Origin of the sequence: Paenibacillus taiwanensis DSM 18679 (assembly GCF_000425125.1) — a bacterium.
Taxonomy (GTDB): domain Bacteria; phylum Bacillota; class Bacilli; order Paenibacillales; family Paenibacillaceae; genus Paenibacillus_B; species Paenibacillus_B taiwanensis.
On sequence record NZ_KE384309.1, the window covers coordinates 229655 to 287325 of the forward strand.

General features: G+C 47.0%; 51 protein-coding genes, 1 pseudogene and 2 riboswitches (1 of these 54 cut by a window edge). Of the genes and pseudogenes, 41 read left to right on the top strand and 11 right to left on the bottom strand.

The features are described 5' to 3' along the window. Positions 1-921: 921 nt before the first annotated feature. Positions 922-1171, bottom strand: a pseudogene (locus H509_RS28245) (hypothetical protein); the annotation flags it as partial. Positions 1172-1489: 318 nt separating this feature from the next. Here H509_RS28245 and H509_RS0121995 point away from each other — a divergent pair. Continuing rightward, a complete protein-coding gene (locus H509_RS0121995; RefSeq protein ID WP_028546969.1) occupies positions 1490-1987 on the top strand; it encodes an 8-oxo-dGTP diphosphatase in 498 nt (165 codons plus the stop codon). A gap of 42 nt (positions 1988-2029) precedes the next feature. On the opposite strand, the gene H509_RS0122000 is transcribed toward H509_RS0121995, so the two are convergent. The 4 genes from H509_RS0122000 to H509_RS0122015 form a co-directional block, all read right to left on the bottom strand. Beyond that, a complete protein-coding gene (locus tag H509_RS0122000; RefSeq protein ID WP_028546970.1) occupies positions 2030-2800 on the bottom strand; it encodes an HAD-IIB family hydrolase in 771 nt (256 codons plus the stop codon). A gap of 103 nt (positions 2801-2903) precedes the next feature. Continuing rightward, positions 2904-4301, bottom strand: a complete 1398-nt coding sequence (pdxR, locus tag H509_RS0122005; RefSeq protein WP_028546971.1) for a MocR-like pyridoxine biosynthesis transcription factor PdxR — start codon at positions 4299-4301, stop codon at positions 2904-2906. 100 nt (positions 4302-4401) lie between these two features. Beyond that, positions 4402-5697: an aminotransferase class I/II-fold pyridoxal phosphate-dependent enzyme gene (locus tag H509_RS0122010; RefSeq protein ID WP_028546972.1), complete on the bottom strand. Its 1296-nt coding sequence runs from the start codon at positions 5695-5697 to the stop codon at positions 4402-4404. Between the two features lie 139 nt (positions 5698-5836). After that, positions 5837-6466, bottom strand: coding sequence for a pyridoxamine 5'-phosphate oxidase family protein (locus H509_RS0122015; RefSeq protein WP_028546973.1), 630 nt, complete (start codon positions 6464-6466; stop codon positions 5837-5839). A gap of 144 nt (positions 6467-6610) precedes the next feature. Between H509_RS0122015 and pdxR (H509_RS26315) the strand changes: the two genes are divergently transcribed. The 3 genes from pdxR (H509_RS26315) to H509_RS0122030 all read left to right on the top strand — a co-directional run bounded on the left by pdxR (H509_RS26315) (position 6611) and on the right by H509_RS0122030 (position 9552). Then, positions 6611-8113, top strand: coding sequence for a MocR-like pyridoxine biosynthesis transcription factor PdxR (gene pdxR, locus H509_RS26315; protein WP_051287518.1), 1503 nt, complete (start codon positions 6611-6613; stop codon positions 8111-8113). Between the two features lie 13 nt (positions 8114-8126). Beyond that, on the top strand, positions 8127-8912 hold the full coding sequence (locus H509_RS0122025; protein ID WP_028546974.1) for a helix-turn-helix domain-containing protein: 786 nt from the start codon (positions 8127-8129) through the stop codon (positions 8910-8912). 169 nt (positions 8913-9081) lie between these two features. Next, a complete protein-coding gene (locus H509_RS0122030; RefSeq protein ID WP_051287519.1) occupies positions 9082-9552 on the top strand; it encodes a DinB family protein in 471 nt (156 codons plus the stop codon). A 220-nt stretch (positions 9553-9772) separates the two neighbouring features. Here H509_RS0122030 and H509_RS0122035 read toward each other — a convergent pair whose 3' ends face one another. Continuing rightward, on the bottom strand, positions 9773-10459 hold the full coding sequence (locus H509_RS0122035) for an MIP/aquaporin family protein (protein ID WP_028546976.1): 687 nt from the start codon (positions 10457-10459) through the stop codon (positions 9773-9775). A 241-nt stretch (positions 10460-10700) separates the two neighbouring features. Between H509_RS0122035 and H509_RS0122040 the strand changes: the two genes are divergently transcribed. Genes H509_RS0122040 through H509_RS0122050 form a run of 3 tightly spaced genes read left to right on the top strand, consistent with a single transcriptional unit; the run spans position 10701 to position 11999 of the window. After that, on the top strand, positions 10701-11156 hold the full coding sequence (locus tag H509_RS0122040; RefSeq protein ID WP_028546977.1) for a GNAT family N-acetyltransferase: 456 nt from the start codon (positions 10701-10703) through the stop codon (positions 11154-11156). A 23-nt stretch (positions 11157-11179) separates the two neighbouring features. Beyond that, complete coding sequence (locus H509_RS0122045; protein ID WP_028546978.1) at positions 11180-11509, top strand: hypothetical protein; 330 nt, start codon at positions 11180-11182, stop codon at positions 11507-11509. Between the two features lies 1 nt (position 11510). Then, on the top strand, positions 11511-11999 hold the full coding sequence (locus H509_RS0122050; RefSeq protein ID WP_028546979.1) for a DinB family protein: 489 nt from the start codon (positions 11511-11513) through the stop codon (positions 11997-11999). A gap of 556 nt (positions 12000-12555) precedes the next feature. On the opposite strand, the gene H509_RS0122060 is transcribed toward H509_RS0122050, so the two are convergent. The 3 genes from H509_RS0122060 to H509_RS0122070 form a co-directional block, all read right to left on the bottom strand. Next, positions 12556-13368, bottom strand: coding sequence for a hypothetical protein (locus H509_RS0122060; RefSeq protein WP_028546981.1), 813 nt, complete (start codon positions 13366-13368; stop codon positions 12556-12558). Positions 13369-13637: 269 nt separating this feature from the next. After that, positions 13638-14429 carry an archaetidylserine decarboxylase gene (gene asd / locus H509_RS0122065; protein ID WP_028546982.1) on the bottom strand — a complete coding sequence of 264 codons (792 nt, stop codon included), beginning with the start codon at positions 14427-14429 and terminating at the stop codon, positions 13638-13640. Positions 14430-14581: 152 nt separating this feature from the next. Next, the gene (locus tag H509_RS0122070; protein ID WP_028546983.1) at positions 14582-15700 is read right to left on the bottom strand and encodes a YheC/YheD family endospore coat-associated protein; all 1119 of its coding nucleotides are present in this window, start codon (positions 15698-15700) and stop codon (positions 14582-14584) included. A gap of 141 nt (positions 15701-15841) precedes the next feature. On the opposite strand from H509_RS0122070, the gene H509_RS26320 reads away from it, so the two are divergent. The 34 genes from H509_RS26320 (at position 15842) to H509_RS28260 (ending at position 55070) form a co-directional block, all read left to right on the top strand. Beyond that, complete coding sequence (locus tag H509_RS26320; protein WP_036698585.1) at positions 15842-17008, top strand: glycosyltransferase family 4 protein; 1167 nt, start codon at positions 15842-15844, stop codon at positions 17006-17008. Between the two features lie 124 nt (positions 17009-17132). Next, positions 17133-22304: a WIAG-tail domain gene (locus tag H509_RS0122080; protein ID WP_028546984.1), complete on the top strand. Its 5172-nt coding sequence runs from the start codon at positions 17133-17135 to the stop codon at positions 22302-22304. A gap of 144 nt (positions 22305-22448) precedes the next feature. Then, on the top strand, positions 22449-23474 hold the full coding sequence (locus H509_RS26325) for a glycosyltransferase family 2 protein (RefSeq protein ID WP_245596226.1): 1026 nt from the start codon (positions 22449-22451) through the stop codon (positions 23472-23474). Positions 23475-23479: 5 nt separating this feature from the next. Continuing rightward, on the top strand, positions 23480-24691 hold the full coding sequence (locus H509_RS26960; protein WP_245596227.1) for a glycosyltransferase family 2 protein: 1212 nt from the start codon (positions 23480-23482) through the stop codon (positions 24689-24691). After that, positions 24688-25446, top strand: a complete 759-nt coding sequence (locus H509_RS0122095) for a glycosyltransferase family 2 protein (protein ID WP_028546987.1) — start codon at positions 24688-24690, stop codon at positions 25444-25446. Before H509_RS26960 ends, H509_RS0122095 begins: the two co-directional genes overlap by 4 nt. Before the next feature lie 12 nt (positions 25447-25458). Then, on the top strand, positions 25459-26190 hold the full coding sequence (locus H509_RS0122100; protein ID WP_028546988.1) for a sugar phosphate nucleotidyltransferase: 732 nt from the start codon (positions 25459-25461) through the stop codon (positions 26188-26190). Continuing rightward, the gene (gene rfbB / locus H509_RS0122105) at positions 26187-27179 is read left to right on the top strand and encodes a dTDP-glucose 4,6-dehydratase (protein ID WP_028546989.1); all 993 of its coding nucleotides are present in this window, start codon (positions 26187-26189) and stop codon (positions 27177-27179) included. Before H509_RS0122100 ends, rfbB begins: the two co-directional genes overlap by 4 nt. Beyond that, a complete protein-coding gene (locus H509_RS26330; RefSeq protein ID WP_245596228.1) occupies positions 27097-28263 on the top strand; it encodes a GT-D fold domain-containing protein in 1167 nt (388 codons plus the stop codon). Before rfbB ends, H509_RS26330 begins: the two co-directional genes overlap by 83 nt. A 42-nt stretch (positions 28264-28305) precedes the next feature. Next, positions 28306-29700, top strand: a complete 1395-nt coding sequence (locus H509_RS0122115) for a glycosyltransferase family 2 protein (protein ID WP_028546990.1) — start codon at positions 28306-28308, stop codon at positions 29698-29700. Positions 29701-29925: 225 nt separating this feature from the next. Then, on the top strand, positions 29926-30246 hold the full coding sequence (locus tag H509_RS0122120; protein ID WP_245596229.1) for a nucleoside-diphosphate sugar epimerase: 321 nt from the start codon (positions 29926-29928) through the stop codon (positions 30244-30246). 67 nt (positions 30247-30313) lie between these two features. Continuing rightward, positions 30314-30658 (top strand): alpha-helical endospore appendage domain-containing protein, encoded by a 345-nt coding sequence (locus H509_RS0122125; RefSeq protein ID WP_028546992.1) that lies wholly within the window; start codon positions 30314-30316, stop codon positions 30656-30658. After that, the gene (locus H509_RS28250) at positions 30655-31032 is read left to right on the top strand and encodes a hypothetical protein (RefSeq protein WP_211234372.1); all 378 of its coding nucleotides are present in this window, start codon (positions 30655-30657) and stop codon (positions 31030-31032) included. Before H509_RS0122125 ends, H509_RS28250 begins: the two co-directional genes overlap by 4 nt. Further along, positions 31019-31309, top strand: coding sequence for a FliH/SctL family protein (locus tag H509_RS0122135; RefSeq protein ID WP_028546994.1), 291 nt, complete (start codon positions 31019-31021; stop codon positions 31307-31309). The genes H509_RS28250 and H509_RS0122135 overlap by 14 nt, the downstream gene beginning before the upstream one ends. 311 nt (positions 31310-31620) lie before the next feature. Then, complete coding sequence (locus H509_RS0122140) at positions 31621-32718, top strand: CgeB family protein (protein ID WP_245596230.1); 1098 nt, start codon at positions 31621-31623, stop codon at positions 32716-32718. 451 nt (positions 32719-33169) lie between these two features. Then, positions 33170-33400, top strand: a riboswitch (cyclic di-AMP (ydaO/yuaA leader). A 73-nt stretch (positions 33401-33473) separates the two neighbouring features. Next, entirely contained in the window at positions 33474-33917 is a 444-nt protein-coding gene (locus tag H509_RS0122145; protein WP_028546996.1) for a hypothetical protein, read from the top strand. Positions 33918-33983: 66 nt separating this feature from the next. Further along, positions 33984-34154, top strand: a riboswitch (cyclic di-AMP (ydaO/yuaA leader). A gap of 335 nt (positions 34155-34489) precedes the next feature. Beyond that, positions 34490-34570, top strand: coding sequence for a K(+)-transporting ATPase subunit F (kdpF, locus tag H509_RS27410; RefSeq protein WP_084159342.1), 81 nt, complete (start codon positions 34490-34492; stop codon positions 34568-34570). A gap of 43 nt (positions 34571-34613) precedes the next feature. After that, positions 34614-36290, top strand: a complete 1677-nt coding sequence (kdpA, locus tag H509_RS0122155; RefSeq protein ID WP_028546997.1) for a potassium-transporting ATPase subunit KdpA — start codon at positions 34614-34616, stop codon at positions 36288-36290. Positions 36291-36401: 111 nt separating this feature from the next. Continuing rightward, entirely contained in the window at positions 36402-38411 is a 2010-nt protein-coding gene (kdpB, locus tag H509_RS0122160) for a potassium-transporting ATPase subunit KdpB (RefSeq protein WP_245596233.1), read from the top strand. A 176-nt stretch (positions 38412-38587) separates the two neighbouring features. Further along, positions 38588-39232 (top strand): potassium-transporting ATPase subunit KdpC, encoded by a 645-nt coding sequence (kdpC, locus tag H509_RS0122165; RefSeq protein ID WP_028546999.1) that lies wholly within the window; start codon positions 38588-38590, stop codon positions 39230-39232. 128 nt (positions 39233-39360) lie between these two features. Next, positions 39361-41745, top strand: a complete 2385-nt coding sequence (locus H509_RS0122170; protein WP_342663673.1) for a histidine kinase — start codon at positions 39361-39363, stop codon at positions 41743-41745. Positions 41746-41886: 141 nt separating this feature from the next. Next, positions 41887-42999 (top strand): acyl-CoA dehydrogenase family protein, encoded by a 1113-nt coding sequence (locus H509_RS0122175; RefSeq protein WP_028547001.1) that lies wholly within the window; start codon positions 41887-41889, stop codon positions 42997-42999. Positions 43000-43325: 326 nt separating this feature from the next. Next, entirely contained in the window at positions 43326-44963 is a 1638-nt protein-coding gene (locus tag H509_RS26335) for a spore germination protein (RefSeq protein ID WP_051287520.1), read from the top strand. 21 nt (positions 44964-44984) lie between these two features. Beyond that, positions 44985-46217, top strand: coding sequence for a Ger(x)C family spore germination protein (locus H509_RS0122185; protein ID WP_051287521.1), 1233 nt, complete (start codon positions 44985-44987; stop codon positions 46215-46217). Next, positions 46214-46456, top strand: coding sequence for a hypothetical protein (locus H509_RS0122190; RefSeq protein WP_028547003.1), 243 nt, complete (start codon positions 46214-46216; stop codon positions 46454-46456). The genes H509_RS0122185 and H509_RS0122190 overlap by 4 nt, the downstream gene beginning before the upstream one ends. Beyond that, entirely contained in the window at positions 46453-47574 is a 1122-nt protein-coding gene (locus tag H509_RS0122195) for a GerAB/ArcD/ProY family transporter (RefSeq protein ID WP_028547004.1), read from the top strand. The genes H509_RS0122190 and H509_RS0122195 overlap by 4 nt, the downstream gene beginning before the upstream one ends. Positions 47575-47700: 126 nt before the next feature. After that, a complete protein-coding gene (locus H509_RS26340) occupies positions 47701-49257 on the top strand; it encodes a glycosyltransferase family 4 protein (RefSeq protein WP_051287522.1) in 1557 nt (518 codons plus the stop codon). 37 nt (positions 49258-49294) lie between these two features. Further along, positions 49295-50386: a non-hydrolyzing UDP-N-acetylglucosamine 2-epimerase gene (wecB, locus tag H509_RS0122205; RefSeq protein WP_028547005.1), complete on the top strand. Its 1092-nt coding sequence runs from the start codon at positions 49295-49297 to the stop codon at positions 50384-50386. Next, on the top strand, positions 50379-51362 hold the full coding sequence (locus tag H509_RS0122210) for a polysaccharide biosynthesis protein (RefSeq protein WP_028547006.1): 984 nt from the start codon (positions 50379-50381) through the stop codon (positions 51360-51362). The genes wecB and H509_RS0122210 overlap by 8 nt, the downstream gene beginning before the upstream one ends. Then, on the top strand, positions 51362-52192 hold the full coding sequence (locus H509_RS0122215) for an SDR family oxidoreductase (RefSeq protein ID WP_028547007.1): 831 nt from the start codon (positions 51362-51364) through the stop codon (positions 52190-52192). The genes H509_RS0122210 and H509_RS0122215 overlap by 1 nt, the downstream gene beginning before the upstream one ends. Then, positions 52174-53139 carry an NAD-dependent epimerase/dehydratase family protein gene (locus H509_RS0122220; protein ID WP_028547008.1) on the top strand — a complete coding sequence of 322 codons (966 nt, stop codon included), beginning with the start codon at positions 52174-52176 and terminating at the stop codon, positions 53137-53139. The genes H509_RS0122215 and H509_RS0122220 overlap by 19 nt, the downstream gene beginning before the upstream one ends. A 4-nt stretch (positions 53140-53143) precedes the next feature. Next, on the top strand, positions 53144-53863 hold the full coding sequence (locus H509_RS0122225) for a glycosyltransferase family 2 protein (RefSeq protein WP_028547009.1): 720 nt from the start codon (positions 53144-53146) through the stop codon (positions 53861-53863). 1 nt (position 53864) lies between these two features. Beyond that, positions 53865-54062 carry a hypothetical protein gene (locus tag H509_RS28255; RefSeq protein WP_157277889.1) on the top strand — a complete coding sequence of 66 codons (198 nt, stop codon included), beginning with the start codon at positions 53865-53867 and terminating at the stop codon, positions 54060-54062. A 219-nt stretch (positions 54063-54281) separates the two neighbouring features. After that, positions 54282-54587, top strand: coding sequence for a hypothetical protein (locus tag H509_RS27860; protein WP_157277891.1), 306 nt, complete (start codon positions 54282-54284; stop codon positions 54585-54587). A 219-nt stretch (positions 54588-54806) separates the two neighbouring features. Then, positions 54807-55070, top strand: a complete 264-nt coding sequence (locus H509_RS28260) for a hypothetical protein (RefSeq protein ID WP_211234373.1) — start codon at positions 54807-54809, stop codon at positions 55068-55070. A gap of 44 nt (positions 55071-55114) precedes the next feature. Here the strand turns inward: H509_RS28260 and H509_RS0122235 are convergent, their stop codons facing one another. Together H509_RS0122235 and H509_RS26345 are read right to left on the bottom strand one after the other, a co-directional pair. After that, a complete protein-coding gene (locus tag H509_RS0122235) occupies positions 55115-56800 on the bottom strand; it encodes a hypothetical protein (RefSeq protein WP_211234374.1) in 1686 nt (561 codons plus the stop codon). Positions 56801-56862: 62 nt separating this feature from the next. Continuing rightward, positions 56863-57671: the 3' portion of a hypothetical protein gene (locus tag H509_RS26345; protein ID WP_245596231.1), read on the bottom strand. The gene runs 103 nt beyond the window's last position; only the last 809 of its 912 coding nucleotides appear in the window; its start codon lies off the right edge, out of view; its stop codon occupies positions 56863-56865.

The following is a 57671-nucleotide window of genomic DNA, read 5'->3' on the forward strand; positions in this document are numbered from 1 at the left end:
CAGTAGCGCCAGTGGCTCCCGTGTCACCGGTAGCGCCGGTGGCGCCGGTGGCTCCAGTGTCGCCAGTAGCGCCGGTGTCGCCAGTAGCGCCAGTGTCGCCCGTGGCGCCAGTGGCGCCCGTGGCCCCGGTGCCGCCGGTAGCGCCCGTGGCCCCAGTGTCGCCCGTAGCGCCAGTGGCTCCGGTGCCGCCAGTAGCGCCAGTGGCTCCGGTGTCGCCAGTAGCACCCGTGGCTCCAGTGTCGCCCGTAGCGCCCGTAGCCCCGGTGTCGCCAGTAGCGCCAGTGGCTCCGGTGCCGCCCGTAGCGCCAGTGGCTCCGGTGCCGCCAGTAGCACCCGTGGCTCCAGTGTCGCCCGTAGCGCCGGTGTCCCCGGTGTCGCCCGTAGCGCCAGTGGCTCCGGTGCCGCCCGTAGCGCCAGTGGCTCCGGTGCCGCCCGTAGCCCCGGTAGCACCAGTGGCCCCAGTGCCGCCAGTAGCGCCCGTAGCCCCGGTGTCGCCCGTAGCACCCGTGGCTCCAGTGTCGCCCGTAGCACCCGTACCCCCGGTGTCGCCCGTAGCGCCAGTGGCCCCGGTGTCGCCAGTAGAGCCCGTGGCGCCGGTGTCACCAGTAGGGCCCGTGGCCCCGGTGTCGCCAGTAGCGCCCGTGGCGCCAGTGCCACCAGTAGCGCCAGTGGCTCCGGTGTCGCCGGTGCCGCCAGTAGCACCCGTGGCTCCAGTGTCGCCCGTAGCGCCCGTAGCCCCGGTGTCGCCAGTAGCGCCAGTGGCTCCGGTGCCGCCAGTAGCGCCCGTAGCCCCGGTGTCACCGGTAGGGCCTGTGGCTCCCGTAGCGCCCGTAGCCCCGGTGTCACCGGTAGGGCCTGTGGCTCCCGTGTCACCGGTAGCCCCGGTGTCGCCCGTAGCGCCGGTGGCTCCAGTAGCGCCAGTGGCCCCAGTGGCTCCGGTAGCACCCGTTGCTCCTGTACCGCCGGTAGCCCCAGTAGCTCCTCTTGGACCTGCGGGACCCACGGGTCCTGTAGCCCCAGTAGCCCCTGTAATCCCTGTAGCACCAGTAGGCCCAGTGGGGCCGGATGGCCCTATAATGGGAGGTGGATGAGGAGGTGGAGGAAATATCGAATTGCAGCTTTGAGGCGGAAATATGGAGTAACTTTGCGGCCTATTATGCTGCATAAGCATCCTTCCTTTATCATAGATAGTTAATTTGTTATTTATTTTTAAATAATAGGCATGGTAGCCTAGCAAATCGGCAATACCGATTACAGCAATATTCTATGTATGAATAGGTAGGGTCGTGCACAGCATGGACGGCTATCTTGGCCACGCTCCACTCGACCATAACAGTGGCTGCAAACGGGGAAAAGTAGTAATGCGAACAATTGCCAACGCTGCTTTTTAATTTTAAGATGATAGGGAATACAGAAATTATTTTGTACTCACAGCTGATATTTAAAGTAGACTACTTGATCCATAGCGAGTACGAGTTGAATATTGGAGATGAATGACATGTCAACAGATGTTACCTACCAACTTTACACGATGTGCATGATAGCAGAAGGAGACAACGTATTACTTTTGAACAGGCCGGATAAGCGAGGTTTTCCAGGTTACATTGCACCAGGCGGCAAGGTGGATTTCCCCGAAAGTATCGTAAATGGTGCGATTCGCGAAGTGTATGAAGAGACAGGACTTATCGTAAAGGAGATTCAATATAAAGGGTTAGTAGAATTTTGTGAATCGGATACAGGGCTGCGGTATATGGTTTTTAACTATTTATCGACTTCTCATGAGGGGGAACTGCTGAAGTATCCACCAGAGGGCGAATTAATATGGGTTCATCGTGAGCAGGCGCTGGAACTTCCTATGCAGGATTGGTTTCGAAGCAGATTCCCCTTGTTTTTTGAACCCGGGATATTTGAAATTAGTTCCGTTTGGAGCGAACAGAAGCAACTAACGTTGGATCGGACGACAAAGCAGTATACATCTATTTCATAAAATTGAAGCAGGGAACATAACTAAGAAAAGCAGCCTGCCCGCTCAGGGCGAAATGGCTGCTTGTGTGCTTAATTCCGACAACATGGTAACGATCTGGTTCTCGATGTTTGACCCTATATTAATTTGTGCCGATGCGAGCTTGTGAAGCTCAGGGTGATCACCGATCATGACGGAGTACGCGGCGTGGAGGAACATAGGGAGATCGTTCGTATCGTTACCAAAGCATATGAACTGACCTTCCTCTATACCAAATTGTCGTAATGCAGCCATCTTGTCTACACCCTCTGCGGTAATATCTACGATCTCCTCATCTGAATGGTGATGAATACTAATCGGCAACGCAGTAAGCGCTTGATGAAGCGCTGCTGGTTCCGTACAGCTTGTGACAAGGAATTTTGCTGCTTTAGTCTCTGGAGTTAAGTTCACACTAGCTGCACGGCCTTCTGGGTCTACTTTAGCTAAAAAGGGATGGTTTTGATCACCCGTATAATGATAATCCCACGCCAAATCAATCAAGTAAGAGGCTTTATACGCGCCACTTATGCTTATAAGCTCTTCTAAGATAGATGGTGGAATAGAATGAAGCTGTACGAGCTCATGTTTATAATAAGTCATAGCACCATTAGCGCCGATCATTAAGCAATCATGCAATTGCTTGTTTAATACAGGTAACATGTCTCGACATGGTCTAGCTGATGCAAAACCGACAACGTGGCCTTGTTCTCTCAGCTTGAACAGCGCATCTTGAATGGGCTGGCTGACAGGCTCACCCTTAAAGCAGATCGTACCGTCGATATCAAAAATGAAATTCATTTGCTCACCTCGTGTCTGATTGTACCTTTCAAGTGTAAAACTTTTGCCAACAGTCAGAAAGGTACAGATTCTCACTAGTGAAGTGGGACAAGACGGGATGCGCCTAAGATGAAGGAAACCAACTGGATGCGAGCAGCTTTACACCGGCAATCATCTCCGCTTCGTCTAAAGTACCAACACCAAGCAGCACCGCAGGCCAGCGCGTAGTTGCTTCTGTCCAGTATCTGGATGTACCATACACACGTACGCCTGCTGCATGTGCTTGTGCGAGCAATTCTTCTTCAGTACATTCGAGATGAACTTCCAAAAAAACGTGCATGCCCATATCTTTGCCTTGAATGGAAACCGAATCTCCCATATAGGTTAGAATGGCCTGCTGTAGCTGTTTCATCTTCTGCTCATAATATTTACGCATACGAGCTATATGTTTGTGCCAACATCCTTCTGCCAGAAAGGCTGCTAATGTGAGCTGATCCAGTCTTGATACGGGTTGATCGTATTCTGACAGTTTGTTATCCATAACCTCTATAAGTGAGTGTGGGAGAATCATATAGCTGACATGACATAACGGCAAAATAGATTTCGATAGAGAACCGATATAAATCTTATTGTGCAGACCCTCTATGCTGCAAATGGATGGAAGCGGCGTTTCCGCATACCGATATTCCCATTCGTAATCGTCCTCGATTAGCCAACGGTTTTTATGGGCGGATGCCCAAGCCGCTAATTGCATCCGCTTGTGGAGCGGCATTACCAGCTTGCTTGTAAACTGCTGCGATGAACTGACGTAAAGTGCATTAAATCCTGAACGTTCAGCAAAATCCAGATCAATTCCGTCCTCTAACAGCGGAATGCCTGTAACATCATATCCCATATTATGAAAAACGAGTCGTGCTCCATCGTAACCCGGGTTCTCGACACCTAGTCGAATGTGTTCCCTGTCGAGTAACTGCGCCAATACGGTCACTAGCTGTTGTGGAGTGGACCCGATAATTATCTGATCTTCACGGACATGAATACCTCTTGCACTATGTACTAATTTTGTAATTTCGCTGCGCAAAGCTGCTTCACCATAAGGATTGCCTACGGCCTCGTACTGTTCGGCAAATTGCTTGAAAAGGCGGCTTCGCAGACGATTCCAGACGGAGATCGGGAAGTGACGCAGCTCCACGTTACCATACTTAAAATCTATTATTTCAGGTGTGTTGACGGTCGAAGGAGCTGGTGGCTTGATACTGTTCGACAATACCGTATCAGCTAAGGGAGCGACTACGTATCCCTTTTTGGGAACACTATATATATAACCCTCTGACAATAAAAGCTGATAAGCAGCATCTACTGTATTTTTGTTTACATGTAATTCCAGTGCGCACTTCCGAATAGACGGCAAGGTACTGCCTGCTTTCCAATGTCCATTTCTTATTTCTGCCTTCAAATAATCAAAAATCCGCTTATACATCGGTAAATGAGCAGATTCCAACGGCAACGTGAGCGTTGTCATGACGTATCTCCAGACTGATATGTAGAATAAATTCAAGGGCCAGAGAAGCGGATCATCATCCGACAACTGTGGCCCTTTCAGCACGACTATATAAATAGAGTTAGGATTGCAAATCCAGTACACCTTGATAAATTTTGTCAAATAGCTCTTCTAGGTTCTCTTCTTCAATACAAGAGAATGCAACTCGCAAGTCGGTATCCCCAAGTGCGATCGTACCAATACCGTAATGGTCTAACAAATGAAGGCGAAGCGTCTCCGCATTCACATGATCCAGCTTCAGACACATGAAATAGCCCGAATTAAATGGATAGTAAGACCATACGCCGTTGTATTTACCGCTATCTAGCAGCGATTTCACTTTATTGGCACGGCCTTTCATAATGTTAAACTTCTCTTGCTTTTGGGATTCAAAGTCAGGCGATTGCAGCGCATGCAGCACAAAGGTCTGGGATGGGTGCGGACCGCTTGAGATGGTGGAACGAATAATACCCATCGTCTTCTGCTCCAATGCGGCAAGCAGGGAATCAGATGTTGAGGCATAAGTAATAAATCCTACACGGAAGCCCCATACGTATTCTTCCTTCGTGGCACCGTCAACTTTAACAGCCAGTACATTAGGATGAATGGAGGCCAAGGTGCCAAAGAGTGATTCGTGCACGGAGTCCTCGAAAAATAGCCCGAAATAGGCATCATCAGTAACGACAACCAGCTTCATGCCGGCTTCTGCTGCTTCCTTGATGACAGCTACGATCTTCTCGCCTTCTTCTCGGCCTGGCGTATATCCCGTCGGATTGTTCGGGAAATTAAGCACAACAATAGCTTTGCCTTTATCACGATTCGCGAGCAGAGATGCACGCAAAGCCTCGCTGTTAAACTTCCACTCGTCATTGTAGAGCGGGTAGTACACCATCTCGGCTCCCCGACGAATGTTAAACGTTAATTCGTAGTTCTCCCAGTTTTTGTCGGGCAAAATGACCACATCACCATCGTCCGCAAACAGGTCTGCCACAATACTTAAGCCATGTGTCAAGGCATTGGTTACGATCGGATTGCTAATGTTTTTGCCAACAAGGGAAGGGTTCTCCTTTAACATTTTCTCGCGCCACAGCTTGCGAAGCTCAGGCTTGCCTGCAGGAGGTGCATATGGATAGATGTCCTTCGGGTTAAACGCTGACAGTTGATCTTGGATGACCTTCAGGTGCATCGGAGCTTTGTCTTCGATTGCAATACCAATCGTGGCATTAAACAGCTTTGCTTTGCTTGCTGCCTCCGCCGATTGGCTTAATATGCCTTCCTTAGGAAAGTAAATGAGTTGGCCCAAGCGGGACAACATGCTGAAAATTTGTTCATTTTCCTGACGAATCGTTTCGTTTAACTGGTGAGCGAGTGGGTTCATCTTTTCCATCCTTCCAACTTCATTCTGAATTGAACTAATGACCCTATTATACCATTAAGCTTGATCATTCGTCATTGTGATTTGGAAATCAGTTCCTTTAGCGGGGATTCTTTTTGTCTCATCTTTGTTTACGGGTGTATTAAGAGAAAGGACAACGCCGAAGGTCCAGCTTTTCCATCCATGCGATCGTTTCCGCATCTCCAGGAGCCTGTCTATTCGTCAATCCTTGCTTTACCATTTGATGCTTTTTTTCGGGTAAGTTTTGACCAAACTTAAATTTAGCAGTAAGATCCTCGATATTTAGTTTGTAAATAAAGAGGGCAGATTCTTGTTTGGCATAACCAGACATCGTCCAGTCAAATGGCTCATATCCACCTTCAGGCTGCAATTTCTCCATAAACGCTGTGAAAAATGTTGTTTTTTCAACCGGATCGTTAACAATCGACATCGTACCTTTAATGTGTACAGATCTGAAAAAAGTAGTGGCTGGGCAGGCAAATACCGGATCTACAAAATGGGAAGGAATGAGGGCATGCATTTCCGAAACGTTAAATGAGGCTTTTGGACACCGTTTTAACTGCTCGACTTTCTCGCCTTTACGACTGCTGTGGAAGTACACTGCATTTTGCTCCGGCACATGAATGTACATAATAGGCGTTAGTCGTGGATAACCGTCCTCTCCCGTCGTTCCAAGAACGCCATAAGGCTGCTCTTTCAAAAAATCGTTAATTAATTTTTGACCTTGTACTTCAAATTCTGCCCGTCTCAAATGGCTCGCCTCCCTGATTGTTGTATCGGTATCCTTAATTCATGCTTATGAGCATATCGCAAAAAGTGAACATGCAATAAGATCCAATTTGGATTAATATGAATGTACCAGTTTCATGATATCAAGTACGAAGGAGACAAACTCATGAACGGCTTAGCTGCATACACGACATGGTTGGAAATGGGATATGGAAAAGGTGAAGCCTTATACCGCTCCATTAGGCAGCACATCTTGGAAGGTAAATTGATAAGCGGTGTTCCATTGGCTTCAACACGTGAAGTGGCTAAGCAACTATCGATGTCGAGAGGAACGGTCCTCTCGGCGTATGATCGCCTTATATCGGAAGGTTACGCAGAAGCGGCCCAAGGCAGCCATACGAGAGTAGCTCGCATGTTGAAGCTGCAGCAGCCTTCGTTGACCGAACAAGTCGCTCAGGAAGTCACATTATCGGAATGGGCAGAAAGAGTTGTTCAAGCAGAATGCACCGTACCTAATCGTTTGTCAAATCTGCCTGCACCGAAAACGATTGATCTTAGTGTTGGCGGGAGTTCAAGTCACCGTTTTCCAGTGGTGGATTGGCAGCGCTGCTTGCGACAGGCTATTCGTGAAATGGATTGGCAGCAACCATCTGCACAACTAGGTAATGCTGGACTTCATCCGCTACAGCACGCCATTGCTGCTCATCTGATGCGTCACCGTGGCGTGTATGCATCACCTGATCGTATCGTGCTCACACATGGTTCCAAACATGCTTTAACGCTGCTGGTGCAATTGCTCGCGAGACAAGGTGACGCTGTGTTAATGGAGACGCCTGGCTACAGAGGCATCCATCAAGCTGTCCGAGCGGCAGGGGGTGAACCTCTGTACTTTGCAGTTGAGATGGAGTCACAACTTAGCGAGCTGCTGCAAAGTTCCGAGGCACGATTAGCAATCGTGACCCCCAATCGACATTTTCCAACGGGCCGTACGATGAGTGTTTCTGCTCGCAGCGAACTGTTGAGGTGGGCTCAGAGCGGACAAAAGTGGATTATAGAGGATGATTACGATAGTGAGTTTGGATTTGGTGGCAAGCGTTACGAACCTTTGCAGTCGATGGATCGACATAGCCGTGTTATTTATGTTGGCTCTTTCACGCGTACCTTGAGCGCGAAGCTTCGTATAGGTTACATGGTTTTGCCTGAGACGCTGCTTGCGCCTGTTCAATCTGCACTTCGCTTGTATAGTTATAATGAGTATGAACGTGTGGAGTATGTTGCGCTTGCGCTTTTTATGAATAGTGGTGAATACGAGCGGCATCTGAGGCGTATTAATCGGGAGCATCGTCGAAAAGTACAAATATATTGCCGGATCATGCAGGATAATGTAAGTCATTTGTTTAAATGGTATGCTGAGGATGTAGGTCTCCATTTATATGCACGGTGGAAGCAGCCATCAGCGATGTATCAGCCGTTTTGTGATGAAGCTGCACGCAGGGGTGTTGTTTGGCAAGATGGGAGACACTACAATTTAGGGGAGGCAGTTGCCCCTGTTAGCGTATTATTTGGCTTGTCCCATGTAGATGAAGCCGCGTGGACGATAGCTTGCGAGCGTATGCGCTTAGCATGGGAGGCCGTATTTCAACAGAAAAATATGCAAATGGATAAATAAAGGAGGCAACGACATGTTGAATGCCGCGCCGACTTCTTACGTCTGGAAGCCTGCAATTGCCAAAATTACATGTGAGCCGAATTGGAAATGGCAAAAGCGGGAAAAACCGATGGCCAATTATGATTTGTTTTACGTGTGGAGTGGCGAAGGAGAAGTAGTTTTAAATGATGTGCCCTATCAAGTGAGTAAAGGGAGCTGCTTTATGTTCCGGGCGGGCGATCATACAAGTGCAACACATAATCCACAGAAGCCGCTTACGCTAACGTATATTCACTTTGATGTGGAGGAACCGGTTGCTCTAGTGCCTGTGGCGTATCGTGAATTAACCGAGACGGTTGATTTTGAACATTTGCTGGCTCGTTTTGTCCGACTATATATGACAAAGCCTTATGGCTACGATATTGAGATTCAGCTTGTTCTCAAGCAGATGATGATCTACTTGCTGCGTACAGATCAAGAAGAGCCAAGTGAACGTAATACGAGCCATCAATTAGCGGTTTCCATTCATGAAATCGCCAATTTTATTAGGCAAAATCCGAGCATGTCCCATCGCATTGAAGATTTGTCAGCGCGTGCGCATTTGTCGCCGCGTTATTTCTCTGTGAAATTCAAAGAACTGATTGGGATGTCTGTCCAAAGTTATATTATCCGCTCGCGGATTGAGCGAGCAGAACATTTGCTGCATCACGCTGGGATGAATGTGACAGAGGTAGCGGATGCACTTGGTTATCGCGATATTTTTTTCTTTAGTCGTCAATTCAAGCAGTATACTGGACGCAGCCCTTCCGAAATCCGATAAGTTGTGTATTGTGTCGTTATGGAGTTCAGGGCTTCAAGATTTCACTTGGGTAGAAGAATCAGAAGTATGAAGCGCCATAATTGCGAGGCAATAAGAAAGCGATATTATTTATTTTCTATACTAGAAGCTGTCACAGAGAAAGATGAAGCCGATATTGGAGGATGAATTAATGACTACGAAACAAGAGAAGATTTCGATTATGAAGGAACTCATTTCATTTGTGGAATCACTAAAACTTCTGGATGAATTGACTTGGTTGACTCCGTTACAAGAAGGAAAATGGTCTACATGCGAAATTATAGGGCATATCGCGTTATGGGATCGCTTTTTTTACGAAGGTGCAGTTTTACGGATAGCTCAACATGAATCATTAACATTAAAGAAGGTTGATTTTGAACAGTTTAATCGCGAGGCGAGCGAATATAGCAAAACCGTTTCCAAGGATAAATTACTCGAGCTGACAGTCCAAAATAGAGCAGCTATTATAGCGGCGCTCCAACGCATCCCTGAAGAAGAATATAAGATCGAGCATGGAAGCGGTAAGCTTTCAGTAGATAGTTACATCGAAGACTTTGAGCATCATGACCGTCATCATATGAATCAGATCAAGCGATTTTTGGAAGAACATTCATTGTCATGATGTCGTTTTAGTATGACTAAGTGTGATGAAGTGTGACCAAGTGAGGCTAGCCTTAATACGCCATAACGGACTAGTGAAGGACAGGAAAAGGTTTTTGATTTAGATGTGGCAAAGGTTTAAAGGAGTGCAGCTACTGCACTCCTGCTAATTGTATTACTTGTATGTACCTTTTTTTGGGGCGACAAAAAGGTGCTTTATTTGATTGGTTTGCTTTATTTGGTTATACTTGCTGACGCCGCTGGTTTATTATTTTATAGGCTAGAACGGCTACAATCGCACCGATGAGTGGAGCCACAATAAATACCCACAGTTCAGATAGGGCCTCTCCACCTAGCAAAATTGCAGGCCCGAAGCTTCTTGCTGGATTAACCGAGGTACCAGTAAGCCCGATGCCTAGAATGTGGACGAATGCAAGTGTAAATCCGATGACCAACCCGGCTATGCTGCTGTTATTGGAACTGGAAGTGACGCCGAGAATGGTGTAAATAAACACAAAGGTTAGAATGATCTCAACCATAACAGCTATTCCCACCGTAATTCCGATTCCATAGCCTGTGCCAAAGCCATTTTGCCCGAGATTGGTTACAGTTGTTGTGCCCGTTGAGCTGATAATAGCATAGAGAATTCCTGATGCGGATACAGCTCCAAGAAGCTGAGCAATGACGTAACCGATGAAATCACCACCTGAGCATTTTCGGGTAAGTAACATTGCCAACGAAACAGCCGGATTAATATGACATCCTGAAACCGGTCCAATTACGTAGGCCATAGCAACGATTGATAGACCAAAAGCAAATGCGATTCCAAGATAGCCAAGCTCGCCACCAGCTGTTGCTGCACTGCCACACCCAAACAGAACAAGCACGAACGTTCCTATGAACTCGGCTATATATTTTTTAAATGACATACTTAACCTCCTTTATGATCAATGTCAATTTCATCGTATTCTTAGGACTTTCTTTCTATGCTTTGAATTTGCTGTTAATTGGCTTTATCATGCCTTAAAGTCCCCATGCGTATACAATAATCAGCGAATTTATCCGGAGCGCATATCGTATTTGTAAGAAGCGAAGGAAGAAGAAATAAAGTAAAAGTTTGTCGTTGAAGGGCATTGAACAAAGAGGATCATCCAGAAAGAAGGCGACAGAATGATTACGATTGAACCGATTAGCCGTGAGGATTTAATAGCTTTAAGTGGACTTTACGAAGAACTGATGGGGGTTGCGAGCAGCTTAAGCCGTATGGAAACCGTATTTGAGCGAATCGCAGCGAACCCCCAATATATGCTGCTCGGCGCCAAGTGTGAGGGAGAATTGGCAGGTTCGATTATGTGTGTTTTGTGTTCGGATCTAGTTGGAAATTGTCAGCCCTTTATGCTGATTGAAAATGTAGTTGTCTCCTCTCGTTTCAGAAGACTGGGTATTGGCAACAAGTTGATGGAGCATGCGGAGCATCTTGCACGTAGATGTGATTGTACTTGTATGATGCTTATATCCGGAGCGCAACGAACGGAAGCGCATCGCTTCTATGAGGCGTTAGGTTATACTGTAGATGTTAAAGGATTTAAGAAGATGCTAGTGAGCGGTTATGAAGACAACAAGTAAGGGATTTATGGAGGCAAAGGACCGTGTTTATTAAAATTTATCGCTATTATGTTCAACCTAGTCAATTAAACAAGTGCCTGACGATTGTGGACCGGTCCGACCAGATTTATAAAACGGTCGTTGACTACACGATGCTTCATGTTCGTTGTGAGGAGGAGCCGACCAAGTTTGTCGAGATTCAGATGTATGAAAATGAGCAGGTGTACGAAGCAGCAATGGACATCTTGAATCGAAATGTAGAGCTGGAATCGTTATACCAGCAGTTCATGGCAATATTGGACCCGCAGCGACCAAAAGTATACGAAGAAACATGCAAACGATTAACCGAGCATATGATCATAGGTGGTGACTGAGGTGGCGGATGTGAGTCCTCAAGTGAATCCATACGTAGAGGCTGCATTGCACCAACTTAAAGTCGCAGTACATTCGATAGTTACGATGATGGATCAGTTGACAGATTCAGAGTTGGACATATCACCGATAGCAAATAAGCGTTCTTTACGGGGATTAATCGTACACTTATCCATGATTTGTATGGCGGATATACGAATTGCCGAGGGTGAGAGCGAAGAAGCGATGCGTGTGTTCTATAAGGAGTACGAACCCCGAACCCTACAACATGCAAAAGAAGTGACATTGGCTGGACTTCATCAACTGGAATCTATTTATGGAGCATATTCCGAGGCGGAGCTTCAGGAGATGACAACATCCTATTGGGGAGTTAGTTACTCCCGCTACGAATGGTTAATGGAGATGGTTGGTCACTTGTACCATCATCGTGCACAACTGCATATGATGATGGCTGAACATGTTCGCGAGCCGAAAGTAGCTTTGTTTGAATAAAAATAATAAAAAAGAAGACTTTGCATATAAATCGGGAAAGAAAATGATAACAATTAAAGGTCTAAGAGATGTTTTATTTGTAAACGATACACACTACCAAAAAGGAAGTGGGCGTTGCAATGCATGTTCGGAAAAATACACTTTTTTTTATTTTAGTTTTTTTTCCTTTAATAACGACATTACTTGGATGCTCTAACCATAACACGCAGTCTCATGAAACAAATAATAATGAAATTCTAGGATTAACAAATGAGATAAAAAAAATAACGTCGTCTCAATTGGCTAAAATAACAAAGGATATGACGTACAAAGAATTGATTAACACATTAGGAAACACTAAGGATATTGGATCGGGGATTAAAATATTCAGATATGAATATGAAAATGGTCAGTTCCTTGACATTAACATTTATGAGCATAATCTTGATGTGAAAATTCGTGAAGATGTCTACAAACACATTCAATATTTCCTGCATAACAAGAAGCCTTAATTTATAAAAAAGGAGCCTTTGAATACCTTCGAAGACTCCTTTTTTATAATACACGTTTGGATAAATTAGTAATGTCTTATAGCAATGTATACCGTTGAGCTATTATAAAAGTTACTATAAGGGCCAAGATCCCAGCTAAAATTGCTTGGATCAGAAATGGCTGTGTTTATGGATGGTAGCTGACCATGTTTTTCAGACCATTTACCAGTGTCATTTTGAGTCATGAAGTGATAGTCTACCACATCACTGCTGAGATCAACTTTACCGTTATTGTTTGCATCAATCCAGCCAATTCTGAAAGCGATACGATGCTCATCGCTATTTACTGAAGATGTTCTACTGGCAAGTATTCTCCACGGAGCTTTAAAATATAAGGCGTTAGTATTCCCGTCTTTAACGACGAGTCCAGCTGTGTAGTTAACGTCAGTAAAATATTTAGCATCATTTACATTCGAAACATTATCTCCATCACCAGGGTTCATTGCCCATGGAAATCCAGCAGCGTAACCGTAGCAGTTAATGTTTTGAGAATTTTGTTGGTAATAAGGCTGTGCTCTTCCGTAGTCAGTTGAAAGTGGAGTTACTTGTGCAGTTTGTGGGACAGTTTGTAGAGGAAGTTGTAGGGTGTTTTTGGAAAATTTCGTTGTGTAGAAGCTTGTTAACTTCTTGAGTTCACCGACCGTTGTTTTGTTACCTTTAGGGTCAATAATGATGGTGTTGTCCCCTTGGTAAGCTCCAACTTTTGTCTTTAAAGCCCCTGATGTCTTAACTTCTGTAAATTGAGTTACACTAGAGTTGTCTGTTGCGGCCGTAACAACGGGCACAATTAAGGTAAATAGCAATGCGACAGAAAGACTTGTTTTTAATACTTTTTTCATCCTAGCAATCAACTCCTTTTCTTTAGGGTTTTCATATATTAACATAAATGTCCAAGTTGTTCTACGTGTTTTTTACTAATTATTGTTAATAGAATATATTTGGTTATATTGACCCATTACTAAATACGTAGGTATATTTTGGCACTTAATTATAAAGTCTTGGTTATGAACCCCAACACTCAATATAAGCCCAAGTAAACGACAAATAACGTCGTTCGCTTGGGCTTTTTTGCTGCATCTACAGGCTCGCAATCGCAGGATTAAGAGCATCATTTGGTGTGAAGCTGTCCGAGTTCCTCACCCATCTTCACCTTATCGCCTAATTTGAGATTGTCACGCGGGGTAAAAGTCCCGGTATCTGTCAGCAGTACAACGGTAGAGCCAAACTCGAAGTACGCCAATTCCCCGCCTCTTTCATAATTAGCATTCACCTTATCATCCACGTAGCGTATGCTACTAACATTAAGAGCTCCAACCTTCACTACAGATACTTCGCCATACTCATGGCGGATGTATGTAATCAATCGTTCATTACGACTGAGCACACGCCGCATATGCTTTAATCCGAAATCATTTACTGGATATACTTTTCCAGGGACATATTCACTTTCTACCGTGTGTCCAGTAACGGGAGAATGAATACGATGATAGTCTGTTGGGCTGAGATACAGCACAAAATAAAAACCGTGTTTATACTTTTGCCGATGTGGTGAGCGATTCAACAGTTCATCGAGCGTGTAATCCTGCCCTTTTACATTTAGAATCGTACCATCTTCAATGGGGCCCATTCCCGTAATCATGCTGTCAACAGGGCTAAGCAGCTTGTCCTCTCCGACAGCTAACGGTCGCAGACCAGGCTTTAATCGGCGTGTGAAAAAGTCGTTAAGTGTTTCGTACTCCTGTAACGATTTTTCTGCCTCATCAATATGAATACCATAAGACTTGGCAAATGTCGGGATAAGTTTGCGGCTAAATCGAGAACTCGCCACCGCACCTGCGATCTTGGATACCCATTTGCGAGAAGACAGTTCCGTTAATAATCGCAACAATCGCTTCATCATAATTACGTAATCACCTATTTGTCGGTCCGCCTCCCTAAAGGCGTCCTGCGTAGTTTAAGGATACCTGCATAAACAGTGGTTCCTTTGGACTATCTTGACACAGAACGCCTCATTTTTCAATAACATCATAGCTTAGAGCGTAAGGGTGTGCGTTAATGTACGTTTACAGGCGGGGCATATTGAGGCTCATAAATGAGACTGGCGCCATATGCAATCGGGTTTTCGTAGGTTAATTTCCATTCTGTGAACAGGTCGGCTTCACGAAAGCTGTAACGCTGATCACGGCCATTACATTCGATGAATAGCGGTGTACCATCCGGAGATAACCCGATATCAAGCCCTAAGTCTGCGAGATGTGGAAGTTGCTGCGACAAATGATTGGCGATAAGCAGCGAGAGGCTAGAAACACGCTGACGCAGTTTATGGAAGGGGAAGGATGGCAGCGAACTGGCTGCAATCTCTTCAAAGGTATGCACAGTTCCCCCCTGTGCGACATTGGTTAAGAAGGTGTGTGCAGGTGCTACTTTACCTACAATGCCGGTAATTTGCCAATTGCGGCTTGCGTCTCTTTGTACCGAAACACGAAGATCGAAAGGTCTGCCGCGAAACGTCGCAAGCGGCAGTGTTTGCTGTACCAAATAAGTCGCACGGCTTAATCTGCTTCTTATGAGTCCAGGCAAAGCATGATCAAGGCTCTCCATTGTACGCCAGCGGTTGCCTTTTGCAGCTTTTTGTACAGGGTACATGGCTTGCCAGCCTCGTGGGGTACGATCAAGCTTCATGATGCCTTTACCTACGCTGCTGCTAGCAGGCTTTAAGATGAGCGAGTGATGTCGCTCCATCATTTTTAACAGGTTGCTGTGTACGGCACGGACCGTATCTGGTAGATAGGGGACGAGCGCCGGATCACGCTGGAGCAGCTCATGTATTGTCAGCTTGCTGTAGCGATTTACTTGGTTGAACAACTGAATGCCCCGATTGACGAGTGCCCGAACTTTTACGTGAGAATCAGAGCGAAAATAAATGGCGCGATTGTGAATGACGGTCGGAACGGTCATTCGTTTCCGCGTATACATGCCATGACGGCGAACGTAGGCCGTTACTTGCAGAGATCGAACATCCACATCTTCCAAGCGAAAATATACGGGAACAACACCGTGACGTTTAGCGGCTTCCTCATAATACTCAATTGCCTCGTGACGGGTCCTGCCGCGGGTAAGCCCTCGCAGCATACTGGCATTAAACAGAATACCTATGCGGTTGTCTAACAATGGATGTACCTCCCTCTGTGTCAAAGCGCTATGTACGCTTTGCAAGCGGTTTGTACCCTATCGTATGTATGTCCGCACGCATTCGCATGGACGAGTGCAGAATGCCGAATGTCTAATTTTATAGAATAAGAGGTGGATTGCATGCGGCTTCCCCGAGTAGCTGTCATCACACCTGGAACATTCCCGATTCCATCAGGTGCCAGTAGCTCAGTTGAAAGAGTCGTCGAATATGTCGTCAGTATGGCTGCTGAACGTATGGAAGCACGTATATACGGCAGATTGTGGCCGGGGCAAGCATCGCATGGATTTGTACGCGGAGTTCCTTGTGAGCGTATCCGATCATCAACGACACGCAGCTATATCCGCGACGTCATTCATGGCCTGACAACGTTTAATCCTGACATTGTTCAAGTGGAGAATCGCCCGCGCTTTGTGTTGGAATTAAAGCGCTCGTTTCCCGACAAGTTGGTTTGGCTGAACCTCCACTCCACTACGTTTATGAGTCGCAAACATATTCCAGTAAAGCTTTTACGCACAGCTTTTCGGTCTGCCGATCGAATTTTTGTCAACAGCCGCTATTTATATGAAGAGGTTCGGCGCAAAGCACCCGATTGTGAAGATAGAATCGTCATTAACCCGCTTGGTGTGGATGGAGCACGCTTTAAGACACGCTGGAGTGAAGAGGGAAGAGAACGACATGCCGCAGGCAAAAATAGTTATGGCTGGGGAGAACGCAAAGTTGTGCTGTATGTTGGAAGGCTCATTCCTTTAAAAGGAGTACACCATCTGCTGCAAGCCGTTCTCAGATTAAAGAAGGCACACCCTAATATATTGCTAGTTATTGTAGGCAGTGCTTTCTATGGCTCGAAGCGCAAGACAACATATGTAAGAAAACTGGAGCGAATCGGGCGACGGCATCGAGAGCATGTCCGTTTTGTTCCTTATGTGTCGCATGAAGAAGTACCCTCTTGGTATGCGATGGCAGACGTGGTCGTTGTGCCGTCAGTAAGGAGAGAAGCTTTTGGTCTTGTAAATGTGGAGGCGATGGCTTCCGGCGTGCCCGTGGTGGCTTCCAAGGTTGGCGGAATACAAGAGATCGTTATAGATGAGAAGACAGGGTTGCTGGTCCCTCCTCATCGGATGGAGGCACATCTTCGTATAGCATTAGAGCGTTTGTTATTAGACAGGGCATTATGTGAGCAGCTTGGCCAAGCCGGTGTGGAGCATGTAGAGTCGCTGTATACGTGGCAGCGTACAGCAGAGCGTTGGGCAGATGAAATTAACTTATGTGTGACCGCTTCTCGTTAATGGACGGGAACGGTCTTTTTTAATGCTTGGACGGGACTGGCTTAAAGTGACGTGATGATTGCCTAGTGCATATGATGTTACATCAATAGGTTAAGACTGCAAGTAGTCGGAAAGGAGCAAGTTCGTGCAAAAGAAAAGAAATACACGTTCGACATCCAAAGTGAAAAAGTCGTTATATATTGTTGACAATCCGAATAAGTCTGAGCTGAAATGGTTGGATCGTCCTTCCAGGAAGAGAAATACAAATGTGACGGGTAAAAAAGAAGTTACATTAAATGCGATAGCGGAGCAACTAATAGCCGCTCCAGAGGGAATAGCGGGCAATGCAAATGGTGTTACAACGGATGACGGTACCGTTACGGTTGGGGAGAGATTGGACGATAAGGAACAAATGCCACAATTGTCCTCTGCTGCGGCCTTAATCTCAGCTGATGTCGAATTAGTAAACATGGCTAGGGAACGATCTGAGTCGCGTGAAGGAGAAAGTTCGTCCGTAAACAGGAATGATGGTCCTACGAGCGTTGTAAACGATCCAACAGGGCAAGCAACGGAATTGCATCGTCCCACGGCAGCTCAGTACGGTATTAGTGACACACAACGGGAGCATTTATTAACGGAGAAACAGCACAAACGGCTAAAAGCTTTTATCTACACAGATGACATTGTGGATGAAGCGATCACTAATGAGAAAATTGCGCCACATTCCATCGATGGTTCAAAGTTGAAACGGGACAGTGTAAACGCCGATTCCTTGCGGGATCATGCCATTACAGGAATTAAAATTGTGGATGGGGCTGTGACAGGCTCAAAAATTGCTGCGGAATCGATAGCAGGCGAGCATCTTATCAGTAACGCTATTTCGGGGAGCAAAATTCGGGATCGGTCTATTACATCCGAGAAAATAAAGGATGGTAGCATCACATCTGGGAAGCTGGCTGACAAGACCATTGACGCCTCGAAGATCGCGGAAGGCTCAATCGAGACGAAGCATTTACGCGCGCTCATCATCTCGAATGAACTACTTCAAGAACAAGCCGTTACGTCGGACAAAATTCGTAGTGGTGCGATTCATACAGAAAATTTAGCGAACGAAAGTGTGGATACTTCCAAGATCGCAGAAGAAGCGATAACGTCTTCCAAAATCCGAACTGGCGCGATAACCTCTGAAAAGCTGGCACAACAAAGTATTCAGAGTGATAAGTTGGCAGAGCATAGTGTAACCCGCTATCATTTGGCAGATGATTCGATAGAGTCTCGGCACATTATGCCTTCGCAGATTGACAGTGAACATATTGCCCCTGAGGCTATCACGGGCGACCATATTAAGGTGGGGTCAGTATCAGGCAAGCAGCTCATGCCTGCGGCTGTTCAGTCCTATCACCTTGTGGAACAGTCGATTAATCAGGGGCATATCGGTCAAGGAGAAGTGCATGGCTGGCACTTGAAGGAACAGGCGATTACTGTAGGCAAACTCGCGGATCAGTCTATTTCTACAGTCAAATTGGTAGACCATGCTGTAACCTCATCCAAAATTGCTGATCAAAGTATACTGCCTTGCAAACTGGCAGATGAAGCCATTGAGGAGCGCCATATCGCGAAACATGCCGTAAACACGCAGCATATCGCTACGATGGCTGTAAATGGGGAACATATCGTGCCTGAGTCCATTGGGAAAGAGCACATTGTTGCAGCAGCAATCGAAGAGCGGCATTTGCGTGATGGTGCGGTTACTTCTTCTATTTTGGGGGCGCAGGCTGTGCAGAGCGTGCATCTTGATCATCAAAGTGTATCGGCTGCCCATGTTCAGGATGGCACCGTAACCGCGGAGAAATTAAGTAAGGGCTCTGTCGGCGCAGATGCAATCGCTGATGCTGCTGTGACAGTCGAAAAGTTGGCCAATTGGAGTATAACATCTGAAAAGCTGGCTGAGAACAGTATTGCCCCCCACCATCTGCAAAGTGGTGCTGTAACTTCGATGGTAATTGGCGCTGGCGCGGTACTGGATGGTCATATTGCACCCAATATGATCGGAAGCGAACACATAAGAGCACAATCCATCAGTGCAGAAATGCTAAAAAACGATGCGGTTACAAGCGACAAAATTAGTCCGCAAGCTATTTGTGACTACCACTTGGGGATGGGGGCTATATACTCACATCATCTTGCTGACCATATTGTTACCTCATTGAAATTGTCTCCTGAAAGTGTATCAAGCGATAAGTTAAGTGACTTGGCCGTATCAACGAGCAAGCTGGCCAATAAAAGTGTAACGGCTGATAAGCTCGCTCCTGACAGTGTAGAGACCGTTCATATTATCGAAGGGGCCATCACACAAGATTTAATCCACGAGGCGTCTATTTTGTCACGACACTTGACAGACGAATTGATTGACACCAGACACCTGGCTTTGAATGCAGTTGATCACGGAGCCATCCAAGCAGGTGCTGTCACAACAGACAAAATTGCGCCCCAAAGCATAGTGTCGAAGCTGCTGGCTGCTGGCAGCATTCATGCGGAGCATGTTGCGAATGAGACGATCCATACTTCGCATATAAGCAAAGAGAGCATACATTCCGAGCATCTACAGGATGGAGCTGTAACCCAATCCAAACTTGGCGATGGCAGTGTTGGTGCTGCTCAACTTCAGGCCGGAAGTGTTAGCGAGTTGCATTTAGCAAACAACAGTATTACAGGTGAAAAAGTGGGAGAAAGGGCTATTTCCTCCTTGCATCTAGCAGATGGAGCTATTCAAGCGGAGCATCTTAATGAGCGCATTATCGGCTCATGCCACATCCAAGAGCAGTCCATTACGTCGGAGATGCTGGTAGATAACAGTATTACGCAAGAAAAGATCCATACAAATGCGATAACTGGCAAACACCTTGCACTGGAGACGATTTCAGGCAAACATATTCGCGTGGAGGCTATTCAAGGATATCACATCAAAAAGGGCAGCATTTTTGTTCACCACCTCGGGCCCGACATTTTATCCGGAGCATTTATAGCGGATGGCAGTCTGGATGGTGTGAAGCTACAGGATCACTCAATTGAGGGTACGCATCTAACCGCTGGTGCGATCTCAGCGGAGCACATTCAGCCAGGTGCTGTACAGCAGGCACATCTGGGGTTGAACGCTATTCAGTCTGACCATATTCAGCAGGGAGCAATCCTTTGCGGGCATATAGATGAGGCAGCCATTCATGAACGGCACTTGCAAGCCAATTGTATTGCAGCTGCCCATATCCGCTCGGGAGCAATCGAGAGCCAGCATCTGCTGGCACGGAGTGTGCAAGCAGATCATCTTGCCTGCCAGTCCGTAGGAATGGATGCAATTGCAGATGGTGCTGTAGGCCGTACTCAATTGTCTCATCAGGCAGTAGGGCAGGAACAGCTCGCGAACGGAGCCGTTGCTGCGGAGCATATCCAGCAAGGAGTTATTGAAGGGCATCATATTCATAACGAAACAATTGGTTCGAAGCATATCCAAGCGGAAGCTATAGATGGAAGACACTTAAAACATGCTATTATTTCTTCCCATCATTTAACAGAAGGTTTTTTGCTTCCGCATCATTTAAGAGAACAAATGATTAATGAAAGCCATATCGCAGCCGATTCCATTCGGACGGATATGCTGAAGGAATGTGCTGTGGACACGTCACAACTGGCAGATGGAGCCGTGAAGAGCAGTAAGTTGTCGGCGGCAGCAGTTCAAGCGAACCACCTCGCTGATCAAGCGATTCATAGCTGTCATGTAGGAGAAGGTGTCATTAAAGGGCAGCACATTGCATATTCAGAAATAGGCGGGGAACATTTATTGCCGATGTCCGTTGGGTCGAGACAACTTGCGATAAACTCGATCAGAACGGATCATTTGACACCTTTTTCTGTTGGGAAAGAACAACTGGCTGAGGGCGCTGTCACGGGTGATAAGATTGCATCCCATGCTGTTCGTGGCGAGCATATTGAGCCACATTCGATCGCGTCCTACATGCTGCAGGACCATATTATAGTTACTGAAAAGCTAGCGGACGGAAGCGTCACAGGTACGAAATTGGCGATGAGAACCGTTTCAGGGGAGCATCTGATAGCTAACTCCATTCAAGGGGAATTGATCAATAATACTGCCGTTCATGCACGACACATCGCGGATCGTGCTGTAGGCGCAAACCATATTGGCCAGGGAGTAGTGGGGGGAGAGCATCTTACGGAAGCGGCTGTGGACAGCACTCATCTAGGGTTGGGAGTGATTCATAGTGAGCACCTGCGTGATGAAACCGTCACAAACGAGAAATTGGCAGCAGGGTGCGTGACTAGCGCTAAAATCGCGATACAAGCGATCGAAGCGGCACACATTCAAGTGCAGGCAATAACGAATGAGCTCCTCGCGTGTGAGGCTGTCACGTCAAATAAGCTGGCGGATGGCAGTGTAACAACAGAGAAGCTTGCTCACAGATGTGTGACGAGTGGGCAGATCGATCTTGGTGCAATAAAGTGTGACCATCTGGAGCCAGGTGCAGTCGGCATGCTTCAACTGGCGGAAAACGCCGTAGGCGCACAGCATATTGGAGCTTGCGAAATTAATGACACACATATCCAAGCTCATGCGATTGGGTCTTTACAGTTGCAGTTGGCGGCTGTCAGGAATGAACATCTGGCTGATGGAGGTATTACGGAGGAGAAGCTGTCAGATGGGAGTGTAGGTGCGAGCAAGATTTTGCAGCAGTCAATCGGCCGTGAACATATACAGGCTGAAGCGATTAACACGGCGATGATTCAGAATGACAGCATTACCAATGATAAGCTGGTCAATGGAGCCGTGACAGGTCAGAAGCTGGCAGCGGAATCGATCCACTCAATCCACCTTCGCAACGATTCTGTTATGGCGGAACATCTAGCAGCAGCTTCGGTATCTGCACGTACGATTCGAGAGGGAGCCATTCAGGCAGAGCATGTGCAAGAAGGGGCAATTCAGGGACACCATCTCCAAAAATACGCAGTAACAGCCGAACACTGCAACTATTCTCCGGTTCGTACCGCAGCTACAAAACGTGCAGCTTTGCAGCAATTTGGTACAACACCGTTTGAACTTCACGAAGTAGAAGATCGGATGACACTTACGATTTATTTTCAAGAGCCATACGATAACGTGAATTACGTGCTTGTTGCTATGACCGATCAAGAAGCATGTTACGCCGTATTAACACAACGATGGCAGGATAGCGCTGATATCTCCATCGTCCGTCGATGTAAAGGGGACACACTTCAAGGTCAACTGTCGTGGATCGTCATCTCTTAGTGGACGTATACGAGTGATTGTGATGAAGCGGCAAGCGTGGAAAATTACGGCTTCGTTAAAGGTGTATTAGGGGAGAAGCTCCATTTCTGCATGGAACAGACCGGGAGATAACTGGCCCGGTCTATCGTTTTTTTGCAGCAATGAATGGCTAAAGTCAGTCAACGTGTACAATTGCCGTTACCACATTTATCCTTGCTCATACTATGTGTTGTAGCAGCAGGTACAGCAGGCTTATTTGTGGCAGGGGGTGCATATATGCGTCGATATAAGCGAATACGACGCCCGAACCGCAGCCAGATGGGTGTACGTTCAGGCAAACGAACAGAGAGCTTCTCGCTTAGCAGAGGGAGGAGGCGCATACGACGCGGCGGCTCATTACGGTACAACAGTAGTATGCGTAAAGCGTTGAGCAGACGGAACAAGTGGTGGATGTCGCACCCACACCCTATCGTTTCGGTTATTATTCCGGTCATGAACGAACGTCGTACAATTGCGAAGGTCATTCATGAGGCCAGCAGGGTCCATCCCGAGACTGAAGTCATTGTAGTGTCTAATGGTTCGTCAGATGGGTCCGATCTACTGGCGGAGGGAGCCGGGGCACATGTTATTCGGCATGCCAATCCTCTAGGTCACGATGTAGGCCGGGCCAAAGGTGCGGAGGCAGCAAAAGGTGAGATTTTACTTTTTATCGACGGGGACATGATCATACCGGCAGAGCGCTTAAAACCATTTATAAAGGCCGTTGCCGCAGGTGTAGATGTGGCGTTAAATGATTATTCAGGGCCAACCAACAGGCGTTATGTACATCGTGTCGTCTTGGCCAAGCATACGCTTAATGCATTGTTGTCTCGATCGGATCTCAAAGGGGCGTCCATGACGGCCGTTCCGCATGCTCTAAGCCGAAGGGCTGTGGATGCTATGGGGACCGACTGTTTATCGATCCCGCCGCTCGCTCATGCTAAGGCAGTCCATCAAGGACTTCGAATGGAACGGACAGTTAGCATCGATGTTGGCAGGCTGAATCCGATTCGAACGAAGCAAGATGAGCAAGATCCACTTACAGCCCTGATCGACAATGACCATCTTCAATCTGTACGCTGGATCATTGATCAAACGGACAATCGAGGCGGTTACACGGATTTGAACCGGCAGCGCCATCTTGTGAGGTGAAAACGTTGAAGCGAAAGGGAATGAAGCGAGTGAAATTCCGCCGTAAGGCGCAGCAATCCAGACGTGTAGCTGCTGCTGTTCGCAGAAGCCGAAGTCGACTTCAACGGCCGCGGCACAAGAAGAGGCGATTGCGTGTTACACAGACGGCTGTAAAAGCGAAGCAGAACAAACAGATGAAGCGGGGTTCTCGGTTACATGAACCTTCCGTATCAGCTTCCTTTATACAAAGCTCGGAAGAGGCAGGTATGCGAGATGGACTATTGGCACGAGATGCTCAATCCCAACTGCTTGACCTGCATTTGCGATTAAAGGCATTAAAGCAATCATTTCGTGCATATTATGCCAACACCTGCTCCCATCTGGAATCGTACGAGGCGATAATGGCATTAGGAACAGCTTACCAGAACGGATATTCACGCGCAGCAGGACCGGATCTGGCGCTGCCTTCGGTTGTACTAATTCCGTCTTCGAAGCGGCATGCCGTCATCATTAGTGCGATGAATGAACAAGAACGAATTGGCGCGGTGCTGCACGAGTTGGAGCGACTTGTGCCAGATGAGTTGATCATTATCGTCAACGGCTCCACGGATATGACGCTCCAGTTAGCAAGAGAAGCGTCGTCTGCTGCAACGATTGTCCATTACCCCGATGCAATAGGGCACGATGTTGGCCGTTCCATCGGCGCGAAGCTGGCTAGAGCAGATGTAATGCTATTTACGGACAGTGATTTCCAAGTTCCAGCAGAGGACTTGGGCGCATTTCTTTGGGCGGTTGAGAGTGGTGTAGATGTGGCATTAAACGATATTAGTCCATTTATGGGAACATTTGACTCCAGAGATGCGATCAGTCATTGCAAGTTATGGCTGAACTGCACGTTGGGCCGAGAAGATTTGGATGTGAATTCGCTGACTGCGGTGCCGCATGCATTAAGTCGGCGTACAGTAGATACGATTGGTGTTGATGCGCTAAGTGTTCCACCACGTGCGCATGCATTAGCGGTACTGCACGGATTAAACGTGCAGCAAGTACACGTCGTAGATGTCATTACACATAATCGAATACGGGCTACAAACGTTGGCACCCACAATCCTGTGGCTCAACTTATACTCGGGGACCATGTGGAAGCTATTCAGGAAATATGGAATTGGCATGGTGACTATCTTCACGAGCCCCAGCGTAATCGTGATCAGATCGCGCTCAGGAGGAATGGAACATGACACTTGCTCATACAGAGGCGCCAATGTCAAGCATTATCATTCCTACGTATAACCGCTGCGAATTGTTGCGGCAATGCGTCTTATCCATACGCACGTATACGGATGTACCGTATGAGATCATTGTGGTCGATAATCACTCCACAGACGATACACACCAGTATTGTCTTGCGGAAAGGCTCACTTACGTATCTCTGCCGGAGAACAAGGGGTTCCCCGCAGCTTGTAATGCAGGGATGCTGATCAGCTCAGGTGATACCATCGTACTGCTTAATAATGATGTGATCGTGTCCCATTATTGGCTTCGCAATTTAAATCAAGCTCTAATGGAACATGAAGATGTCGGTATCGTTGGCCCAACGACCAATTATGCCAGCGGGCGCCAGCAAGTGAATCATCATTACGAAAATATGGAACAGTTTCATCGTTTGACTGTGCAACTTAATCAATCAGATCGTACCAAACGTGAGCGTGTACAGCGTATAGTCGGGCTTTGTTTTGCCTTGAAGCGTAAGGTTATGAATACGATAGGTCTGATGGATGAGCAATTTACTCCAGGCCATTATGAGGATGATGACTTTTGCCTAAGAGCACGGATGAGCGGCTACGGCATTATGATATGCGGGGATGTGTTCGTTCACCATTATGGCAGTCATAGCTTCAAACAGTTCGGGGAGACTCAGCTCCAACAGTTGGTGCAGCGTAATTATGAGTTGTTTAAGCGCAAATGGAATATCGATCCCCATCATTTTATGTGAGGAGGAAGAGATGTGAAAGGAATTATTTTGGCGGGCGGCACGGGAACACGACTATATCCTTTAACAAAGCTAGTAAATAAACATTTGCTTCCCGTCGGCAAGTATCCGATGATTAGCTATGGCATGGAGCGGCTTCGTTTTGCGGGGGTGACGGATTTAATTATCGTTACTGGCAAAATGTCAGCGGCTTTGTTCACCGAATATATCGGGAGCGGGCAGCAATTTGGGATGCGCGTGACCTTTTCTATTCAAGAAGAAGCAGGTGGAATCGCACAAGCCTTATCACTGGCAGAGCCTTTTTTAGCCCCAGGCGAGAAGTTTGTCGTACTGCTTGGCGATAATTTGTTTCAAGAGGACATTACCCCTTATGTACAGTCGTATTTGGAGCAAGGATCAGGTGAAGCCCGTGTTTTACTGAAGAAGGTGTCTGATCCCAGAAGGTACGGTGTGCCCGTATTTGACGAGGTTAAACAAGATTACATTGTACGAATCGAAGAAAAGCCGAAGCAGCCCAAGTCTTATTACTGCGTAACAGGTATTTATATGTACGATACGGAAGTGTTTCGCCATATTCACAGCATTGCGCCTTCCGCGCGTGGTGAACTTGAAATAACGGATGTAAACAATGTATACGCACAAGCGGATCGTCTAAAATATGACGTGCTAAAGGGATGGTGGACAGATGCCGGAACTTTTGACTCCTTTAATGAAGCAGCGATAAAACTGCGAGGGGTGCAGTTATGAGAAAGCTGTTAGTGACAGGAGGAATGGGATTTATCGGGAGTAATTTTATCGGATATTTGCTTGCGCACTATACGGATATTCATATTACGAATGCGGATGCGCTGACGTATGCTGGAAATCCCGATAATGTGGCACAATGGAGCCAGTCTGATCACTATCGATTTGTGAAAACAGACATTACGGACGCAGAGCAAGTTCGCTATTTATTCCAGGGTGAATCCTATGAAGCCGTGTTTCATTTTGCAGCAGAATCACATGTTGACCGCAGTATTACAGGGCCTGAACAGTTCGTACGCACGAACGTGCTCGGAACTTTTCACCTGCTTGAAGCTGCAAAGGCAAGCGGAGTAGGTCGCTTTATTCATATTTCCACTGATGAAGTATATGGTTCACTCGGAGCAGCAGGGTACTTTACGGAAGACACGCCGCTGCAGCCGAATAGCCCTTATTCTGCAAGCAAAGCAAGCTCTGACTTGTTGGCCAGGTCCTATGTACACACATATGGAATGCCCATTCTTGTTACGAGGTGTTCCAATAATTACGGTCCTTATCAATTCCCAGAGAAGTTAATCCCAACCATTATTGTCAGGGCGCTTACTAATCAATCCATACCGGTATATGGTGATGGTTTAAATGTTCGTGACTGGCTGTATGTGCTTGATCATTGTGCGGCAATCGCCGCGGTATGGGAGCGTGGCGTAGAAGGCGAAGTATACAATATTGGCGGTCATCAAGAACGAATGAACATTGACATCGTTCGTGCTGTATTACAATTGTTAGGCAAGCCGGAATCGTTGATCACTTTTGTAGCCGATCGCAGCGGCCATGACCGCAGGTATGCCATTGACCCAGCAAAGACAGAGCGGGAACTGGGTTGGGTGCCTGTCGAGACGTTGGAAACCGGGCTTGAAAAAACGGTTAAGTGGTATGTTGACAACAGGGTTTGGTGGGAACGAATCCAATCTGGCTCTTATCGGAAAGGAAGATGATGTGATGAAGAGGACTTCGCAAGCGAGCACATCTGCAAGTCATCCAAGCGATGCAGTCCTTGTTCATGCTCACCGCAAAAAGCAGAGTACTCGTAGCCATTCCCAAGGAGCATCGGATGCGCGCCTTAAACCTGGCGCGCGTCCACTCAGGAGCAGGCGCCGGCTCAAGCGGGGGAAGAAGAAGTGGCGTCGTGCCATGCGACCACGCAAGCCAGTACCCCTTCAGCCTGTTATTGCGCCTGATATCGTTGAAGCAGAACGAAGCATCGCCTATGAGGATGGATTCCGTAAAGGCAAATACGAGGGTGGAGAGGCTGTACTTGCTGGCCTTATACCAGAAGATCACATTCTTCCTGACATTCCGGTAGAGCATGTCATTGCACTAGGCTTCGAGCAAGTGAAACATCTATTAAAGCCACTGGTCGATCCACAGACCATTTTAGCAGAAATGATTCAGGCACTAGATGAGCAGCGCCCGATGTCTCTCGTTCGGCTTGGGGATGGCGAACTGCTTGCGTTAGCGCATGACCGCGTGCTTTCATCCGCCTTGGTGCAAAGAGAGGGACCTTTTCTGCCTTACTCTGGAATAGAAGTGCCCGACCATGAGTATAGAGAGCAATTGGCCGAGTCTGTGCGCAAAGCCACTTTTGTAGGTATTCCTACAGCCAAAACCCCCAATTTCCAAGGACTCGTACACCCATTGCTCCGCTCATATGGCATGTCTGTTGCTGCTATGCGATTAACTTATTCCACTGTTAATTACATGTTAGCGCAGCAGGGCGCTTTGCTGCGGTTGATGCAAGGGCGACGTGTACTCGTAATCGGCAACGTAGCAGAAGAACTCTCGCAAGTGCTTCAACAGCATGGTATTGCAGTTGCGGGCCTTATTACACCGGTGATCGGTGTAAGAGATATTGCTAGAGTGATGCAGGAAGCTCGTTCTTACCAGTATGATTTTGCACTCGTAGCAGCAGGTATTCCAGCGGTGATTCTTGCAGAGCGTATTGCTTCGCAGTATGGCAAAGTAGCTATAGACTTTGGTCATCTAGCTAATAAAATTGCAAGCAGGGAACATCCGCTATAAGTTGGCAATGTTATTCCACACTATGCTGGAGGTGTCAAGAAGATGGCTAATCTTCGACGAACAACTCGCATCAACACAAATCCAAAGCTGAGGGCGGTCAAGCGTCAAGCAAAGGGCTTTAGACGCAAGCCCGTGCATGAAAGGCGGGTGCACTATGATCGAGGATTTGCATATGGATACGCTGAAGGGCTTCGTAATGGCCAAGAGCAGTACGGAGCCCGTTTAGAAGGCACGAGCATTATTATTCCGAATTTTAATAAGTTAGATCTCCTCAAGCAATGTATCTCCAGCATTCAGGCGTACACGCCCACTCCACATGAAATTATCGTTGTTGACAACGCGTCAACGGACGGTGCCGCTTCTTACCTCGATTCAATGGCAGGAAAGCTTCGATACTATGTTCACGAGAGCAACAAAGGATTTGCCGGCGCGGTTAATACAGGGTTGATGATGGCCAAAGGGCAGACGATATGTGTGTTAAACAATGATATCGTTGTGACACCCAATTGGCTAAGTAATTTGCTGTTATGTCTAAACAGTGATCCGAATATCGGCATTGTTGGACCTGTAACGAACTATATTAGCGGTGAGCAACAAATCGAGGTACCCTATACTCGTGTCGATGATATGCAATCATTTGCAGCCAAATATAACGTCTCAAATCCGGAAAAATGGCAGTATACAGATCGCATTGTAGGTTTTTGTTTTTTGTTTAGTCGTACATTTTTTGATACAAATGGCTACTTCGATGAAGGTTTTGAGATCGGTAACTTTGAAGATGAGGATTACGTTGTACGAGCGCTCATAAATGGCCGCAAGCTCGTGGTGGCAAGAGATACATTCATTCATCACTACGGTAGTCAGAGTATGAGGGCGCTCGGTGACCAATTCCAGGTTGTAAATGATAAGAACGCTGCATTTTTTAGCGCAAAGTGGGCTGATCCCCACAATTGGGTTCGAAAAATGCAACCGCGCATATATGACGGACAAGGAAGTGTTGTTCAACATTTTAGATCCCAATCATTTTATCCATCGCATGTGGCGGTAACTGGACTTAGCGAGACGGTATATTGGGTGGAACAAGGGGCAAAGCATCCGCTGCGAGGACATGTAGGTATACCTGTAGTAAAAGTGTCGCAAGTTGATTTGCTTGGTTGGCCTACAGGAAATGTGATGGATGCCTCAGTTGCAGAGGCGAAGTGGCATGAACGGCTGGCGGCCGACGGCACGATTCCTGATGGCGGGATGTTTACAACCGAGACAGGCAGATGGTACCAGCGGCAAGGCGATACGTACCGTGAGGTCGTAAGCGGACATGCGCTGAATCGCTGGCAGCTTGAAGGTCGATTATCGTATCGAACAGAGAGCGAACGTTTGCAGCTTCATGAAGGCATCCCGATTATCGCTGCTCCTGTTATTCATGCGTATCATATTTAAAGTGAAGAAGCATGCCGGTGTCTGTTTGCTAGGTATGCTTCTTTGTGATGAAATGAGGAAATTGTGAGGCAGGTGCTGCTGTTGCGCGGAATTGGGCGAATTATCCATATACGAAGACGCATCCAACCGCATATGTTGTAGATAAGGTAGTTCCGACAATATAGGTGTTCTAGTGACTGGACTAGTGTCCTAAACGACTGACTCGGAAGGAAAGGAGTGACAGACGTGCACCCTATTAACAATGAGTCTGTTCATCAAGCGGTTAATGAAACGATACAACATTTGTCCCATACGCAACAGCAACTGGCGCGTGTTCTGGATGCGGAACGTCATGTAGCCGTTCGTAATGCACAGGCTGTTCATGTCATGCCCGATACACAAGTATTATTGGAGGGGGCAAAAGGCATTAAAGAGCAATCGATGGCATTATCCCGCAATTTGATTGCCTATTTAAATGGAATTGCAGATTTGGAGCATGCTCTTACAGACCAGTTGGAGCAAATTATGATTGAGCTGCAAAATGAGAATGAACAAGGAGAGGTATGAGTCGTTCTCTTTATTAAACAGGCAGCCGTATATTCGGTGTTTCAATGAGGTGAGGAGGGATTGACGGGTGAATCGGGAACGTGCGATGACAAAAATGCTGGAAGCGATGGCTGACATGCAGTGGAGCATATCGATGATTCTCGAAGCAAAAGCAATGGAAGCCGAGAAATCCCGCAATTGGATGCTGAATCACTTCACTCACCAAGCAACAGCAACACCTCATGAACAGATAGATGAAGCTCTTGAAATTCATGATCAAGTCATCGAAGTGTTAGATGGACTAACGAAGCTGCAGCAGAGCTTGGCTCGAAATATGAAGACGATATTTAATCGTGCGGGTAGTGGAGGACACGGAGAGGGCATTGCCGACGGAGCGTTTGGAGATTTCGAACTTGGAGATAAGCTGCCATGAAAATGAACATAAAGCAAGCCACTCCAGAAAACGATACGGCGTATCCTTTAACGTTTATCACACAGCATGATCGTGAAAATGAAGCCAAGATTGGGATGGTTGAAGCGATAACTAGAAGCCAGCTTGCATTGGCTCGACTGCTTGAGCAATTGGCGGATGTGTCTGGACATTCAGAGGTACAAATCAAATTAATGTACGATAACATTCATTTGCTGTCCCAGCATCAGCATGCTTTATGTCATATGGTGACTGGTTGGCGGCGGCGCAGCTTAAAGAAGGGAAATCCTGCAATACCTTGGCTAAATCCAGTTTGCCATGTTGAAATAGATGACCAAAAGGGAGCACAGGAGGAGAAGCGTATTGAAGCCAAATAACCGCAGCCGAAAGCGTAAGTCCGCTTCGAAGAGAACGAGAAGTAAGCGCAGCAAAGTAGCGACAAGTCGCTTGCGCGTCAGGCGAGCAGGGAAGCACCGATTCATTAAGCGTAAGGGGGCAATGAAGGCCAGACGTAAGCGAAACAGAAGAAGAACAGGGGCATCAGGGAACGGTTTTAAACAAGGCTATGACGCAGCTTACAACGAAGGCTTTAATAGTGGTTTTGCCAAAGGATATGAGGATGGACACCAGCTTGCTTATGCGGGGCAGGTATAATGGGAAAGCAGCCTGATAGATGCCTCGTGCGATATCAGGCTGTTTTTGTTGTTTAGGCTGCAAGGAAGGCGGCAGCCTTATTTCGATCGTTATCGACAGAAGTCCAGAAGACAGTTGTGCTAGCGGCATATAGTGAGATGACGGCACACATGATATGGCACCTGCTGTAAATCGTCATGCGTTCTGCTCAAGATTCGTACAGGCGGGTGTCATTGATGTAAAGCTTCGCCCTTCGCGATTAACAGTAACAACAAAGGAGTGATGAGATGCCCGGTTCACGCTCACGAAGGAAATCATATCGACATAGACGCATGAGAACGACAACTGTTGCTCGCAGGCGTGGACGATTACGCGGTCTGCATGAAGGATACCAAGATGGATACCTTCGTGGCCGTGCAGATATGCTGGTGAAGACGATACGCCCGCAAATTCCTCATCGACCTATACATGTCATGTATGTTACATCAGGCAAAGGATTCCCGTACGCCCCCATTGATGATGCGTTAATCAGCACGCTTCAGGAGATAGTGGGGAAGGTGACGGTCATCGGGCCAAAAGATGCCGTTGCTGCCTCGGCCGCCTCTTTACGGCCGGACGTTGTTATCGCCTTGGATGGCATGGAGCTGCCTATCAGCCAACTGGACGAACTGCGGGCAGCAGGTATTCGCACAGCCGTATGGCTAACGGATGACCCGTATTATACAGACATGATGTCTGCTATCGTGCCGCATTATAGCGATGTGTTTACGTTAGAAATTAACAGCGTTAGCTATTATCAATCGATAGGCTGTTCAAACGTTTATTACTTGCCGTTTGCGGTGTATCCAGGCCATTTTTTACCGATGACAACACCTACGCCAGGCCGCCGTGATGTTTGTTTCATCGGCTCAGCCTATTGGAACAGAGTACATTTTTTCGAATCGATTATGGATCGGATGATGCAATATAATGCCTACTTTTCGGGCCTCTGGTGGGATCGCCTGCCACGGTTTAGCACCTATACGGGTAAGATTGATCTTGGTCGGTGGATGACGCCGGAAGAAACGGCTGATATGTATAACAGGACCAAAATCGTCATCAACATGCACAGATCACACGATGACGAGACGGTGAACAGCAATTCCAGTCAAATTATTGCTTCTTCCCCGAACCCACGGACGTTTGAGATTGCTTGTTGTGGCACCCTGCAATTAACGGACGTTCGCAGTGATTTAGCGAGCTTTTATATCCCGGGTGTTGAGATTGAGACTTATCACTCACCAGATGAACTGCTGGCAAAAATGGAGCATTATTTGCATCATGAAGAACAACGGCGTGAAATTGCGCTGCGCGGGCTTGAAAGAACGCTGCGTGAGCATACGTATGCGAATCGGATGAATCAGCTTTTAGGTACTCTTTTTGGCTATTGATGCGTAACAAAAAGCTAAAAAACGACAAAAGATAGCCGCTTGAACGTACTCTTTTCAGGCGGCTTTTGTGTGTATGCAGCACGAACTATGTGTAGAGGCATCGTAGTCTAACATTCGGTTTTTTCGTATGATGCGTAGACGTATCGTAGCCTGCGATCCGTTGCAAATGGAAGCTTGAAATGAAAACTAGCATTAGAGAAAAAGGGCCACAAATTATGCCAAGAAAGCGATTAAATCAATGTTGTTATCGAAATTACTTTAAAATGCTACTGTTATCCAATCGAATGAAGATAATTAAAGGTATGACGAGTAAATGATAGGATTTGCGAAGATTGATTAGGATTACATCCAGCAATTGGTCGTGCTTGGAACAATATGAACGTTCCAATTGATTTACATACATACATAAAAAGGCGTAAGATTCAGTTCATCGACGACAACAACATCCGTTGCGTCTTCATCGCTGAGTTCCGCCAGAAGGTGGGAGCGGGGGAACCATAATGAGAAGGCAAATCAGTCATAACAGCCGATTAGGGCTAAATGAGATGATTGGCGTTCAGGGGGTGAATCTGGTCAGGGTGATATCCATACGCATGATGTGGGTGGTCACTTTGTACCAGTAGGGCGACTCTTCGATTCCGAACCCGACAGCTAACCTCGTAAGCGTCCGAGGAGAGGCGCGCTACATTGCTTTGCGCTACAGACCAACCTCTACCCGAATGATAATAGTAACGGACTTCAGGAGGTATGGTGAAATGCAAGACACGGACCGAATCGTGACCGTATTCGCTCCGAACACGATGGGGGCTGACTTTGTTCGCCAACTGCGCGGCGCAGGCTTGCCAGTGGCAGCCATCAGTAACAATGTGAGATGTTCGGCAAAAATGGAGAAGCTTGGTGTCAAGCACATTTGGCAAGTAAACACATCTCGGACCAAAGCAGCCGAGATCCCGTTATTTCCCGTTGGGCGTATATACGTCTTCGAGCAAAGCTTTGCACTGACTTGTCGTCTGTTGCAGCAATGCCGAGCATGGACGTATGACCCGATTACGGTAATAACGAAGCAGCATTATCCACGTTCCATTTACCGCCTGTTAGGAGCGGATATGGTCGTGTACACGCAGTCGGATCAAGTATCCTTTCTGCTGACTGAATTGATTTACAGCGAGCAGCGTTCAACTGTGCAGCTTCACCAGTGACTGATGTAACACATTCTGGTGTCGTGCTAGCAGTTCGAACAGCTCGACTAATTGATAAGCTTTGGGCAATGCTCATCGCTGAATCCCTGAGAAGGGAACGGGGGACCCAATGTTAGAGCACAGTGCTTCGAAAGTGGAGAAGCTGCTGTGCGAGGGGTGAATCTTGGCCATTGGCCAGTAGGGCGACTCATGCGCCCGAATCCGTCAGCTAACCTCGTAAGCGTCCATAGAGGCAGCCTTATTTCGTTGTGGAGATTCGCAGCTTGCGTTTTATTTAGCTGCGTGTTAAGAAGCCGCACGGAAAGGGATCCTCTTTCCGTGCGGCTTTTTGTGTTGTCTGCTAACATGCTGCAAGGTAAAGCACCGTCTCTGAAGGGTGAGCACATCTTTGCGCCAAAGGCTCAAAGGAGGAGTTGGCATATGTTCGATGTCATTATGTTTGTATTAATTGTATTGTTAGGCGTCGTAACGTATGGGGTACTGTCCTGGTGCTCCACAGAAGTTGATCATTAATCATGACCAACGTCATGAACATCGCATGGGTTGACTCGTGCATATAGAGGTGAACAAAGATGATAATCGTGCTTGGCGTACTGGTAGCGGCACTGTTTCTCTATCTGGGATACGCGCTTGTAAAGCCAGAGAAATTCTAGGGATATGACTTCCGGGTAAATAGTTGAAAGGTGGAACACAAAAATGACAGGTTTAGGTTGGTTGTCTATTGGCATTACATTACTTATTGTACTGGCGTTGGCGCGTCCGGTCGGCATATATTTATCGCGTGTATTCGACAGTGGCGGCAAGCCGCTGCCGTTGGATCGAGTGCTTGGACCGATTGACAAAGGTTTATTCAAATTGTTCGGCATCCGAGAGACGAATCAGAGTTGGAAAGCCTATGCAGGGTCTTTGGTGTTAAGCAACGTGGTCATGATTGTGATCACCTATACGATATTCCGGCTGCAAGGGGTTCTGCCGCTGAATCCGAGCGGCATTGCAGGAATGGAACCTTCGGTTGCGTTTAATACAGCGATCAGCTTTATGACAAATACGAATTTACAGCATTACAGCGGAGAAACAGGATTATCCTATCTCTCCCAAATGATAGCCATTATATTTTTGATGTTTACCGCTCCAGCAACTGGACTGGCCATCGTATTTGCTTTTATGAGAGGTCTGGCAGGCAAGCCGCTTGGCAACTTCTTTGTGGATCTCGTACGCTCGATTACGCGTGTCCTGCTTCCGATTGCGGTAGTCGCAGGCATTATGTTCGTTGCGATGGGTGTTCCGCAGACACTGAGCCCGACGGAGACGGTTACGACGGTACAAGGTGCAGAGCAGCAGATCGCTCGAGGTCCTGTCGCTTCGTTATTGTCCATTAAGGAATTGGGGAACAACGGGGGGGGATTCTTTGGCCCGAACTCGGCGCATCCATTTGAAAATCCAAATGCGCTTAGCAATACATTGCAAATGATTTTGATGATGCTGGTTACCACTTCCTTGCCGTTTGCATATGGAAAAATGGTCGGAAATGCAAAGCAAGGCAGAGTATTGTTTGTAGCCATGTCTATTATGTTTATTACGATGCTAGGCCTCTCTCTTACATCTGAGCTTGCGGGTAACCCGATGATGCATCAGCTTGGCATAAACGGCCCGAGCATGGAAGGCAAAGAACAGCGGCTTGGCATGGTGCAATCGTCTTTATATTCCGTTGTCACAACAGCTTCCGAGACCGGGGGGGTTGCGACCATGCATGATACGCTTACACCGCTCGGTGGACTTATACCGATGGCTAACATGATGCTGAATACGGTGTTTGGCGGTATCGGTGTCGGATTCGTAAACGTGCTGATGTACGCTATGATTGCCGTATTTTTGTCCGGCCTCATGGTTGGGCGCACACCGGAGTTTCTGGGACGCAAGCTTGAAAGTCGGGAGATGAAGCTAATCGCGGTCACATTGATCGTCCATCCGCTGCTCATTCTTGTACCGACTGCAATTGCACTTATTGCTTATCCTGAGACGATATCGAATCCAGGCTATCATGGTCTGTCACAAGCTTTGTATGAATTTACATCGTCTGCTGCCAACAACGGCTCTGGCTTCGAAGGACTTGGCGATAACACGTTGTTCTGGAACATTGCCACAGGGTTTGTAATGTTCTTTGGCCGTTATATTTCGATGATTACGCTGCTCGCTGTCGCTGGATCTATGGCCAGCAAACGTCCTGTCCCTGCAACAAGCGGCACATTCAGAACCAATACCGCGATGTTTGGGGCGATATTCGTCGGAACGGTTCTTATCGTAGGGGCATTAACGTTCTTCCCGGTCATTGTACTTGGACCTGTGGCGGAGCATCTAACGTTGTGGAAATAATGTGTACGGCTTAAGAGGAGGAAGAAAAACATGAAAACGGCTCAGTCCACGAATTCGTCGGTTCCGTTTGACACGGAAAGCGGACGTTCTCATATAAAGGCGCAAAAAGGTATGTTTCAAGCTGAATTAGTCAAAAAGGCATCTATCGATGCACTGCGCAAGTTTAATCCGAAGCAAATGGTTAAAAACCCAATGATGTTTATTGTAGAAATCGGGTTTGTCATCACACTGTTTTTGACCTTCGTTCCAGATGCGTTTGGATCGCCTGTCGCTCGGTGGTACAACGGATCAGTGAGCTTTATATTGTTTATTACCGTATGGTTTGCCAACTTTGCTGAAGCTCTGGCAGAAGGACGGGGAAAGGCTCAAGCGGATTCCTTAAAGCAAACCAAGAAAGATATGTGGGCAAACAAAGTGACAGAATCAGGTACGGTTCGTGTATCCTCTGCAACACTGCGCAAAGGAGACCTGATTATCGTCCGCGAAGGGGAGACCATTGCGGGGGATGGGGAAGTCATTCAAGGCTTGGCATCGGTTGACGAGTCTGCAATTACGGGAGAGTCGGCACCGGTGTTAAAAGAAGCAGGAGGCGACTTCTGCTCTGTGACAGCAGGCACTCGCGTCGTAAGTGACTGGATTCGTGTTCGTATCACGAGCGATCCGGGTGAATCATTCCTCGACCGAATGATCGCGCTTGTGGAAGGCGCTGAACGGCAAAAGACACCAAATGAGTTGGCGCTGCACACTGTACTGATTAGTTTAACGCTTATTTTCTTAATTGTAGTGGTAACTTTGCCTTTCTTCGGACAATATTTGAACATTCAATTAAATGTAGCTGAACTTATCGCCTTACTCGTTTGCTTAATTCCGACTACGATCGGGGGTCTGCTATCTGCGATTGGGATTGCGGGTATGGACCGGGTTACACGTTTTAACGTTATTGCGACCTCTGGGAAAGCAGTAGAGGCTTGCGGTGACATTCATACTATTATTTTGGATAAAACGGGCACCATCACCTACGGCAATCGTCTTGCCTCCGATATGTATGCAGTTGGGGGTGGTTCAAAAGAAGAGCTTGGACGTTGGGCAGCAGTATCTTCTCATTTGGATGAGACACCGGAAGGACGTTCCGTTGTTGAGTGGGTAAATAAACAGGGTTGGAGCTACGACACTCAATTGAGTGAACAAGGAGAGATTATCCCGTTTAAAGCGGAGACACGCATGAGCGGCATTGATCTGACTGATGGTCGCAAAGTGCGCAAAGGCGCGGTTGATTCAGTTAAGCGCTGGGTGAAGGAGCAAGGCGGATCTATTCCTGTTGATTTAGATGCACAGACCGAAGCCATTGCGGCGGCAGGTGGAACACCGTTGGCAGTCGCCGTAGATCATCATATTTATGGTGTCATTTATTTGAAGGATACAGTGAAGCCAGGCATGCGTGAGCGTTTTGAGCAGCTCCGTCAAATGGGAATTCGTACAGTGATGTGCACAGGCGACAACCCGCTGACAGCAGCGACGATTGCACGGGAAGCAGGAGTAGATGATTTTATAGCAGAGAGCAAACCTGAGGATAAGCTGGCGCTTATTCGCCAAGAGCAGGCGGCGGGCAAGTTAGTCGCAATGACGGGTGATGGTACCAATGATGCGCCAGCTTTGGCACAGGCAGACGTAGGCATTGCAATGAACAGTGGTACTACTGCTGCTAAAGAGGCTGCAAATATGGTGGATCTGGATTCCGATCCAACAAAAGTGATCGAAGTTGTTGCGATTGGGAAGCAACTGCTGATGACACGCGGCGCCCTAACTACATTTAGTATCGCAAATGACGTAGCCAAATATTTTGCAATTATACCTGCTTTATTTATGCTTGCGATTCCGCAGTTGTCTGCTTTGAACATTATGGCATTAAATTCGCCGATGTCAGCGATATTGTCTGCGCTTGTGTTTAATGCGATCATTATCCCGCTCCTGATCCCGCTGGCTGTGAAAGGGGTAGCCTACAAGCCAATGAGCTCGGAGAAGCTGCTTGGCCGCAATATGCTCATCTATGGACTAGGCGGATTAATTGCACCGTTTATAGGAATTAAAGTTATTGACATGGTGCTCGGCATTTGGATGTAACTGCTTAAGCAGCGGTTGTGACAATAGGCAAGACAGCTAATCTCAAGCTGATTAAGAATAACTCAGCAAGCAAGCTGCACAGATACGTTCGTAGCAAACAAATTGAAATAAGCAATTAGGCAAAATGATTAGCCGAACCGTATCAAGATTTAGGCATGTAGAAAGGGTGTATTTACATGAGTTCACATTTACAACAGTCAGGTCATACAGAATCTCCCGCCGATAATGGCGGGGGAATCGGCACCATCATCCGCACGAGCATCGGCTTGCTTGTGTTATGTGGGTTGTTATATCCCCTCATGATGACGGGAATTGCACAAGCTATTTTGCCAAAAGAAGCTAACGGCAGCCTCATTTATAATGTAAAAGGGCAAGCGGTTGGTTCTGAATTGATTGGTCAGACCTTCACAGAACCACAGTATTTTCATGGACGTGTGTCAAGCATTGACTACAACGGAGTAGGCGCTGGATCACCGAACTTTGCACCTTCTAATCCAGATTTAAAGGCACGAGTGGAACAGTTTGCAGCGGATTGGAATAAGAACAACCCCGATGTGCCGCTGTCAAAGGTGCCTGCTGACTTGGTTACTAATTCGGGCTCTGGCCTTGATCCGCATATTTCCCCGGAGGCGGCGCAAGCTCAATTGCCACGGGTTGCAAAAGCAGCGGGTTTGTCTGTAGAGGAGGTACAGCACTTAGTAGATAAGTATACGGAGTCTGCTGATCTGGGCATTTTCGGTGAACCGCGTGTGAACGTGCTGCTATTAAATTTGGCTGTTCAAGGAGAAATGAAGGGTGATGCAGCACGAATAGAGGGTTAGATTGAGGGTTAGTTGAAGGAATCGGTAATCAAGAGGAAGATAACGAATATCTCAAATATATAAAGTATCTCAAATATATATAAAATCTCAAATATTTAACATATCTAAAATAGGGTTCATTCCTACGTTTGAAACAAGAAATGGGGCAGTTCAGGCTGCGGCTCGGGGGGATGGGGATGAAAGAAAGTGATGCTTATCGCAGACGTTCGCCAGAAGTGCTGCTTCAGCTTATTGAACAGATGCAGCGAGGCAGGTTATGTATTCTCGTGGCGGTAGCAAGCGGTGCGGGCAAGACGACGCAGCTTCAACGCGAGGGAGAAGCGCGAATCAAGCAGGGGCTGGAGGTAGCGTGGGCAACGTCTCCACCTGAGCAGGAGCCTGTGTCACCTCTTATTTCCCATATTCCTTCTATACAATGGGACTGGAATGGGCAGCGGATGGAAGATTTGGATATGGACCAAATTCAAGCGCAAGCGCCGGATATCGTCCTTGTGGACGGCTTAGCTCAGCCGAACCGGCTGGGGGCAGCGCGTGCTACGCGGCTGGCAGACGTTCGATATTTGCTTCAACTGGGCATTAGTGTAATTGCTACGATGAACGCATATGAAGATGAACGTGTAAGCGAACAAGCGAAAAAAATGGCGGGAATAGATACAATTTGGACCATTCCCGGCGATGTGCTCAAGGAGGCAGACGAAGTCCGCCTCCTTGACGTGTCCGCAGAATCGTTAATGGAACGGCGACAGCATCGGCGCGGCAGAGGGAAGGATAGTCGCACACGTGGACGAAAAGAGCTTGTGTCAGAGCGAAGCCAACTGAGCATCCTCCGCGAATTGGCGCTACGAACGCTTGCTAATGATGTTAACGGATCGTTGACGCAGCACCGGCAAGAGCTTGGGTTAAGTGGGCCATCTGGTGTTGCAGAACGTATTTTGGTGTTGGCCCAGTACGGGTGGAATGGATCTATTCATGTCAGAAGGGGACACCAAATATCTAAGCGCCTGAACGGAGAACTGTTTATTATTTCATTTGTACATCCGAAAAAACCACTTACTTCTATACAAGCTACCTTTAGGCGTTCACTCAAAAAGCTGGCAGCGAAGCTTGATGCGACGTGGGAGGAAACAGCGTCCTCATCCAGAAGGGGGATGGCTCGTTTGCTTGCGCGGTACGCATGGGAGCACGGTATGACCCGAATTGTACTTGGTCATTCGCGACAAACTCGCTGGCAAGAGTTTTGGAATGGCTCCCTTATTAATGGATTACTAAAAGAGGTGGAGCACACGGATCTGTTTTTTGTGGCGGACCGTTCGATGAAAGAGGGGGAGCGAATTTTGCCAGTTCGCTCTGAAGCGGGTCAGTCCCATCCTCCTTTTAAACGTTGGACAGAGGCTGAACTATTAGCGAAGGCGGATGGTCTTCGACGTGGACGCTTTAAAATTATTATCGGTGCCGCTCCAGGAGTCGGGAAAACGTATAAGATGCTTCAAGAAGGTAATCGTCTGCTTGAGCAAGGGGTGGATGTTGTAATTGGTTTACTGGAAACGCATGGACGGAAAGAGACCAAAGCCCAGGTGAACCAGTTGCCTCTTATACCAAGAAGCAAGATCGCCTATAACGAGCGCTACCTGGAAGAAATGGACACGGAACGTTTGCTGCAACGAAGACCCGAGCTTGTTCTGGTGGATGAATTGGCACATACGAATATGCCAGGAAGTCGACATGAAAAGCGTTATGAAGATGTGCTGCAACTGCTTGAAGCAGGTATATCTGTTATGACAACGATTAATATTCAGCATATTGAGAGTCTAAACGATGCTGTAGAACAATTAACAGGCGTTCGTGTCAGGGAAACCGTCCCAGATGGTGTGTTACGGCTTGCAGATGAGATGGAGCTGATCGACGTCACGCCGCATACGATTCAAGAGCGCATGCGGAACGGTTTGATCTATTCGGCAGACAAAGTCAATCAGGCGTTAGATCATTTTTTCCGTACGTCTAATTTGATTGGCTTGCGTGAGCTGGCTTTGCGCGAAGTTGCTGACGATGTAGATGAGCGGCTGGAATCGTGGGAGCGCAGGGCGTTGCTGCGTGGGCCTTGGCGCCGGCAGGAAGTCATTTTTGTCTGTATTGAGCCGAATACGCAAGCGGAGCGGCTCGTCAGACATGGCTTCCGTATTGCCCATCGGCTTAAGGCGGAATGGTTTGTTGCGTGCCTGCCAGTCAGGGGACGAAGCAAGCTCGAGGAAAGAGGAATGGAATCGATTAAGTCGCTGGCGGAACGGCTAGGCGGCACATTTGAGATGCACGATGCTGTCCAGCGCAAACAATGGGCGATTACGTCTGTGAAGCTGGCGGATGCACAACTTACGACACAGCTTATCGTTGGATTGCCAGGGAGAAAGCAGCGAAGATTGGAACGTCAGCAAATGAAAATGCTAATGCGTTTGTCCAGACATATGGATGTGCTCGTCATGAATGAGGTCGAGTGGACGAAGGGGAAGCAGGGGTAAACAGCTCGTTTTCTTTTGTGCTATAGCTGTACAGCAGTTGTAAAAGGTTATATTCAAGGTGAAAATAATGGTAGAATAACTAGAGATAAGCCTTAATATATAGTCTAGGATATAGCCTATTTACAACTGAGAGGTGGAAGCATGAACAGAGCAACACCGTTATGGAGCCAGGATGAAATCGATAGTATTCGCAAACGAGCGATTAATATGGAGAAGAACGGTACGATAGATGACACATTTTTAGATTGGATAAGGGACAGAGGTCTGTTTAAAATGTTTGTTCCAGAGCAGCTAGGCGGCAAAATGGCAGATCTGCCAGAGGCGCTAAATCTGTTTGAAGAGGCAGCCTGGATCGATGGCAGCTTCGGGTGGACCGTTACGATTGGAGCAGGCGGCGGATTTTTTGTGCCTTTTATGGAGCCTGAGGTGTGCCAATCGTTGTTCAGTGAACCGGCGGCGGTCATCGCAGGAAGCGGATATCCGTCAGGTCAAGCTGTAGCAGTTGAGGGCGGTTACAGGGTGAGCGGCGCATGGAAGTATTGCAGCGGTGCGAGACATGCAACGATGTTTACGGCAAATGCGCTAATTGAGGCTTCCTCTGAGGCTCGATCCGATGGTGCAGAATTTGCAGATTCACCTCCTGTTATGCGGGCATTTATATTTATGCCTGATCAAGTTCGGATCGAACCGGATTGGGATGCATTTGGGCTTAAAGCTACAGATAGTCATACGATTCGGATTGAGGAAGCATTTGTGCCTGCTGAGCGTACATTTAGTTTAGTAGAGCCGTATGGTGTTTATCAGCATCCTACGTATCGTTATCCGTTTTCTGCGTTTGCAGCTGCTACTTTTGCGGCGGTTTCACTTGGTATTGGCAGGCACTTTCTGGACGAAGCGGAGCGTATGGTAGCAGGAAGCCGAGAGGCTTGGCATGCAGCGAAGCCGGGGCGTGTTGCCTTTACAGAGCAGCGGATTGCAGAAGGGCGCTGTGCATACGAGGAAGCGGCACGAAAGTTCAAGTTCCATGTGGATTTGTCTTGGAGAGAGCTTAAAGAACGTGGAACCGTGACGGAGGAGTCGGAGCGTGAGGTCAGTTTGCAAGCGCGGGCTGCGGCGCAATCAATCAGAGCTGCGGTCGAAAGTATTTTTCCTTATATGGGTATGGGAGCGATTATGGAGCATTCGATGCTTAACCATATTTGGCGTGATTTGCATACGGCTTGCCAGCATACATCACTTGTGTCGTTCCAGTAGGTCTAATAGGTCAAGTAGATCAAGTAGGTTAAGGTTAAGTAATTACGGGACTGTGGTGGACCGTACAATACATTGTGTTGGAGCGTGTTATAGAGCTGGACAGGTATGAATAAGGTGCAGAGCACCCTTTTGTAGCGATAGAGGAGAAACTCTTTTATCGTTGTAAAAGGGTGTTTTTTTGTCCTGACACTTAGCGGTGTAATGGCTAATTATTTACCTTTTCAGCATTAGATATGTATGACGGCGAATGAATGAATGTTCATTGGGGAATACCAAAACAGCAACAAAGGAAACGACGATTCCCCAACAAGGAGTGAAGACTGCAAATGCGAGATGAATCGGATACATTGGGGCCCACAGATGCCAATAGGGACAGCTCGCAAGTTTACTCTCCTCATCAGCATGCAGGAGGTACACCGTCACAAGGCGGCAAGCCGCTCGGTGACAAGTTGTCTGACAACATCCGCAGCATTCGCGCTGCACTTGGCGACAGTACAGATTTGGTTGTGCGAGAGATGAAAGTGGGACGCAAACGCGAATGGGATATTTCTTTTATTTTTATAGATGGTCTTATAAGTGCTACATTGGTTCACTACTTGATGGATTCCTTTGTAGAGCGAATGGAAATTGCAGTTGAGCACTATCCGCATCCGAAACAAATCGGCTTTGACACGTGGGTTCGGTACGTAGGAATAACGACTGGTGATGTACAAACTTTCCATCATATCCCAACTCTTTTGAGTGCCCTTATTGAAGGGAAAACGGTCATCTTGATTGATGGGCTAGCTGACGGAATTAGCGTATGTACGTTAGGTTATGAGCATCGTACCGTCAATGAACCGATATCGCAGACGGTCATTAAAGGCCCGCAAGAGGCGTTTACAGAGACGCTGCGCGTAAATACTGCCTTGCTGCGCAGGCGTATCAAGCATCCCGATCTCCGGCTGGAATCACTGGAGCTTGGCAAAGTGACCAAAACAGCCATTACGGTTATGTACATTGAACATATTGTAGATCAGGATGTGCTGAAGGAGCTGTTTGAACGTCTCAAGCAAATTGATATTGACGGTGTGCTGGAATCGAACTATGTAGAAGAATTTATTCAAGATGGTGTATTGAATATTTTTCCAACGGTCAACAATACAGAACGACCAGACACGGCATCTGCCGCATTATTAGAAGGGCGGGTCATTCTTATTATCGACGGTTCGCCGTTTGTGTTAATTGTACCTTCATTATTTTCAGAAATGATGCAATCCGCTGAAGACTACTATCATCGTAACGATTATGGATTGACGCGGCTGCTGCGGTTTATTTCATTTGTAGTGACACTGCTCACGCCATCCTTCTACATTGCATTGACGACATTTCATCAAGAGATGATTCCGACCTCGCTCTTGATTAGTCTTGCTGCACAACGAGAAGGCGTGCCATTCCCTGCATTTGTGGAAGCGATGGTGATGGAGTTTGTATTTCGGCTTTTGTATGAGGCGGGGGTACGAATGCCGCGCGCACTCGGGACCGCGATCTCTATCGTTGGAGCGCTTGTACTTGGACAGGCGGCGGTTGACGCAGATTTAGTCTCTCCGGTTATGGTAATTATCGTCTCCGTGACTGCGATTACGAGTATGATTTTTCCAAATGCAGAAATAGGGTTGTCTCTGCGCACGCTGCGCTTTTTATTTATGGGACTAGCAGCCATGTTTGGATTTTACGGCCTGTTCGTTGGCATAATGGTGCTTATGCTCTACATGTGCAATATGGAGTCGTTTGGCAAGCCTTACATGTCGCCGTTTGCTCCGTTTCATAGCGCTGATCAAAAAGATGCATTGTTTCGTGTTCCGATCTGGATGATGCGCAAGCGCCCAGTGAGTATGAATACGGATCAGTACCGTCGTCCACCAGATGCTAATCCGATTCCAAAACAGTCAGAGCGGTATAAGCGAATGAAAGACAATCGTTAAATCTAAAAGGAGGGTTCTGCAATGTTACGGCAAGTGACTCCGCTAGGCCGAACGACGGCTGTAGCTATTGTTCTCCTTGTACTGATCTTGATGCTGACAGCTTGTTGGAACCGAAGAGAGCTGAATACGCTTGGCATTGCGCTTGCTCTTGGCATTGACAGCTCACCAGAAGGAACGGTCAAAGTAAGTGCTCAAATTGCTAATGTAAGTGCAATTGCAGCGAAGCGGGGCAATCGGACAGCAGCGCCGGTCATTGTCATTCAGAAGACGGGGCGCACGCTTGTAGAGGCGTTACGCAAAATGACGACTGAGCTGCCGCGTAAAGTTTACTTATCTCACATGCGGGTGCTTGTCATAAGTGAGGCGGTGGCAAGGCAAGGTGTAAGCCGCATACTCGATATATCGCGTGATCATGAGATGAGGGGCGATTTTTACTTGATTATTGCGAAGGGCACCACGGCTAAGCATGTGCTTGAAATTATTTCACCGATGGAAACGATGCCTGCACAAAATTTGTACTCTTCTTTGGAAATATCGGAAGTGAGTTGGGCTCCTACAAAGGGGGTTCTGATGAATGATTTTATTCAGCAAACTTTAAAGCCTGGCATTAATCCGGTACTCCCTGGGGTAATGGTTACGCATCCAGATGCAAAAGAAAGCAGCGTAGAAAACATTAACAAGTCCTCTGATTTTACGATGAATACATACACCACGTTAGGCGTATTTCGAAACGATAAGCTGATTGGGTGGCTTAATGAATCGGATAGCAAAGGCTACAATTATATAAGAGGCAACGTAAAAAGCTCGATCGGTGTCATTCCTTGTTCGAAGGACGGCAATATCGGAATCGAGATTATGAAAAGTAACAGCCGTCTTAAAGCGAAATTTGAACATAACCAACCTGTCATTTACGGGCAAGTGAAGTTGGACGTCAACATTTCAGATGTTTCGTGTAATAGAGACATTACGGATGTGGATTATATGAATGAACTCGAAAAAAAGTTGGCACAAAGCTTGCTAGTCATGCTGCAAGAAGCAGTTGCTCATGCTCAACAGCAATACAAAGCGGATATATTTGGCTTTGGAGAAGTCATTCATCATAGCAACCCTAAGTATTGGAAAAAGATTAAATCACAATGGCTGGACATTTTTCCTACTGTACCTGTTAAATTGTCCACAGAAATCCAGATCCACCAGACAGGTACACAGAGTAATACGTACAAGAATTACGAGCACAGGGAGATGAGACCTTGAACGTGATTGCGGTGTTGGCTGCTGCCTTACTATTTATAGCGATAGAAATTCCGCGACTTTCTCCTAAGCCTGTTAAGGAGAAAGTCGTATTCTGGCTGCTGTACGTCTGTAGTTTTGCGTACATGACATTGTATGCCTTGCATATTCCGTTAATTAACCCAAGTGATTTGATTGTTAAAGCAGTTGAGCCGATCAGCCAAATGGTTGTTGATCCACTTGAAAGGATGGAGCGAAAATGAAGAAGGATATGATTGGCGTCAGGCAGATGGTGTGGTTAGTCGTTTTGTTTACAGTAGGCTCATCCGTATTATTTGTGCCTTCTTCTGCGGCTTATCATGCTGAGCAGGATGGCTGGATTGGAACGATTCTGGGCGTGGTTATAAGTGTTGCTGCTGCGTGGCTATACGTAAGATGGATTGGAAGCCGCAGTCATTTGACTGTGTTTGAGCGATTTGAGCAAGCTTTTGGCAAATATGTGGGCAATACGCTCGTTATGGCTTACGGAATCATTTCTTTTCTGTGCGGGACCGCTTCGCTTCTCTATTATTCAGGTTCCTTTCTTGTAGCCCAGATTATGCCTGAAACGCCGAGAGAAGTTTTGCAAATTATGTTTGCTATCCCGATTGTATTAGGAATAAGACTAGGTTTACGCGCAGTATGCAGAGCAGGTGAAATATACTTTGTGATCGTATTTACGATGTACGTGGCGATGATTATGTTTGCCGTTCCTAACGGTGAGGTGGACAATTTTCTGCCTTTACTGGAGGCTAATGCAGCCGCATATATGAGGACCGCCTTACATTACGTTTCGTACACGGTATTTACGTTTTTTGCGTTTTGGACGTTGTATCCGCGTATTCAAGGTGATGACAAGACTAAGCGGCGTGCAATAATTGCAGGGACCGTGATTAGCGGTTGTTTATTAACGATTATTACGTTAGCGTGTATTTTTGTGTTGGGATGGGAAAATACAGCACGCTCGAGCTTTCCAAGCTATATGCTCGTACAGCGTATTAATATTGGCAACTTTATAACGCGGATTGAAGTGTTAATGGCTTTTTTATGGCTGACCACGCTGTATTTTAAATGCTTTATTTACTTTTATTTTGGGCTCAAAGCGTTTAAACACGTTATGAAAGCAGAAGATGAGAAAGTATATGCGCTCCCTTGGATGATCATATGTTTGGTGTGGTCGTTTATTATGTATCCCAGTGCGTCTTATCAAGTATGGTGGGATTCTCGTATTTGGCCAAGTGTAAGTTTAGTATTATTTATGTTGATCCCGCTTATGATGATTCCGTTAGAAAAAATGCGTAAGCCAAAACAAGTAAAAGATTCTTCTGCAAATGCAGCTTAGAATAGGTGCGTATATAAAATGTACGCTTGTATGAGGTCTATATGTCGTGCCGACAGTTGGGGAGGACTAATATAATGTAGTACTCTCGCGAAGGAGGTGAACTTGCTCCTGTTCCCCGTCTGTCGGTTGAATAGGCACTTACGAATGAAGCCAACGATCGTTTGTTTCTCCCACTTGTGCAACTCCTCTTATATTACGGGAGCTGAGAAGCTGCTCTTGTTTCTACTTTGTGAATTATCTCCTCGTTACAATTGCGTGCTTGTTGTTCCACAGGAAGGTATACTTGCACGTGAAGCCTGGGAAGCTGGCATTGCCTATCGCGTTCAACCTTGTCCTTTATTATACGCTATGGTTCATCCCACACCGTCCTTAGATACTGAACTGGAGGGACTTCGCCAGCATGCGGAGTATGGAGCGGTTGTTCGTTTATTGCAGGACATAAAACCGGATTATGTGTTAACAAATACAAGTGTACACGTTGTTCCTGCCTTGGCGGCGAAATCGTTAGATATTCCTATATTGTGGCAAATAACGGAAGTTATTTCAGACAATGCATTCACCTCGAAAGCAGCTGCAATTGTCCATTCGTTTGCAGATATCGTGATTGGCATTTCTCGTACGACTTTATATCCATTGCCGCATGCAGCACTTCCACAAGGTCCGTTTCCACCTCATTATGTACTCCCTCCTTCCTGGCATATGACTGCCTTAGAACCTTTGACATGGCAGCACCATCGACTTGAGAAACGTACTGCATTTGGCCTTTCGGATAGAGAGATTCTAATTGGTTACATCTCCTCGTCCATTAATCGGAACAAAGGGTTGGAGCATTTTGTTGTGATGGCACTGCAACTGTGCGCAATAGATGAAAGGGTACGCTTTGTCATCCTAGGTGATCCTGTAGACGCAAGTTATATGGAGCATTGCTTGCATATGATTGATCAATCACCCTATGCTGGTCGGTTTCATCATATTCGATTTGAGTCTGCTGTGCAGCGTGTATATCCTGCGATGGATATCGTAGTCATACCAAGCTTAGTACCTGAAGGGTTTGGGATGACAGCACTAGAAGGGTTAATTTTTGGGAAGCCGGTAGTGGTGTACCGCGCAGGTGGATTGGCGGAAATTGCTGAGGCAACAGGCAACACAGCGTTTGCGGCTGAACCAGGCAACGTAGCGCATATGACGGAGATTGTCACCCGACTCCTGCATCAGCCGGAAGAGATGAGGAGAGTAGGCGAGAGTAATGCACGAACCGTAGAGCAAGTATATGGCATCGAGCAATGCCGATCCCGCCTACATCACTTGTTTGTTCAACTTGTCATGGCTCAGCCAGGTCTGTTTTATGCAATCAAAGGGAGCACAGACGATGTATTTATCCGCGAGGGCACGGTATATCGCCGTGTGAGCAGCCCACGTCAGCTAAGATCGCTAGGAGTTCGTGCAGTCAGACGAGTGGCCGATGAGGTGTTTCACGATCTTCCTCAAGGTGACCCGCTACCGAGGCGGCGCAAAGTGAGACGTAAATTAAAGCGGCATTTACGAGGCAAGCTACGCAAAAAACGGCGGTTTTCACGAAAGCTTACGATACGTGTAAAAAAACGTAAACGCGGCTTTAAGCAGAGCGTGCGTGTTCAGCAAAGTCGCAGGCGGCATCGGCTTCGGGTTCGGGTACGCCGTTAAGCCAGCCTATATCAATGACGGGTGGTGACTTGTCCAAATGCGTATAATGACGATTTTAGGTACGCGGCCCGAAATTATTCGTTTAAGCCTTATTATGAAGCGGCTAGACGAATATGCGGAACGGCATGTAATTGTCCATACCGGTCAAAACTTTACGCGTACATTAAATGATATTTTTTTTGAAGAAATGGAGCTGCGACTGCCGGATTATTTGTGTCACCACCAGCAGCACTCCATAGGCGGCCAATTGGCGACGATATTTAGTGAGGTTGAGCGCTTATGCCTAGCTGAGCGTCCTGACCGGGTACTCCTGTTAGGGGATACGAATAGTGCGTTAAGCGCCATTGTGGTAGAGCGGCTTGGCATACCGGTTGTGCATATGGAAGCAGGCAATCGCTGCTTTGATTTGCGTGTTCCGGAAGAGAAAAATCGGCGCATCATAGATACGATCTCTTCTATTAATATGCCTTACACTGAGCAAAGCAAAAAAAACCTAGTCAGAGAAGGAATACCTAGCGAGCGAATTGTGTTGAGCGGTAACCCGATCTATGAAGTGTTACTTCATTATAAGTCGCATATAGATGCAAGCGATGTGTTAGAACGGCTTGCGTTGCAGCCACAGCAATATTTTCTAGTAACTGCGCATCGAGCTGAAAATGTAGATTGCCCCGCATCGCTTCTCCAAATTTTGACCAGTTTAAATCGGATAGCGGATACCTATCAACAGCGAGTGATTTGCAGCATTCACCCACGCACCCGATCTAAAATTGATCGGCAGGTCAACTTCTCCTTGCATCCCTTGGTGGAATTTTACGAGCCGTTTGGCTTCTTTGACTTCGTGCGCCTTGAACAGCATACACGTTGTGCGATCACGGACAGTGGTACTGTACAAGAGGAATGCTGCATATTTCAAGTTCCAACTGTAACGATCCGTCATTCGACGGAGCGACCTGAAACGGTTGATTGCGGGAGTAATATCGTAGCGGGAGTGGTGGCCGATCGTATTATGGAGGCTGTCGCTATAACGGTTTCTATGCCTGCATCTTGGGAATGTCCGGTTGGATATACAGCACCCCAAGTATCCCGAACCGTTGTTAAATTTCTGCTTGGAGGGAACATCGATGTTTAAACATAAACGAATTCTCGTGACTGGGGGCACCGGTTCATGGGGGCAAGAATTAATCCGCCAGTTGCTGCCGCAACAACCACAGGAGATTATTGTTTTCTCTCGCAATGAATCGAGTCAGGTCGCAATGAGCCGCGAATTTGAAAATACACGACTCAGCTTCTGTATAGGTGACATTCGGGACAAGGAGGCGCTGAATGCAGCTTGTCGGGGAGTGGACTATGTATTTCATCTTGCTGCCCTAAAGCATGTGCCTGTTTGTGAAGAGCAGCCATATGAAGCGCTGAAAACGAATGTGATCGGTACGCAGCATGTCATAGAAGCGGCAGTTGAACACAACGTAGCCAAAGTTATTTACATTTCAACGGATAAAGCCGCCAATCCTTCTAATTTCTATGGTATGACAAAAGCAATCGGCGAGAAGCTGATCGTATATGCCAATCTGCTACATTCCTCTACCCAGTTTATTTGCGTACGTGGAGGGAATGTGCTTGGTACGAACGGAAGTGTCGTCCATTTGTTTAAGGAGCAGATCAAGACCAAGCGAGAGATTGGCATTACCGACAAACATATGACTCGCTTTTTCTTGACTTTGCAGGATGCCATCAAGCTGTTATTCAAAGCGACGGAGAACAGTTATGGCGGTGAGATCTATGTCATGACGATGCCAACGTGCCGGATTATTGATCTCGCTGAGGTATTAATAGAAGCTTCGGGTGAAAAACAAGTGCGTATTGTGGAAAAAGGAATTCGACCGGGTGAGAAAATACATGAAATTTTGATGAGCGACTACGAAAGTTTAACGACTGTTGTGTATGATGAGCAGTATTTTGTCATCCTCCCTACACTTGAGATTAAGGGATTACACGAAAAATATGCTCCATATGACAAAGTACAATTCTCTAGTTTCAGCTCAGAACGAAATGTAATGGGGAAAGCTGCCATTCGGGAGATGCTGGAGCGGGGAGGATTTTTGTAATGAAATTGTTAATAGTAGGCGGAAATGGAATGGCGGGGCATATGCTGGTCCGCTATTTCCGTCAGCTTGAGGCGTATAATGTCTTCTATACCTCTCGTGATCCAGCTGACGAACACGCACTATTGCTTGACGTGACCGACACGGAGCAAGTGGACCGTGCTGTTGAGTTGGTGCGCCCTCATATTATTATTAATGCGGTGGGCCTTTTAAATGAGGACGCAGCACGTCATCCCATTAAAGCTTATCAAGTGAACAGCTTTTTACCCCATCGTCTGCGGCAAAGAGCAGACCGGATCGGCGCCAGAGTCGTGCATATAAGCACGGACTGCGTCTTTTCTGGAGCGCGGGGAAGTTATGTGGAATCGGACGAACCTGACGGCGTCTCGATGTATGCCGTGTCCAAAGCGCTAGGTGAATTACGGCATTATCCCCCGCATATGACGCTGCGCACTTCGATCATTGGTCCTGAAATTCGCCCGCAAGGGATCGGTCTGCTATCTTGGTTTATGCAACAGAAGGGGGAAGTTACAGGTTATAAAAGGGTTTGGTGGAACGGTGTGACGACATTAGAGCTCGCCAAAGCAATCCATTATTATTTAAATACCAGTTGTACAGGTCTTATTCATCTGGCTTATCCCACTGCCATTAACAAGCACGATTTGCTCGTTTTATTCCAGCATACGTTTAACAAGCTGGACGTGACGATAGTGCCTAACCCAAGCCCTGTAATTGATCGGACGTTAGCCGTCAGCAGATTAGATACGTTGTATCAAATGCCTGATTATGCCGCCATGCTAAAGGAGTTGGAAGCATGGATGCGCACCCCATGATCGGCAAAAAGCTGCTGCTTACGGGCGCATCCGGATTTACTGGCTATCACGCGTGTCAACATTTAGTGGATTCAGGCGTCAGGGTGGCAGCAGTAACTCGCAAACCAGCTCCTGAGCTTACAGCTGTTGGTGCAGATGTATGCTTATGTGATCTGGAGCATGAAGAACAGGTGTGCCGCATCGTAGAAAAAGTCCAGCCGGATTACGTGCTGCACTTAGCAGGTATAAACGCCGTATCTACGTCGTGGCAGTACCCGACTCGTGCGCTGCACGTTAATGTGATGGGAACGGTACATTTGCTAAATGCATTGCGGCAAGTACCCAATGCGAGAAGTGTCATCGTGACTTCCAGGCTCAAAGCCGCACTCGATCCGACCGTTCCCCCCGCTCATCCCTACTCGTACAGCAAGGCGCTGCAACAATCTGTCGCTTTGGCGTGGTCAGCCATGTACGGTCTTGATGTGATGCTTGCAGCACCTTCGAATTTAATTGGTCCAGGTCCATCCACTGGAATCTGTTCGCTGCTTGGCAAATACACAGCGGATGGGGAACGGGGGCAGCTTGATGCAGCATTTAGCTTAAGCTCAAAGTATGACAAGAGAGACTTTCTGGATGTAAGAGACGCTGTTGCTGCTTATGAAGTCATCCTTTGCCACGGAGAACGAGGCAAAACATATCGGGTGGAGAGCGGTCAACAGCGGACACTAGAAGAAGTAGCTGCGTTATATCGCCACTTAGCGCTAATCGATTTGCCTTTTCATTGGCGAGAAGAGGAGACATCATTCTCCAGTACATTAGCTAGCGCTGGTCAATATGGATCAGCGGACACTGCTGACGATCACGAGATGAGGAGTCTAGCACTCACAGCGTGGGGCTGGCGGCCAAAGCGTCCATTTGAACATACTGTTGCTGATATTTTAAATTACTATAGAAAGCAAGAGAGGTGACGGCATGCAACCATTAGTTACAGTCGTTATTCCGTTTTATAACGATCCATATGTTGATCAAGCGATCAACAGCGCTCTGTTGCAGACGTATGCTCAAGTTGAAATTATTGTGGTGGATGACGGATCTTTGCAGTATGCGGAGCGCGCAACTCGTTATCAACCACGTATTTATTATTTAAGTAAGGCTAACGGGGGAACCGCGACCGCTTTGAATCATGGTATTAAATATGCATCAGGCAAATATATTGCGTGGCTCAGCTCTGACGATTTGTTTTACCCTGATAAGATTAAGCATCAGGTTCAATATATGGAGGAGCGGGGAGCACACATCAGCTTTACAAACTTTGATTACATTGATGCTTTTAATAGCGTGACAAAGCACCGCGCGGCCGCAACGTTCCACAACGTGATCGAGTTTTATGAAAGTTTTTTTCGGATTAATCCCATTAACGGCTGTACGGTCATGATGAGCCGCAAAATGTTGGATGTGGTTGGTTGCTTCGACGAGTCGCTTCCATTTACGCATGACTTGGACCTATGGTACCGAGCGATGTTGGCGGGTTTTGAGTTCCATTATATAGACACGTCGTTAACGGCATATCGTTGGCATGATGCGATGGGGACGATGCGACATCGAGACGCTATTATACACGAGGTGGCGTCGACGAATGGTCGTTATCACGGTCGACTGGCTGCTTTTATTAATCAGTTGAATATTAGATGAGGTGGGAGTGGAAGAAAAAACTTATGCCAGATTTAAAGATTCAATTATTTCATACAAAAATATAATGGTCAAAACAACTATCGTTTCTCAAAATGAAAACCTCGATACTTTAACATGTATCGGAGTAAATAAGGGCATGCTGCCTGTCTTTAAGGTTATTCATCTTAAACAACTGAAAAGGGCCTGTCCCGAAAGTTAGTCTAAACTGATTTGACTACGGAACAGTATGTTATACAGCTGGCACAACGTCCTACCAATACGCGCCGCTTCATCCCCTATATGCAGCGCCTGACTACGTCTTCTTTGCCCTTGCCTTAGACGGTGCTAGCCTCGCAGGCTATGGCAGGGAGGAAATTCATTTGTATGCGATAAGGGAAGACAAATAACCGCGGATGTGCTCCTGCCTTACGGCAGCTATATGAAGGAGATTATACGTCGTTGCAAAAGAACATTCGGCACGCCTCAAACGGGACGTAGGAAGGGCACGATGATCGGTTCGTGTTGGAACGGCCGCTACGTTCGCTTTAAGAAATACAAAACGATAGCGGAGAGCATAGCGAGCGACGATATCTGGCTGAATAGGCTGGCTTTGGTGGACAGACGATCCGTTATGTCCGGTAAAAACACGCTTTTGTGTAGTTACCGGACAGGATATCCGCTATTGCCTCCAAACTACCGCCAAATCGGGATGAAATATGCCAATAGCGTACCTCCTGTCCGCTAAGCGACCAAATAATCCTTACACCCACTCCATAACGGATCTCTTGTCCGGTCACGTATTCCGCGCCACTGCTCCACCATCATACCGATGATCCGCGCGCTCTGCATCTAAGTTGTAACGGGGTCTTTTAATGTGCGCATTTTAGGAGTAAGGGAACAACAGTCTGTTAACAAACACCTGCTCGCACCTACCTTTAAGCCCCATAAAAATAAACAAGCTTAGATGATTGTGGATTTGGAGCGCTACGTTTATACGGATGAAGGAAGATCACATAAAAACGGTCAATTGAAACCGGGCTACGATGTGCACATGGCGACCGTAAACCAGTTGAAGGTAGGGGCATCCGGTTCGCCATTTTCCAGCAGAAGCAAAAGCACAAAAAAAGTTGGACGGAAAACATTACGTTTCTCCGCCCAACTTTTTATTTTAGAGACTTATTGGACAGCCCCTTATTTCTATTGTTCCGGATCTAGCACGTTTATATAGGATGGTTGCCCAGAATCACCTTGCATAGTTGCTAACTGATTAATTCACTTCGGCTGCTCTGCTAATTCCACCTGAAAAACAGGAATCTTATACAACTCTTGATTAACGTTAAGCTCGGCATATTCATGAAATGAACCTGTTACCGTGATCAGGCCTGTCTGAAAAGGATAATTTCCTGTTAACTTCACGTAGCCTGATCCTGTCTCGCCGTATACATCTCCACCTTCAAGGAGAACGATATTACAGGTGAACTGCACTTTCACATTGTAGTAGTTTAGCAAGTCCTGTGCCGCGATCATCGTATAATCGGATTGGAAGCTCATCAGTTGATAACGGCTGCCGTGTCGTTCATAAATGGCATTGCGTCCTGCGGCATCTGCAACGTTCGGATTGGAGACCAAAAGTGAGCCATCAGCTGCTGTTTCATAGCCGTCCGCCTCAAATTGAAACAACGGAATTTGGGGATCTACACCTGCAAAGAAGGCCGTATACTTGGCTTTTCTAGTTTCAGATGCGGTTTCGAGCAGCAACACAGGCTGACTCTTCGTACTTAGATGCTTCTCTATGCTTAAACGACGTATGGATGAAATATCCTCCGGCAAAACCATGTTCCACGACTGGATTTGATCGGCGTTATCCCACCTCGCATAAGTAAGACGGTTACTCGGGTCTACGGCAATTACGTACGTCTTGGCACCAAATTGATGCTGGCCGTTAATCACATGTGAATAGCTTTGATTGCTGCCGAGAGCAGGAAGCAGACGTGCAGGCTCAGCAATAGCCCAAACAAGCTCCGCCGCTTTGATCTCCGCTTTCGTATCCTGGTACGCTGCTAGCATGTTGTAGAGATCAATGCCTTGCTGGTAGTTACCTTTATAGACGAGCTTTCCTGCCTTTCTCATCCACGCTCGGATTTGATTGCGTAAGTACGTTTGCATACCCGAATCTTTATGGGTGGAGTCCATAAAAGATGTATAAGCTTTGGCATGAATGATGAAGGCGGACACCTGATCCTGCTCCACATCCTTCTCCATCATTGTTGCAGCAAGCTTCTCTGTCTTAGGGTAAACCCAGCTACTTGTAAAATTAAGCTCTGCATAGACATTTATTAGACGAACCGCCTCAGACAGCATACCTTGAAAATTGCCTCCACTCGCCAGATGCGCAAGCTTAGCTTCATCATATAGTTTAAACTTTGTACGAAGCTGTTGTTCTTTCTTCGCACTACTGCCGTATATAAAGGCCGGAATATGCAGCAGGTTGGCTCGGAACGTTTCCTCCTCAAAGAGCCTCTTCTTTATGTTGTCCGTCATTTGCTCATCAAAGCTCCGCTTGAACTGCTGCAAATGTTCAATGATGCGTTCGGACAGCTGCATCGTCCCTGAGATTTGTCGGTAGTAGCTCGCATATTGACTTTTCGGCACCATATAGGTTCCACGAATCTGCTGGAGCTTGTCATATACTTGCATCAAGACGGCAAAATCCCGTGCCTGCCAGGCATCGTCTGCTTCCTCAGCAATAACGGTCAAAGATTGCTTAATCGCGGTAATGGGCGCCAGCATCTGCAAACGTGCAGCAAGCTCCAACTCCTTATATTGAATGGAATGATTCCCGCGTGCTTTCTGATACCATTCTTCCGCTGCAACAAGGTCCTTACTCGCATATAAACGTTCTGCCTCATTAAAGGCCATAATTTTCTGAGTAATCCACACCCCTTTTAATCCAATCATTACCACTGCGATTGCACACAGAAATATCATCAAATTTCGAGGGTTTACGATTCGCAGCCACGTCATATGAGTGAACCTCTAGTGGACGGCTCCTGAAAGTCAGGGTCCCATTGGTACTTTTCTTGATAAATGCGGTGGACTTCGCTCGTTAGCCTTTCCCCCATTTCATGGGGATTTTGTTGAACGATCCGATACAAACGCAAAAATCTGTCCTTTGGCAGCTTATGAGCATAACGGCGCACTAGACCGGAGTAAGACAGCACATATCGTTTCATACGAACAGCAGCACCTGCGACACCTGCGAGAATGTCTTGGCCGTTCTCTAGTCCAAGAATTTCAAGTTCGTAATTTAACACATATTGAAACGTACTGTCTTTGATCAAATCACGTTTAATCTTGGTCAACTCACCGATATAGTCAGCGAGCAAAGGATCATAGTTGGTGATGAGCAGTGGCTCAAGCACCAAGTCCATATCTTTGCGAAGCACGAAATAATGTAGCAGCGCTACCTGCTGTAGACGAATCGTATCGTTGCGAAGCAGTGCACTCAACTCGCGCAGCAGCTCATAAGTTAGCTGCTTGTCGCTGTCCCAATTGGAAAAGGCGGTTTCCCAGTCGCGGTACATATCTTGTCCGAGACGCTCCTGATCCTGTTGGAGGAGAGCAAGCAAGGCACGGTTCGTTTCCTGTGCCATAACTTGGCGCTGCACGAACCAGAGCAGCGTGACGAGCGACAGGCCTGCTGCTCCACAGAGCACCATTTGCAGCAGCGTATGGCTAAGAAATATGGCAACTAAGCCGATAAAGACCGCAATTAGCAGGGACGTATGCATGGAACGCTTCGCTGTTGACGCAGCATGCTGTTCCACGG

Excerpts from the sequence above, each read along its gene's own strand:
- H509_RS0121995 (WP_028546969.1), top strand. The coding sequence starts at position 1,490 with ATGAATGACATGTCAACAGATGTTACCTACCAACTTTACACGATGTGC.
- H509_RS0122000 (WP_028546970.1), bottom strand. The coding sequence starts at position 2,800 with ATGAATTTCATTTTTGATATCGACGGTACGATCTGCTTTAAGGGTGAG.
- pdxR (WP_028546971.1), bottom strand. The coding sequence starts at position 4,301 with ATGACAACGCTCACGTTGCCGTTGGAATCTGCTCATTTACCGATGTAT.
- H509_RS0122010 (WP_028546972.1), bottom strand. The coding sequence starts at position 5,697 with ATGAACCCACTCGCTCACCAGTTAAACGAAACGATTCGTCAGGAAAAT.
- pdxR (WP_051287518.1), top strand. The coding sequence starts at position 6,611 with ATGAACGGCTTAGCTGCATACACGACATGGTTGGAAATGGGATATGGA.
- H509_RS0122025 (WP_028546974.1), top strand. The coding sequence starts at position 8,127 with ATGTTGAATGCCGCGCCGACTTCTTACGTCTGGAAGCCTGCAATTGCC.
- H509_RS0122030 (WP_051287519.1), top strand. The coding sequence starts at position 9,082 with ATGACTACGAAACAAGAGAAGATTTCGATTATGAAGGAACTCATTTCA.
- H509_RS0122035 (WP_028546976.1), bottom strand. The coding sequence starts at position 10,459 with ATGTCATTTAAAAAATATATAGCCGAGTTCATAGGAACGTTCGTGCTT.
- H509_RS0122040 (WP_028546977.1), top strand. The coding sequence starts at position 10,701 with ATGATTACGATTGAACCGATTAGCCGTGAGGATTTAATAGCTTTAAGT.
- H509_RS0122060 (WP_028546981.1), bottom strand. The coding sequence starts at position 13,368 with ATGAAAAAAGTATTAAAAACAAGTCTTTCTGTCGCATTGCTATTTACC.
- asd (WP_028546982.1), bottom strand. The coding sequence starts at position 14,429 with ATGATGAAGCGATTGTTGCGATTATTAACGGAACTGTCTTCTCGCAAA.
- H509_RS26320 (WP_036698585.1), top strand. The coding sequence starts at position 15,842 with ATGCGGCTTCCCCGAGTAGCTGTCATCACACCTGGAACATTCCCGATT.
- H509_RS26325 (WP_245596226.1), top strand. The coding sequence starts at position 22,449 with ATGGCTAAAGTCAGTCAACGTGTACAATTGCCGTTACCACATTTATCC.
- H509_RS0122095 (WP_028546987.1), top strand. The coding sequence starts at position 24,688 with ATGACACTTGCTCATACAGAGGCGCCAATGTCAAGCATTATCATTCCT.
- rfbB (WP_028546989.1), top strand. The coding sequence starts at position 26,187 with ATGAGAAAGCTGTTAGTGACAGGAGGAATGGGATTTATCGGGAGTAAT.
- H509_RS0122115 (WP_028546990.1), top strand. The coding sequence starts at position 28,306 with ATGGCTAATCTTCGACGAACAACTCGCATCAACACAAATCCAAAGCTG.
- H509_RS28250 (WP_211234372.1), top strand. The coding sequence starts at position 30,655 with ATGAAAATGAACATAAAGCAAGCCACTCCAGAAAACGATACGGCGTAT.
- H509_RS0122140 (WP_245596230.1), top strand. The coding sequence starts at position 31,621 with ATGAGAACGACAACTGTTGCTCGCAGGCGTGGACGATTACGCGGTCTG.
- H509_RS0122145 (WP_028546996.1), top strand. The coding sequence starts at position 33,474 with ATGCAAGACACGGACCGAATCGTGACCGTATTCGCTCCGAACACGATG.
- kdpF (WP_084159342.1), top strand. The coding sequence starts at position 34,490 with ATGATAATCGTGCTTGGCGTACTGGTAGCGGCACTGTTTCTCTATCTG.
- kdpA (WP_028546997.1), top strand. The coding sequence starts at position 34,614 with ATGACAGGTTTAGGTTGGTTGTCTATTGGCATTACATTACTTATTGTA.
- kdpB (WP_245596233.1), top strand. The coding sequence starts at position 36,402 with ATGTTTCAAGCTGAATTAGTCAAAAAGGCATCTATCGATGCACTGCGC.
- kdpC (WP_028546999.1), top strand. The coding sequence starts at position 38,588 with ATGAGTTCACATTTACAACAGTCAGGTCATACAGAATCTCCCGCCGAT.
- H509_RS0122175 (WP_028547001.1), top strand. The coding sequence starts at position 41,887 with ATGAACAGAGCAACACCGTTATGGAGCCAGGATGAAATCGATAGTATT.
- H509_RS26335 (WP_051287520.1), top strand. The coding sequence starts at position 43,326 with ATGCGAGATGAATCGGATACATTGGGGCCCACAGATGCCAATAGGGAC.
- H509_RS0122185 (WP_051287521.1), top strand. The coding sequence starts at position 44,985 with ATGTTACGGCAAGTGACTCCGCTAGGCCGAACGACGGCTGTAGCTATT.
- H509_RS0122195 (WP_028547004.1), top strand. The coding sequence starts at position 46,453 with ATGAAGAAGGATATGATTGGCGTCAGGCAGATGGTGTGGTTAGTCGTT.
- wecB (WP_028547005.1), top strand. The coding sequence starts at position 49,295 with ATGCGTATAATGACGATTTTAGGTACGCGGCCCGAAATTATTCGTTTA.
- H509_RS0122210 (WP_028547006.1), top strand. The coding sequence starts at position 50,379 with ATGTTTAAACATAAACGAATTCTCGTGACTGGGGGCACCGGTTCATGG.
- H509_RS0122215 (WP_028547007.1), top strand. The coding sequence starts at position 51,362 with ATGAAATTGTTAATAGTAGGCGGAAATGGAATGGCGGGGCATATGCTG.
- H509_RS0122220 (WP_028547008.1), top strand. The coding sequence starts at position 52,174 with ATGGATGCGCACCCCATGATCGGCAAAAAGCTGCTGCTTACGGGCGCA.
- H509_RS0122225 (WP_028547009.1), top strand. The coding sequence starts at position 53,144 with ATGCAACCATTAGTTACAGTCGTTATTCCGTTTTATAACGATCCATAT.
- H509_RS27860 (WP_157277891.1), top strand. The coding sequence starts at position 54,282 with ATGAAGGAGATTATACGTCGTTGCAAAAGAACATTCGGCACGCCTCAA.
- H509_RS28260 (WP_211234373.1), top strand. The coding sequence starts at position 54,807 with ATGATTGTGGATTTGGAGCGCTACGTTTATACGGATGAAGGAAGATCA.
- H509_RS0122235 (WP_211234374.1), bottom strand. The coding sequence starts at position 56,800 with ATGATTGGATTAAAAGGGGTGTGGATTACTCAGAAAATTATGGCCTTT.